The 57,671-nt window shown below is 45.9% G+C and carries 49 protein-coding genes and 2 tRNA genes (1 of these 51 running past the window's edge); 41 read left to right on the top strand and 10 right to left on the bottom strand.

Features of this window, described 5'->3' with window-relative positions:
- Nucleotides 1–671, bottom strand: partial view of a LysE family translocator gene (locus tag ST42_RS08990; protein WP_022315694.1) — the 5' portion only. 10 nt of this gene lie to the left of the window's left edge; only the first 671 of its 681 coding nucleotides appear in the window; the start codon lies at nucleotides 669–671; its stop codon lies beyond the left edge, outside the window.
- A gap of 168 nt (nucleotides 672–839) precedes the next feature.
- Nucleotides 840–1,196 (bottom strand): hypothetical protein, encoded by a 357-nt coding sequence (locus ST42_RS08985; protein WP_156139341.1) that lies wholly within the window; start codon nucleotides 1,194–1,196, stop codon nucleotides 840–842.
- Between the two features lie 72 nt (nucleotides 1,197–1,268).
- On the opposite strand from ST42_RS08985, the gene ST42_RS08980 reads away from it, so the two are divergent.
- Nucleotides 1,269–2,252 carry an ROK family protein gene (locus ST42_RS08980; RefSeq protein ID WP_044073238.1) on the top strand — a complete coding sequence of 328 codons (984 nt, stop codon included), beginning with the start codon at nucleotides 1,269–1,271 and terminating at the stop codon, nucleotides 2,250–2,252.
- Between the two features lie 88 nt (nucleotides 2,253–2,340).
- Entirely contained in the window at nucleotides 2,341–3,138 is a 798-nt protein-coding gene (locus tag ST42_RS08975) for a Cof-type HAD-IIB family hydrolase (RefSeq protein ID WP_044073237.1), read from the top strand.
- 112 nt (nucleotides 3,139–3,250) lie between these two features.
- Here the strand turns inward: ST42_RS08975 and ST42_RS08970 are convergent, their stop codons facing one another.
- Entirely contained in the window at nucleotides 3,251–5,596 is a 2,346-nt protein-coding gene (locus ST42_RS08970) for a mechanosensitive ion channel family protein (protein WP_044073312.1), read from the bottom strand.
- Nucleotides 5,597–5,841: 245 nt separating this feature from the next.
- Between ST42_RS08970 and ST42_RS08965 the strand changes: the two genes are divergently transcribed.
- From ST42_RS08965 to ST42_RS08890, 16 genes are all read left to right on the top strand, one after another.
- Nucleotides 5,842–6,708 (top strand): hypothetical protein, encoded by an 867-nt coding sequence (locus ST42_RS08965; RefSeq protein WP_042517224.1) that lies wholly within the window; start codon nucleotides 5,842–5,844, stop codon nucleotides 6,706–6,708.
- 30 nt (nucleotides 6,709–6,738) lie between these two features.
- Nucleotides 6,739–7,914 (top strand): dicarboxylate/amino acid:cation symporter, encoded by a 1,176-nt coding sequence (locus ST42_RS08960; protein ID WP_044073236.1) that lies wholly within the window; start codon nucleotides 6,739–6,741, stop codon nucleotides 7,912–7,914.
- Nucleotides 7,915–8,017: 103 nt separating this feature from the next.
- A complete protein-coding gene (locus ST42_RS08955; protein ID WP_022315983.1) occupies nucleotides 8,018–8,368 on the top strand; it encodes an NADH-quinone oxidoreductase subunit A in 351 nt (116 codons plus the stop codon).
- The gene (locus ST42_RS08950; RefSeq protein WP_044073234.1) at nucleotides 8,359–9,099 is read left to right on the top strand and encodes an NADH-quinone oxidoreductase subunit B; all 741 of its coding nucleotides are present in this window, start codon (nucleotides 8,359–8,361) and stop codon (nucleotides 9,097–9,099) included. The genes ST42_RS08955 and ST42_RS08950 overlap by 10 nt, the downstream gene beginning before the upstream one ends.
- An 18-nt stretch (nucleotides 9,100–9,117) precedes the next feature.
- Nucleotides 9,118–10,689 carry an NADH-quinone oxidoreductase subunit D-related protein gene (locus ST42_RS08945; protein WP_044073232.1) on the top strand — a complete coding sequence of 524 codons (1,572 nt, stop codon included), beginning with the start codon at nucleotides 9,118–9,120 and terminating at the stop codon, nucleotides 10,687–10,689.
- A 67-nt stretch (nucleotides 10,690–10,756) separates the two neighbouring features.
- Nucleotides 10,757–11,842, top strand: a complete 1,086-nt coding sequence (gene nuoH / locus ST42_RS08940) for an NADH-quinone oxidoreductase subunit NuoH (protein ID WP_042517177.1) — start codon at nucleotides 10,757–10,759, stop codon at nucleotides 11,840–11,842.
- Between the two features lie 19 nt (nucleotides 11,843–11,861).
- Entirely contained in the window at nucleotides 11,862–12,398 is a 537-nt protein-coding gene (locus tag ST42_RS08935) for a NuoI/complex I 23 kDa subunit family protein (protein ID WP_022315979.1), read from the top strand.
- A 14-nt stretch (nucleotides 12,399–12,412) separates the two neighbouring features.
- Complete coding sequence (locus ST42_RS08930) at nucleotides 12,413–12,937, top strand: NADH-quinone oxidoreductase subunit J family protein (protein ID WP_022315978.1); 525 nt, start codon at nucleotides 12,413–12,415, stop codon at nucleotides 12,935–12,937.
- A 2-nt stretch (nucleotides 12,938–12,939) separates the two neighbouring features.
- A complete protein-coding gene (gene nuoK / locus ST42_RS08925; protein ID WP_022315977.1) occupies nucleotides 12,940–13,248 on the top strand; it encodes an NADH-quinone oxidoreductase subunit NuoK in 309 nt (102 codons plus the stop codon).
- Nucleotides 13,249–13,254: 6 nt separating this feature from the next.
- Nucleotides 13,255–15,270 carry an NADH-quinone oxidoreductase subunit L gene (gene nuoL, locus ST42_RS08920; protein ID WP_044064432.1) on the top strand — a complete coding sequence of 672 codons (2,016 nt, stop codon included), beginning with the start codon at nucleotides 13,255–13,257 and terminating at the stop codon, nucleotides 15,268–15,270.
- Nucleotides 15,271–15,275: 5 nt separating this feature from the next.
- On the top strand, nucleotides 15,276–16,760 hold the full coding sequence (locus ST42_RS08915) for a complex I subunit 4 family protein (protein WP_042517173.1): 1,485 nt from the start codon (nucleotides 15,276–15,278) through the stop codon (nucleotides 16,758–16,760).
- A gap of 17 nt (nucleotides 16,761–16,777) precedes the next feature.
- The gene (locus tag ST42_RS08910) at nucleotides 16,778–18,208 is read left to right on the top strand and encodes an NADH-quinone oxidoreductase subunit N (protein WP_022315974.1); all 1,431 of its coding nucleotides are present in this window, start codon (nucleotides 16,778–16,780) and stop codon (nucleotides 18,206–18,208) included.
- A gap of 171 nt (nucleotides 18,209–18,379) precedes the next feature.
- The gene (locus ST42_RS08905) at nucleotides 18,380–19,186 is read left to right on the top strand and encodes an SGNH/GDSL hydrolase family protein (protein WP_022315973.1); all 807 of its coding nucleotides are present in this window, start codon (nucleotides 18,380–18,382) and stop codon (nucleotides 19,184–19,186) included.
- Between the two features lie 53 nt (nucleotides 19,187–19,239).
- The gene (locus ST42_RS08900; protein ID WP_044073230.1) at nucleotides 19,240–20,718 is read left to right on the top strand and encodes an MBOAT family O-acyltransferase; all 1,479 of its coding nucleotides are present in this window, start codon (nucleotides 19,240–19,242) and stop codon (nucleotides 20,716–20,718) included.
- A gap of 19 nt (nucleotides 20,719–20,737) precedes the next feature.
- Nucleotides 20,738–21,796: a DHHW family protein gene (locus ST42_RS08895; protein ID WP_197068933.1), complete on the top strand. Its 1,059-nt coding sequence runs from the start codon at nucleotides 20,738–20,740 to the stop codon at nucleotides 21,794–21,796.
- A gap of 94 nt (nucleotides 21,797–21,890) precedes the next feature.
- Complete coding sequence (locus tag ST42_RS08890) at nucleotides 21,891–23,420, top strand: DHHW family protein (protein WP_082028623.1); 1,530 nt, start codon at nucleotides 21,891–21,893, stop codon at nucleotides 23,418–23,420.
- 119 nt (nucleotides 23,421–23,539) lie between these two features.
- On the opposite strand, the gene mscL is transcribed toward ST42_RS08890, so the two are convergent.
- Complete coding sequence (gene mscL, locus ST42_RS08885; RefSeq protein ID WP_022315968.1) at nucleotides 23,540–23,974, bottom strand: large-conductance mechanosensitive channel protein MscL; 435 nt, start codon at nucleotides 23,972–23,974, stop codon at nucleotides 23,540–23,542.
- Between the two features lie 200 nt (nucleotides 23,975–24,174).
- Between mscL and gap the strand changes: the two genes are divergently transcribed.
- The 3 genes from gap (at nucleotide 24,175) to ST42_RS08870 (ending at nucleotide 27,180) form a co-directional block, all read left to right on the top strand.
- Entirely contained in the window at nucleotides 24,175–25,206 is a 1,032-nt protein-coding gene (gene gap / locus ST42_RS08880; RefSeq protein WP_022315967.1) for a type I glyceraldehyde-3-phosphate dehydrogenase, read from the top strand.
- A gap of 133 nt (nucleotides 25,207–25,339) precedes the next feature.
- Complete coding sequence (miaA, locus tag ST42_RS08875) at nucleotides 25,340–26,251, top strand: tRNA (adenosine(37)-N6)-dimethylallyltransferase MiaA (protein WP_082028629.1); 912 nt, start codon at nucleotides 25,340–25,342, stop codon at nucleotides 26,249–26,251.
- Nucleotides 26,248–27,180: a diacylglycerol/lipid kinase family protein gene (locus tag ST42_RS08870; RefSeq protein ID WP_042517165.1), complete on the top strand. Its 933-nt coding sequence runs from the start codon at nucleotides 26,248–26,250 to the stop codon at nucleotides 27,178–27,180. The genes miaA and ST42_RS08870 overlap by 4 nt, the downstream gene beginning before the upstream one ends.
- Before the next feature lie 106 nt (nucleotides 27,181–27,286).
- On the opposite strand, the gene ST42_RS08865 is transcribed toward ST42_RS08870, so the two are convergent.
- On the bottom strand, nucleotides 27,287–27,991 hold the full coding sequence (locus ST42_RS08865; protein WP_022315964.1) for a Crp/Fnr family transcriptional regulator: 705 nt from the start codon (nucleotides 27,989–27,991) through the stop codon (nucleotides 27,287–27,289).
- Nucleotides 27,992–28,259: 268 nt separating this feature from the next.
- On the opposite strand from ST42_RS08865, the gene ST42_RS08860 reads away from it, so the two are divergent.
- From ST42_RS08860 to ST42_RS08850, 3 genes are read left to right on the top strand one after another with little or no spacing between them, the layout of a single operon-like run.
- Nucleotides 28,260–30,209 carry a glycogen debranching enzyme N-terminal domain-containing protein gene (locus ST42_RS08860; RefSeq protein ID WP_044073227.1) on the top strand — a complete coding sequence of 650 codons (1,950 nt, stop codon included), beginning with the start codon at nucleotides 28,260–28,262 and terminating at the stop codon, nucleotides 30,207–30,209.
- 13 nt (nucleotides 30,210–30,222) lie between these two features.
- Nucleotides 30,223–31,488 (top strand): glycosyltransferase family 4 protein, encoded by a 1,266-nt coding sequence (locus ST42_RS08855; RefSeq protein WP_042517160.1) that lies wholly within the window; start codon nucleotides 30,223–30,225, stop codon nucleotides 31,486–31,488.
- A 33-nt stretch (nucleotides 31,489–31,521) separates the two neighbouring features.
- Nucleotides 31,522–32,964 (top strand): glycoside hydrolase family 57 protein, encoded by a 1,443-nt coding sequence (locus ST42_RS08850; protein ID WP_022315961.1) that lies wholly within the window; start codon nucleotides 31,522–31,524, stop codon nucleotides 32,962–32,964.
- A gap of 237 nt (nucleotides 32,965–33,201) precedes the next feature.
- Here ST42_RS08850 and ST42_RS08845 read toward each other — a convergent pair whose 3' ends face one another.
- The gene (locus ST42_RS08845) at nucleotides 33,202–33,579 is read right to left on the bottom strand and encodes a hypothetical protein (protein ID WP_022315960.1); all 378 of its coding nucleotides are present in this window, start codon (nucleotides 33,577–33,579) and stop codon (nucleotides 33,202–33,204) included.
- 241 nt (nucleotides 33,580–33,820) lie between these two features.
- Between ST42_RS08845 and recR the strand changes: the two genes are divergently transcribed.
- The 7 genes from recR (at nucleotide 33,821) to ST42_RS08810 (ending at nucleotide 40,086) form a co-directional block, all read left to right on the top strand.
- Nucleotides 33,821–34,438 (top strand): recombination mediator RecR, encoded by a 618-nt coding sequence (recR, locus tag ST42_RS08840; RefSeq protein ID WP_022315959.1) that lies wholly within the window; start codon nucleotides 33,821–33,823, stop codon nucleotides 34,436–34,438.
- Nucleotides 34,439–34,674: 236 nt separating this feature from the next.
- Nucleotides 34,675–35,115, top strand: coding sequence for a hypothetical protein (locus ST42_RS08835; protein ID WP_044073226.1), 441 nt, complete (start codon nucleotides 34,675–34,677; stop codon nucleotides 35,113–35,115).
- A complete protein-coding gene (locus ST42_RS08830) occupies nucleotides 35,112–36,308 on the top strand; it encodes a glycosyltransferase family 2 protein (protein WP_022315957.1) in 1,197 nt (398 codons plus the stop codon). The genes ST42_RS08835 and ST42_RS08830 overlap by 4 nt, the downstream gene beginning before the upstream one ends.
- 147 nt (nucleotides 36,309–36,455) lie before the next feature.
- Entirely contained in the window at nucleotides 36,456–36,974 is a 519-nt protein-coding gene (locus ST42_RS08825) for a GNAT family N-acetyltransferase (protein ID WP_156139340.1), read from the top strand.
- Nucleotides 36,975–37,049: 75 nt separating this feature from the next.
- Nucleotides 37,050–37,123: transfer RNA gene (locus ST42_RS08820), tRNA-Asp, on the top strand.
- Nucleotides 37,124–37,153: 30 nt separating this feature from the next.
- Nucleotides 37,154–37,227: transfer RNA gene (locus tag ST42_RS08815), tRNA-Asp, on the top strand.
- A 129-nt stretch (nucleotides 37,228–37,356) separates the two neighbouring features.
- Nucleotides 37,357–40,086, top strand: a complete 2,730-nt coding sequence (locus ST42_RS08810) for a hypothetical protein (protein ID WP_044073224.1) — start codon at nucleotides 37,357–37,359, stop codon at nucleotides 40,084–40,086.
- A gap of 203 nt (nucleotides 40,087–40,289) precedes the next feature.
- Here ST42_RS08810 and uvrA read toward each other — a convergent pair whose 3' ends face one another.
- Both uvrA and ST42_RS08800 read right to left on the bottom strand, forming a co-directional pair.
- Entirely contained in the window at nucleotides 40,290–43,130 is a 2,841-nt protein-coding gene (gene uvrA, locus ST42_RS08805; protein WP_044073222.1) for an excinuclease ABC subunit UvrA, read from the bottom strand.
- Nucleotides 43,127–43,858, bottom strand: coding sequence for a gliding motility-associated C-terminal domain-containing protein (locus ST42_RS08800; RefSeq protein ID WP_052488294.1), 732 nt, complete (start codon nucleotides 43,856–43,858; stop codon nucleotides 43,127–43,129). The genes uvrA and ST42_RS08800 overlap by 4 nt, the downstream gene beginning before the upstream one ends.
- Nucleotides 43,859–43,984: 126 nt before the next feature.
- Here ST42_RS08800 and ST42_RS08795 point away from each other — a divergent pair, with 126 nt between their 5' ends.
- From ST42_RS08795 to ST42_RS08755, 9 genes are all read left to right on the top strand, one after another.
- Nucleotides 43,985–45,331: an ABC transporter substrate-binding protein gene (locus ST42_RS08795; protein ID WP_022315952.1), complete on the top strand. Its 1,347-nt coding sequence runs from the start codon at nucleotides 43,985–43,987 to the stop codon at nucleotides 45,329–45,331.
- Nucleotides 45,332–45,376: 45 nt separating this feature from the next.
- The gene (locus tag ST42_RS08790) at nucleotides 45,377–46,123 is read left to right on the top strand and encodes a porin family protein (RefSeq protein ID WP_042517144.1); all 747 of its coding nucleotides are present in this window, start codon (nucleotides 45,377–45,379) and stop codon (nucleotides 46,121–46,123) included.
- A gap of 171 nt (nucleotides 46,124–46,294) precedes the next feature.
- Nucleotides 46,295–47,824 (top strand): peptide MFS transporter, encoded by a 1,530-nt coding sequence (locus tag ST42_RS08785; RefSeq protein ID WP_022315950.1) that lies wholly within the window; start codon nucleotides 46,295–46,297, stop codon nucleotides 47,822–47,824.
- Between the two features lie 396 nt (nucleotides 47,825–48,220).
- Entirely contained in the window at nucleotides 48,221–49,669 is a 1,449-nt protein-coding gene (locus ST42_RS08780; RefSeq protein ID WP_042517143.1) for a Do family serine endopeptidase, read from the top strand.
- Between the two features lie 204 nt (nucleotides 49,670–49,873).
- A complete protein-coding gene (locus tag ST42_RS08775) occupies nucleotides 49,874–50,737 on the top strand; it encodes a sigma-70 family RNA polymerase sigma factor (protein ID WP_022315947.1) in 864 nt (287 codons plus the stop codon).
- Between the two features lie 176 nt (nucleotides 50,738–50,913).
- On the top strand, nucleotides 50,914–51,327 hold the full coding sequence (locus ST42_RS08770; RefSeq protein ID WP_022315946.1) for a hypothetical protein: 414 nt from the start codon (nucleotides 50,914–50,916) through the stop codon (nucleotides 51,325–51,327).
- 48 nt (nucleotides 51,328–51,375) lie between these two features.
- Nucleotides 51,376–52,257 (top strand): hypothetical protein, encoded by an 882-nt coding sequence (locus tag ST42_RS08765; RefSeq protein ID WP_022315945.1) that lies wholly within the window; start codon nucleotides 51,376–51,378, stop codon nucleotides 52,255–52,257.
- 31 nt (nucleotides 52,258–52,288) lie between these two features.
- On the top strand, nucleotides 52,289–52,765 hold the full coding sequence (locus tag ST42_RS08760; protein WP_022315944.1) for a S24/S26 family peptidase: 477 nt from the start codon (nucleotides 52,289–52,291) through the stop codon (nucleotides 52,763–52,765).
- A 5-nt stretch (nucleotides 52,766–52,770) separates the two neighbouring features.
- A complete protein-coding gene (locus ST42_RS08755) occupies nucleotides 52,771–53,037 on the top strand; it encodes a PqqD family protein (protein WP_042517138.1) in 267 nt (88 codons plus the stop codon).
- 303 nt (nucleotides 53,038–53,340) lie between these two features.
- On the opposite strand, the gene ST42_RS08750 is transcribed toward ST42_RS08755, so the two are convergent.
- On the bottom strand, nucleotides 53,341–55,545 hold the full coding sequence (locus ST42_RS08750) for a S9 family peptidase (RefSeq protein WP_042517136.1): 2,205 nt from the start codon (nucleotides 55,543–55,545) through the stop codon (nucleotides 53,341–53,343).
- A 380-nt stretch (nucleotides 55,546–55,925) separates the two neighbouring features.
- On the opposite strand from ST42_RS08750, the gene ST42_RS08745 reads away from it, so the two are divergent.
- Nucleotides 55,926–56,831, top strand: coding sequence for a TIGR01212 family radical SAM protein (locus ST42_RS08745; RefSeq protein ID WP_042517133.1), 906 nt, complete (start codon nucleotides 55,926–55,928; stop codon nucleotides 56,829–56,831).
- A gap of 51 nt (nucleotides 56,832–56,882) precedes the next feature.
- On the opposite strand, the gene ST42_RS14065 is transcribed toward ST42_RS08745, so the two are convergent.
- Nucleotides 56,883–57,671, bottom strand: a 789-nt coding sequence (locus tag ST42_RS14065) for a gliding motility protein GldB-related protein (protein WP_394365286.1), incomplete at its 5' end; no start/stop codon positions are given.

The raw sequence follows: 57,671 nt of genomic DNA, 5'->3' as shown, positions 1-57,671 counted from the left end.
ATCGTTGGCAGGGTGTAAAGGTTGAACACCGTGCCGATGAGGACGATGATAGACATCACTATGACGATGCTGCCCACCACCTTGTTGATTATCTGAATGCCGTTGGTGTCGAAAACCGCACGGATCTTGTCTACGAGCCATGTCAATCCATACCACCACAGCATCGCACCGCCGATAATGCCGATATATCCGGCACACATCTCGACTGGATGGTTGGGGATTATGAATGCAAACTGGGCGAAGAGTCCCATCATGAGCATTATGATGAGAGGATTGGAGAATGTGACGAGGAATGCCGTGATGCAGTTGTGGATGAGAGAGCCCTTGGTGCCACGGTTGCTTACGTGAACTTTCTTCATCGGGTTGCTTCTGAACGAATAGATTCCGAATATCATGAGGATGATACTTGCAGAAATCTGCAATATGTACCGATAGTGGGAATTGCTGATGAAGTCCATGACGAAAGACATTCCAAGACCCGTTATAAGGGCGTATATGAAATCGCTGACACAGGCGCCAATGCCTGTCACGAAACCGAACCATCTGCCTTTGTTGAGTGTGCGCTGAACGCAAAGCACTCCTACCGGGCCCATCGGGGCTGATACAAGAATACCTATTGCAACTCCTTTCAGGAGTAGATCTAATATGTTTATATGAAATGGAAATGGCATAGTGGGTGCAAAGTTCCGCAATTTTCACGAAAAATACAAATTTTGTAACATAAACTTTCCAAACTACAGTTAATTTGAACGCTAAGATGATGTATATCATTGATTTAGATTATTGAAGAGCGTTGATTGGGAAAAAAACTTTTTTAGAGGTTGGCGTTTATGGCGAATTCAATTATCTTTGCAGAAAATAAGCTTCGGCTCGGGATAAGAAATGAATGTCTTCATTTCATTCTCCTCTCGCCTTGCATTATTTTTGCAGAAAATAAGCTTCGGCTCGGGATAAGAAATGAATGTCTTCATTTCATTCTCCTCTCGCCTTGCATTATTTTTGCAGAAAATAAGCTTCGGCTCGGGATAAGAAATGAATGTGTTCATTTCATTCTCCTCTCGCCTTGCATTATTTTTGCATAAAATAAGCTTCGGCTCGGGATAAGAAATGAATGTCTTCATTTCATTCTCCTCTCGCCTTGCATTATTTTTGCATAAAATAAGCTTCGGCTCGGGATAAGAAATGAATGTCTTCATTTCATTCTCCTCTCGCCTTGCATTATCTTTGCATGAGAAATAATTTATCAGACTAAATATCATCAACTAAAAATGGAAGCACAGATTACAAGAAGACCTTATACTATAGGTCTTGATCTCGGAGGAACAAATGCCGTTTTCGGCATCGTTGATGCTCAGGGAAATATCCTTGAGCATACGTCAATAAAAACACAGCAATACAGCACGGCGGAGGATTTCGTGAACGCCGGAGTTGAAGCTCTTATGCCAATCGTTGACAAAGTGGGAGGAATAAACAAAATCGAAGGAATGGGCATCGGAGCGCCAAACTCCAACTTCTACGACGGTACGATAGCATACGCCCCAAATATTTCGTGGGCGCATGAATGCGTTGTGCCTTTCGCTAAGATGTTCAGCGACAAGCTGTCTGTCCCAGTGGCTATAACAAACGATGCCAATGCCGCAGCTCTCGGCGAGATGACTTATGGCGTGGCAAGGGGAATGAAAAACTTCATCATGATTACCCTTGGCACGGGAGTGGGGGCTGGTATCGTCATCAACGGACAGATGGTGTATGGTTCTGACGGTATGGCCGGTGAGCTCGGTCACGTCATCATGCGCAGAGAGAATGGCAGAACTTGCGGTTGTGGCAGAAAGGGATGTCTTGAGGCGTATTGCTCTGCTACAGGAGTGGCACGCACGGCAAGAGAATTTCTGGGAACATCCAACGAACCATCGTTGTTGCGCGACATGAATCCAGAGGAGATCACATCTCTGGATGTTTCAAAAGCCGCTGCCAAAGGCGACGCTCTCTCTCTCAGAGTGTATGAGTTCACTGGAAAGATGCTCGGCGAGGCTTGTGCCGACTTCATGACATTCTGCAGTCCGGAGGCATTCGTGTTCTTCGGCGGACTGACAAAGGCTGGCGACTTGCTTATGAAGCCATTGATAAAGGGTTATGAAGAGAACGTGTTGGGAATTTTCCGTGGAAAGGCAAAATTCCTTGTCAGCTCACTCGACGGCGCCGGTGCTGCAGTTCTGGGCGCAAGTGCGATTGCCAAGAATATTGAACACTAATTTTTAATCAACTATCAATCGGTTGCGGAGTGTAGCATTAAAAAAACGCTCATTGTCGCAGCCGATTGCTTTTTTTATTTGTTTTAAAGTGAAGAACGACAACGTAAAAGCATTGTTTTTCGATATAGACGGTACGCTGGTAAGCTTCAAGACACACCAGATACCACAGTCTACTGTCGATGCCATAGCCCAGGCAAAGGCTAATGGGGTAGGAGTGTTCATCTCTACGGGCAGACCGTTGCCTATAATTACGAATCTGAAGGCTATAGAACAATACATAGATGGATATATAACGACCAATGGAGCACTCTGCATAGTGGATGGCAAGGCGATATGCTGCAATCCAATCCCCATGGCAGATGTTGATGTCATGATGGCGGATGCCGAAAAGAATGACTATACCTGCATAGTGGTTGGTGAGAAGAGAATTGGCGTGTATAATCCCAAACAGGTGTATTATGATGTGTTCGTGAGGGATCTCGCTGTCCAGAATATCGATATGGCTATTGATGTGAAGGACATTATGAGGAATGAGCAGATTCTTCAGCTTACGCCCTTCTTCTCTGCGGAATATGAAAAGGAAATCATGGAGAAGATGCCGGGCTGCGTGTCGGGACGTTGGAATCCTGCATTTACGGATATTACGGCAGAGCAGGCTGACAAGGGAAAAGGACTTGAAGCAATGGCGCAATATCTGGACCTCAACATTTCGGAAACCATGGCTTTTGGCGATGGCGGAAACGATGAGTCGATATTGCGGCGTGCGGGAATCGGTGTGGCAATGGGAAATGCCGGTGACGAGGCGAGGGCTGCTGCTGATTATATCACTACCTCAGTTGATGATGACGGTGTGAAGAATGCGCTGGAGCATTTCGGCGTTATCTAAATCAGAAACTTGAGTATATTGTTCTGATCTGGTTTGTGTATGTTCAGTTACCAGATAAAACAATGACCCCGGAGTATATGTTCCGAGGTCATAATTTTATTGGATAGTCTGTTTACTTTGCCATTTCCTTGATGTAAACATCGCGTTTCGGGAATGGCATTTCTATGTCGTTTTCGTTGAGCGTGTTGTAGATGCTCTCCATGATCATGCTCTCTGTAACTACCTGTTTCGTTACGTCAACCCAGCATACGAATTTGAAGTTTATGCTGTTGTCGCCGAATTCCTTGAACAGTACGCTTGGCTGTTTCTCTTTGTCGATATAGGGAATATGAAGTTTCTCGATGGCATCGGTAACGACTTTTTTCATTCTCTCCACATTAGTGCCATAGCCCACTCCGAAGTTTACTACAGAAAGCTCGTAACCATGGTTGCGGGTCAGATTCTTGTAGTTCTTGGTGAACAGCTGGGAGTTCTGGAATGCGATCACCGAACCGTCGGTGGCTTCTATCATAGTGCTTGTGTAGCTTATGCTGCTCACTTTTCCTCGAGTGCCGTCACACTCTATCCAGTCACCGATGTTGATACGGCCAGCCATTAGCGATATTCCATAGTATATGTTTTCGAGAATATCCTTGGATGCGAAGCCGACACCAGTGGACAGACCACCCGAAACGACAACCAGCCAAGTGTTGCTCACATGGAGAATGGTGAGGCTTATCAGCAGCCATGTGCCCCAGACTACAACCTGCACGATGTTCTTTCCCATCACGTTGCGGCTGGCAGCCGTGCGAGAGTCTATGTTCATCAGGTGCAGTCGCATGAATTCTATCGTTATATAACTGATATAAGCGAAAACAAACCATAGTGCCAATACCGTGGCAATGGATGATATGCTGACGCTGAAGTTGCTGACGTCGATGAAACGGGTGGTGAAGATGCGCATCATCTGGTCGCTGAGGTTGAAGACGTCGGCAGCCCAATATATGGAAATCAGTATGGAAGAGATTGCCATCAAGGGGATTATGACTTTCAGAAGCAGTCTGTATATCCATGTCTTGTTTATAGGTTTCTCCTCAAGATGATGCTTTGCGGCGTATTCGCTCATCCAACTTGCCAGGCAGCTGATTGTCAGGATGCAGGTGAGCTGCATTATCCACCAAATCAACATCTGCACGCTGAGAAGAGTGAATCCTATCCATGAGCACACAACGCTCGTCGCGAATACCAGCAATGAGATGTATGTCAGGAACATATCAGACCGGGGTATCTTCTCGTTGTGTCTTCTTATCACGTTCCATTGCCATAGTGTGCAGAGCAATAGGACCGGAGGAAAAATCAGGTTTACCAAGTCGTTAGGCACCAGCGTGATGCGGAATGTTATCACTATGAATCCCACCAGCGTTAGCGGTGAGTAGATGCGGAAGGCGCTCTTTATCTGTTTTCCGTCTACTCTCAGAAGTAGAGATATCAGGATTACGCCAAGCAGCCAGGCATATTCAACGAGCAGGTTGCTCGCCATGGTGATGAAATTCTGGTTCACCGTGCTGCGTATGATGCCGATAAGAATTGCAAATGTTATTGTGGATGTCGCCATCATGATGCACGGACGTTTCAGCATGAACTGTTCGGTGCGGAATTTCTTCGGCATCAGAAAGCGTATTGCGAGCATGTTCAGGAGAATGGCTATGATGCCATAGAAAAGTATGCTGACGAACAATCCGAAGATCATACGAGAGTCCCACTGCGAGTGGAGCTTCTTGGAAGAACGGTATTTGTCGTTTACCGTTTCGGTTGTCTTGCTCACTTGAGTGCCGAGATTGGCTAGGATACTGAAATAGTTTTCTCCGCCATTCCGGAATATGTTGTTCTGAATTTCACTGTATCTGCCGTTGGCATAATCGTTGAGGCTTTTCAAGTGATTCTCTGTCAGGTTGTAATACTTTATGTAGTCCTGCAGCATGGATTTGTTTTCCGTCATGTTGTTACGGATGCTTACCGCCAGGGTGAGACACACGTTGCGGTTTACCTTTGCCTTGTCGCTAAGAGCGAAGGTGGGCATGGAACTGAGCGAGTTTACAAGGCTATCGTAGCGGGCGATTTCACTGTCCAATTGCGTGATATACGACCGGAATGGCAGAGAACTCTTGCGGAAATTGCTGAACTGGTCGGTTGCCTCATGACATGCGTAAGCAAGGTCAAAAACATATTCCGGCTTCTGAGAATAAAGCATGAGGGCATTTTGATTACTCTTTGCAAGAATGGAGAAGAGGTTCTTCCTTATCAGCTCACTGCTGTTCTTGTATTTCATCTGTCTCTTTTTCTGCTCTTGGTGATAAGTGGTCAATTCATTTCTGAGTATCGACAATGTGTTGTCAAGGTCTTTCTCCTTGAGCACGGCATTGCAAGAAATGGTGATTGTTATTGCGAACAGAAATAGTAAAAACAGTCTCTTCTTCATATTGTTCTTTATAAAATTATTGTTTGTCTTTTTTTTTGTATTACAGTTCCCGATTTGATTTGTTTTTGCAGTGTCGCGTTTGTCGTCACTGGCATGCTGCAATCAGAAAAGCGATTTTCCGTTTTGCAAAGATAATGCATTTTCTTCAATGTTAAGTTTGCCAACTCACACTTTTTTTATTAATTTTGCCACGTTTTAATTACTACCATCAAATGTCAGACATTACCATCAATAAAGAATTGCCATTGACGCTTTTTGCCGACAGTGGCAGTACGAAGACAGACTGGTGTCTCGTTTCAGGCAGACAACCGGTATTCAGTTGTCATACACAAGGCATAAATCCTGCACATCAGACAGAAGAACAGATCAGAAATATCCTGGTAAGAGAGCTGCTGATGCAGTTCAGGGCCAACGTTGCGGAGTTGTGGCATGAAAGTCGTGGCAATGTTGATGTGCGTTTCTATGGGGCGGGATGTCGTGGCGAAGCAGCCAAATCGTTGAAGGCAATATTGGTGGGCTGTCTGTCTGTTGCAGATGGTAAAGTCTTTGTAGACAGTGACTTGATGGCTGCGGCTCATGCTCTTTGTGGAGGTGAGGAAGGTATTGCATGCATTCTTGGAACTGGAGCCAACTCCTGTTTGTTTGATGGCGAGAAGATAGTAGCCAATATATCACCGCTGGGATATATACTCGGTGACGAGGGTAGCGGGGCCGTTCTCGGGAAACTTTTCTTGAATGCCGTTTTCAAAGGCGGACTGCCGAAAACCTTGTGTGAGGAATTCTTTGAATCTACAAATCTTGATTTGGACGATATCATAAGGCGTGTCTACAAGGAACCGCTGGCAAACCGTTTTCTTGCTTCTTTGTCGCCGTTTATTTATAAACACCTCGATGTGCCGGAATTAGAGGCGATCGTCGTGGAAAACTTCAAGGCTTTCTTTGTCAAGAATGTTGACCGCTATGAAAGAAAAGACCTTAAAGTAAATGTTGTGGGTAGTGTGGCACATTATTACGAAAAGCAACTTGTCGAAGCAGCAAGACAATGCGGATATACCGTTGGGAAAATAATCAAAAGCCCGATGGAAGGATTGGTTGCTAACGTGTTGAAATGAAATATTTAAAAACCTAAAAATCTATATCAAATGAAAACTTTCAAAATAGGCCTGCTGCCTAAGATTATCATTGCCATTGTCTGTGGTGTAGTGTTCGGAATGTTTTTGCCGGGAGAGGTCGTCAGGGTGTTCCTCACGTTCAACGGCATTTTCAGCCAGTTCCTTGGCTTCCTTATTCCATTGCTGATTCTCGGACTTGTTGCTCCAGCTATTTCCGACATCGGTCAGGGAGCCGGGAAGATGTTGATTGCCACTACAGCTTTGGCTTATTTCGCTACGGTGACATCTGGACTCCTGTCTTATGCGGTTAGTGAGCTTACGTTCCCGTCGCTTATTGACACACAGACTACGGCGGCGTCGTTGGCGACGACAGAGGCGATGGCTCCGTTTTTTACCGTTGAGATACCAGCTCCAATGAATGTTATGACAGCCCTTGTGTTAGCTTTCACCCTCGGTCTGACAACGGCAACAATGCAGTATGTGGCGTTGAAAAACGTTATGAAGGACTTCATGCAGGTAATCATCAAGACAATCAATGTGGCAATAATTCCACTTTTGCCGATATACATTTTCGGTATATTCCTCAATATGGCATACACCGGTGATGCAGCACGCGTATTGACAGTATTCGTGAAAATTATCGGAGTGATTTTCGTGATGCATATCTTCTTGCTCATATTCCAGTATTGTGTAGCAGGCGCATTTGTGGGAAAGAATCCGTTCAGACTCTTAGGACGGATGCTGCCGGCTTATTTCACAGCGCTCGGAACACAGTCTTCAGCTGCCACTATTCCCGTGACTCTCCGACAGACTATAGCCAATGGAGTGAATAAAAGCATAGCGGGTTTCGTCATACCTCTTTGTGCAACAATCCACATGTCGGGAAGCGTGATGAAAATCGTTGCCTGTGCCATGGCGCTCATGATGATGCAGCATATATCATACGATTTCGTCACCGTTATAGGATTCATTCTGATGCTTGCAATATCTATTGTCGCTGCTCCGGGTGTTCCTGGTGGAGCGATAATGGCATCTCTCGGTGTACTGGCTTCAATATTGGGCTTCACAGAGGCAGACCAAGCCCTTATGATTGCCCTATATATCGCAATGGACAGCTTCGGAACTGCATGTAATGTGACAGGTGACGGTTCTCTGGCTTTGCTGATAGACAAGTGGTTTGGAGGTAAGGATAAGTCGGAGAAATAATCTTATTTTACGATTTGTTTACCTTTCATTGCAGATTATAATATAAAATATGTATCTTTGCAAACGATTTTGACAGTCAAATTTTTTATTTAATAAAATATTTATGTATTTTATCCTATTTATTACCGTTATCTTGACGGCAGTTGTATTGGTTGTAGGAGCGTATGTAGTTGCGAAACTCATTGGCCCTAGGTCGTACAACCCAGTGAAGGGACAGCCTTTTGAGTGCGGTATCCCAACGCGCGGCACATCATGGGTGCCAATGCATGTGGGTTACTACCTCTTTGCCATTCTCTTCCTGATGTTCGACATCGAGACAGTGTTCCTATATCCATGGGCTGTGGCAGTCAGCAAGTTTGGTCCAATGGCTTTGTGTAGCATTGGATTCTTCCTCTTAGTGTTGGTGTTTGGCCTTGCTTATGCTTGGCGGAAAGGAGCGTTGGAATGGAAGTAAGAAAACCCGTTATCAAAAGCATTCCTTACAACGAGTTTAAGGACAATGATACTCTTGAGAAGATAGTAGACCAACTTCATGAAGGCGGTTGCAATGTGGTGCTCGGTTCCCTTGATCAGGTTATCAACTGGGGAAGAAGCAACTCGTTGTGGTCGCTCACTTTCGGTACCAGTTGCTGTGGTATCGAATTCATGTCTGTGGGTTGTGCGCGCTATGACTTCTCACGTTTCGGATTTGAGGTGACACGTAACTCTCCACGTCAGGCAGACCTTATCATGTGTGCCGGTACTATCACCAACAAGATGGCACCGGTATTCAAGCGTCTTTATGATGAGATGGCTGAGCCAAAGTATGTCGTTGCCGTCGGAGGATGCACCATCAGTGGCGGACCTTTCAAGAAGAGCTACAATGTAGTTCGTGGTATCAATGAACTCGTGCCTGTTGATGTGTATATCCCAGGCTGTCCTCCACGTCCTGAGGCAATCCTCTATGGTATGATGCAGCTCCAGAGAAAGGTTAAGATCGAGAAGTTCTTTGGTGGCGCTAACCACAAGATGACAAAGGAGGAGAAGGAACTTTCAATGAGCAAGGGAGATCTCCGTGGATTGAGCAACGAGAACCTTCAGGATTCTCAGAAGCTCGGACATCCGGAGCCAATCATCGTGACTGATGTTCCCGCTGATTTCAAAGTCGGCGACCTCGCTGATTCTGAGAAAAACCAAACTGTATAATATAATAAGGTATAAGACATGAAACTGAATAATATAGAACTCACTTTCGAAAACTTCGCCAATGAAATGGCAAAGCTGAAGAACGAGAAGCATTTCGATTACCTTGTTACTATAATCGGTGAGGACTTCGGTGAAGAAGGTCTGGGTTGTATCTACATTCTTGAAAACACTCAGAACAATGAGCGTTGTTCTGTAAGGACAATTGCCAAGAAAGTGGATGGTAGCGATGTTATCCCTACCGTAACAAACCTCTGGAAAGCCGCAGACTTACTTGAGCGTGAGGTATTCGACTTCGTAGGAATCAAGTTCCTTGGACATCCAGACATGCGCAGACTCTTCTTGCGTACTGATTTCGTGGGACATCCATTGCGCAAGGACTTTGATATGAGTCCGGAAGCAAACAAGTTCCCTCTGACTGATGAGCCAGAGGACGATTTCACAGTAGAGTATTCACTCGACAAGGATGGTCATTTGGTGGAAACAAAGCATCGCTTGTTTGAAGAGGACGAATATGTTGTAAATATCGGTCCTAACCATCCGTCAACTCACGGTGTGCTGCGTTTGCAGACCGTTATTGACGGTGAGACGGTAAAACGCATTTATCCTCATCTCGGATATATCCATCGCGGTATAGAGAAAATGTGGGAGGGAATGACTTATCCTCAGACATTGGCTCTTACAGACCGTCTTAACTATCTCTCTGCAATGATGCATCGTCATGCTCTCGTGGGTGTGATTGAAGAGGCGATGGGAATAGAATTGTCAGACCGCATCCGCTACATCCGTACTATCATGGATGAGCTGCAGCGAATCGACAGCCACTTGTTGTTCTTGGGCTGTACAGCTCAGGACCTTGGAGCACTCACAGCATTCTTGTATTGCATGCGCGACCGTGAGCATGTGCTCAATGTGATGGAGGAGACAACTGGTGGTAGACTCATTATGAACTACTATCGAATCGGTGGACTTCAGGCTGACATCGATCCTAATTTCGTTGATAATACAAAGAAACTCTGCAAGTATTTGAGACCTAAGATTCAGGAGTATCTCGATGTGTTCGGAGATAACGTCATCACACATAAGCGACTTGAAGGCGTTGGTCCTATGGATAAGGAAAACTGTATCAACTATGCGGTGACTGGTCCTGCAGGACGTGCTGCCGGATGGAAGAACGATACACGTAAGCGTCATCCATACGATTGCTATGACAAAGTGAACTGGGAGGAGATTACCATGACAGGTTGTGACTCTATGGATCGCTATTATGTTCATATCAAGGAGCTTTATCAGAGTCTTGATATTATCGAACAACTTATCGACAACATCCCAGAGGGAGAATATTACATCAAGCAGAAACCAATCATAAAGGTTCCTGAGGGACAGTGGTATTTCTCTGTAGAGGGTGCAAGCGGTGAGTTCGGAGTATATCTTGACTCAAGAGGTGACAAGAGTCCTTATCGTATGAAGATGCGTCCGATGGGTCTTACTCTGGCAGGTGCTCTCGATCCGATGTTGCGTGGACAGAAAATCGCTGACCTCATCACAACCGGTGCCGCTATCGACTTCGTAATCCCTGACCTTGACAGATAATCGAAAAATGAATTAAGGGGTTGGAAACATTCGATGTATTCTAAACTCTAAAATCAAAATTTATATTATGTTTGACTTTAGTAACGTAACAATATGGTTCGACGCTCTTCTCCGCCAAACTCTTGGACTTGGAGATTTCTGGTCGATCCTTATCGAGTGCATACTGGTTGGCGTACTTATTCTTGCAGGTTATGCCATACTTGCTATTTGCTTGATTTTCATGGAACGTAAGGTTTGTGCTTACTTCCAGTGCCGACTTGGTCCGATGCGTGTCGGTCCATGGGGTATATTCCAGGTTTTTGCCGACGTTCTGAAAATGCTCATCAAGGAGATTTTCACTGTAGACAAGGCTGACAAGCTGCTGTATTTCGTGGCTCCGTTCCTTGTTATCATTGCTTCGGTGGGCACCTTCTCTTTCTTGCCATGGAACAATGGCGCAGAGGTGCTGAACTTCAATGTTGGTGTGTTCTTGCTGACTGCGGTGTCAAGTATCGGTGTGGTTGGTATCTTCCTCGCCGGTTGGGCAAGTAACAACAAGTATAGTGTCGTTTCGGCTATGCGTGGAGCTGTTCAGCTCATATCTTACGAAATGTCTCTCGGCTTGTGTCTCATTACTGCAGTAATACTTACAGGTACAATGCAGGTGAGCGGTATCGTTGAAGCACAGGTCGGACCATGGAACTGGCTAATCTTCAAAGGTCATGTTCCTGCTATTATAGCCTTCCTGGTTTTCCTCGTAGCTGGTAATGCAGAAGCAAACCGTGGTCCGTTCGACTTGGCTGAGGCTGAGAGCGAGTTGACAGCCGGTTATCATACAGAGTATTCTGGTATGGGATTCGGTTTCTATTACCTTGCAGAGTATCTTAACCTCTTCGTGGTATCTGGAATCGCAACTACTGTATTCCTTGGAGGATGGGCACCTGTAAATATCGGTATAGAAGGTTTCGATGGAATCATGAACCTTATCCCTGGTATCGTATGGTTCCTTGGCAAGACTTTCGCCGTTGTTTGGTTGCTTATGTGGGTACGTTGGACTTTCCCACGTCTGCGTATTGACCAGATATTGAAACTTGAGTGGAAATATCTCATGCCGCTTTGTCTCATCAACTTGGTGCTTATGACTATCATTGTGGCATTTGGCTGGCACTTTTAAATAAGGAGTTTAAATAGATATGGAAGATAATAATAAATCATATTTTGGAGAAATTGGTTCTGCTGTAAAGACTCTCGCCATTGGTATGAAGACTACTCTTACTGAGTATTTCACCAAGAAGAGCACTGAGCAGTATCCTGAGAACCGCAAGACAACGCTCCATGTGTCGGCTCGCCATCGTGGCAGACTTGTTTTCTCACGCGACGAGAACCAAAACTACAAATGCGTTGGCTGCACATTGTGTGAGAAGGCTTGTCCTAATGACTCGATAAAGATTCTTACAGAGATGGTGGAGGACCCTGAGACGGGCAAGAAGAAACGCAAGTTGGTTGACTATCAATATGATCTCGGAGATTGCATGTTCTGTGAACTATGTGTCAATGCATGCAATTTCGATGCCATTCATTTCACGAATGACTTCGAGAACTCTGTCTTTGATAGAGACAAACTCGTTCTTCACCTTGACAAGGAGGTATATACCGGAGGAAGCCTTCCTAACCTTATAGATGGTGGAGCTCCTCTTGAAATCGGTAAGTTTAACACCAAAACAAAATAAGGAGGACATAAGAAATGGCTAATATTATAATGTTTGGCATTCTTGCCGTAGTAATTCTGGGTTCTGCTGTTATGTGTGTCGCCACAAAGCGTATCATGCGTGCAGCCACATTCCTGCTCTTCGTTTTGTTCGGTGTTGCTGGATTGTATTTTATTCTTGACTACACTTTCTTGGGTGCTGCCCAGTTGAGTATCTATGCTGGTGGCATCACGATGATGTATATCTTTGCTATTCAGCTCGTTAATCGCCGTACACTTCAGGGCTTGGTAGAGCATGTGAAAGGAAGCCGTGCCATTGGCGCTGCTCTTGTAACTCTCGCTGGCTTCCTTACAGTGACTATTGTTCTGCTCAAGAATGAATTCTTGTTCAGAGCATGTGAGGTTGCTGACGAGGAGGTTTCAATGAATGTCATTGGTGAGGCTCTTGTTGGAAGCGAGAAATATCAGTATGTTTTACCGTTTGAGTTCATTTCTGTATTCTTGCTCGCTTGCATTATCGGCGGCATCGTTGTGGCTCGTAAAGAAAAGGAGGATAAATAATTATGGTACCTGTAGAATGTTATTTTGTGCTTAGCGCACTTCTGTTCTTCATCGGCGTTTACGGATTCGTCACTCGTCGTAACTTGATAGCAATGCTTATCTCCATTGAGCTTGTGCTCAATGCTGTAGACATCAATTTCGCTGCCTTTAACAGACTGCTCTTCCCCGGTGAATTCGAGGGCTTCTTCATGACCCTTTTCTCAATGGGCGTAAGTGCGGCAGAAAGTGCAGTGGCTATCGCTATAATTATTAATGTTTACCGTAATTTCCACAGCGATCAGGTGAACAGTATTGAAAACATGAAATATTAATAAGTTATGGATTATACATATTCATTGTTGATACTTCTCTTGCCATTGTTGAGTTTCCTCGTCATTGGCTTGCCCGATTTTGCGGGAAACAAGTATGCATGGTCGCATAAAACAGCCGGTCTTATCGGAACCTGTTCTATTGGATTGGTTACTGTGTTGAGCTATATCACAGCTTTCCAGTATTTCACAGCTCCGCGTTTGGCTGACGGAACTTTTGCGACATTAGTACCATACAATTACACTTGGTTGCCACTCGGTAATCTTCACTTTGATTTAGGTATCCTTCTTGATCCTATTTCAGTGATGATGCTGATTGTCATTTCCACAGTTAGCTTTATGGTGCACATTTATTCATTTGGCTATATGCATGGTGAGAAGGGCTTCCAGCGCTATTACGCTTTCTTGTCTCTCTTCACAATGTCAATGCTAGGACTTGTTCTGGCTACCAACATTTTCCAGATGTATATGTTCTGGGAGCTCGTGGGTGTCAGCTCATATCTTTTGATCGGATTCTATTATGGATTGCATGCAGCAGTTCATGCTAGCAAGAAGGCATTTATAGTGACTCGTTTCGCTGATATGTTCTTCTTGATCGGTATTCTCATCTTCGGATATTATACAGGTTCATTTAACTTCTCTTTCACTGGAACTGAAGTTCATATAGCAGAGGGAATGACTGCATTCACAACATGTGATGCTTCACGTGCTGCAGCCGCAGGAGGTTTTATTCTTCCTACAGCTCTCGTGCTGATGTTTATCGGAGGTGCTGGTAAGTCTGCCATGTTCCCACTTCACATCTGGTTGCCAGATGCTATGGAGGGACCTACACCTGTTTCTGCGCTTATTCATGCTGCGACCATGGTGGTTGCAGGAGTAGTGCAGATTGCTCGTCTGTTCCCTATTTGGATTGAATATGCTCCACAGGCAATGGAAATAGTCGTGTATGTTGGTGCGTTTACTGCTTTCTATGCTGCTGCTGTGGCATGTGCACAGAGTGATATCAAGCGAGTACTTGCATTCTCTACGATTTCTCAGATTGCCTTTATGATGGTGGCACTTGGCGTTTGCTTGCCAGGTCATCATGGTGCTGTTCTCGACAATCATGCCCAGCTTGGATATATGGCATCTCTATTCCATCTCTTCACACATGCTATGTTCAAGGCTTGTCTTTTCTTGGGTGCTGGTTGTATCATTCATGCTGTTCACTCAAACGAGATGTCTGCGATGGGTGGTCTGAAGAAGTATATGCCTATTACCCATGCCACATTCTTGATTTCCTGTCTTGCTATCGCTGGTATTCCATTCTTCTCAGGCTTCAGCTCTAAGGATGAGATTATCACTGCATGTTTTGAGCATTCTCAGTTCATCGGTTGGTGGATGACCGGTGTTGCCGCTATGACAGCGTTCTATATGTTCCGTCTTTACTATGGTATTTTCTGGGGTACAGAGAATAAGGAACTTCATGCTCATCACACTCCACACGAGGCTCCGCTGACAATGACCTTCCCATTGATATTCTTGAGTATTATTACCGTCGGCGTTGGTGTCTTCACTACGCTTGGTGGTTTCATGGATTGGAGCTGGGCAAGCTTCGGTGAGATAGTAAGTGCTGCAGGTACTGCATATACAGTACATTTCGCTCCTCAGGTAGCTATAACTTCCACAGTAATTGCCGTTATTTCAATTGCTCTTGCTACATATATATATAAGGGTGAGAAACAGCCGATTGCTGACAAGTTGTACAAGACATTCCCTCGTCTTCATCGTTGGGCTTACAAACGTTTCTATATGGATGAAGTCTATATGTTTGTCACACATAAGATTTTGTTCCGTTTTGTATCTCGTCCGGTTCAGTGGATTGATGAGCATATCATCAATGGTCTCATTGATTTCAGTGCATGGGGTGCAAACGAAGCTGGCGAGAGTCTCCGTCCTTGGCAGAGTGGTGATGTACGTCAATATGCCGTTTGGTTCCTGACTGGAGCTGTTGCATTAACATTAGTATTACTTAGCATATTATAAGAACGATGAGTATATTAAGTATATTTGTAGTAATCCCAGTTTTGATGTTGCTCGGCCTTTGGGCTGCCCGTGACATCAAGCAGGTCCGTACGGTGATGGTCATAGGATCATCATGTCTGTTGGCAATGTCAATTTGGTTGACATTACATTTCATTGGAGAGCGCGCTGCAGGAAACACTGAAGAGATGATTCTTCAGTCATCTACAGTTTGGTTTGCTCCTCTTCACATCAACTATGCAGTTGGTGTTGACGGTATCTCTGTAGTGATGCTGCTTCTTTCAAGCATCATCGTCTTTACAGGAACTTTCGCTTCGTGGAAATTACAACCTTTGACGAAGGAATTCTTCATGTGGTTTACATTGCTTTCTACTGGAGTTTATGGTTTCTTCATCAGCATCGACCTTTTCACGATGTTCATGTTCTATGAGGTTGCCCTTATTCCTATGTATCTATTGATTGGTTATTGGGGATCAGGAAGAAAAGAATATGCAGCAATGAAGTTGACTCTTATGTTGATGGGTGGATCTGCCCTTATCATCTTGGGTCTTGTTGGTATCTATTTCTTTAATGGTGCTTCAACAATGAACATTCTGGAGATTGCTCATAACAATCATATTCCTGATGCAGTACAGAATGTTCTGTTCCCATTCGTGTTCATTGGTTTCGGAGTGCTTGGTGCTTTGTTCCCATTCCACACTTGGTCTCCTATCGGTCACGGTTGTGCACCTACTTCTGTGTCAATGCTTCATGCTGGTGTGCTTATGAAACTTGGTGGTTACGGTTGTTTCCGCATTGCCATGTTCCTGCTTCCTCATGCGGCTCAGGATTTGGCTTGGATATTCCTTATCCTTACCACAATTTCTGTAGTATATGGTGCTTTCTCTGCATGTGTACAGACAGACTTGAAGTTTATCAATGCTTATTCTTCAGTCTCTCACTGTGGTCTTGTGCTTTTCGCACTACTCATGATGACAAAGGTATCTTGCACAGGTGCAATACTTCAGATGCTCTCTCATGGTTTGATGACAGCTTTGTTCTTTGCCCTTATCGGTATGATATACGGCAGAACACATACACGTGATATCCGCAAGCTCGGTGGTCTGATGAAGATCATGCCATTCCTTTCAGTAGGATATGTCATTGCAGGTCTTGCCAACCTTGGTTTGCCTGGTTTCTCTGGTTTCATTGCCGAAATGACAATTTTCACAGGTTCATTTGAAAATCCAGACACATTCCATCGTTGCTGTACGATAATTGCAATCACATCAATTGTTGTTACCGCGGTTTATATCCTGCGTACAGTAGGTTTCATCTTGTTTGAGAAAGTCAAGGATGAGCACTATCTCACATTGACAGATGCAACATGGGATGAGCGCTTTGCTGTTTGCTGTTTGATATTCTGTGTTGCAGGTCTTGGATCATTCCCATTGTGGGCTAGCAATGCAATTACAGATGCAGTGACACCAATTCTCCAAGTCGTTAACTTATAATTAATCAGTAGGACAAAATGGATTATAGTCAGTTTTTTAATATGATACCAGAGGCTGGCCTTATTGCAGTGCTGGTAATAGTATTCCTCGCCGATCTTATTCTGAAAGGTGAGAAGAAACATTCTGTGTTGAGCCTGCTGACAGGCGCTCTCTTCATTTGTCAGACAGCTCTCTGCTTCTATGCAGAACCAGCTTCTGTCTTTGGTGGATGCTATGAGTCAACTCAAGCAGCCAATGTTATGAAGATAATTCTTACAGCTGGTGCGTTCATCGTTCTGGTGATGTCACAGTCTTGGCTTGAGCGTGCTGACGTGAAGAACAAGGAAGGTGAATATTATGAACTCATCATTTCAACCCTCTTGGGTATGTATGTGATGATTTCTTCAGGACATTTCCTTATGTTCTTCTTAGGATTGGAAATGGCATCAGTTCCTATGGCATGTCTGGTGGCTTTTGACAAGTTCAAGAAGAATTCAGCTGAGGGCGCTGCCAAGTTTATCCTTACGGCAACATTTTCAAGTGGTGTAATGCTTTATGGTATTTCATTTATCTATGGTGCCGTCGGTACATTGTATTTTGGTGATGTAGCTGCACAAATCAGTGCTTCGCCACTGACAATTCTTGGCTTGGTGTTCTTTTTCAGCGGACTTGGTTTCAAGATTTCTCTTGTTCCATTCCACTTCTGGACTGCTGATACCTATCAGGGTGCACCAACAGCAGTAACTGGTTATCTTAGTGTAGTTTCAAAGGGAGCTGCAGCGTTTGCTCTGATGACGATTCTTATGAAGGTTTTCGCACCGATGGTTGAGTATTGGGAATATCTTATGTATATAGTAATTCTGCTTACCATCACCATTGCTAACCTCTTTGCTCTCCGTCAGAAGGAGTTGAAACGATTCATGGCATTCAGTTCTATTTCTCAGGCTGGATACATAATGCTTGCTGTAATTGGAAACAGCGCTATGGGTCTTACAGCTCTCATGTACTATGTGTTGATTTATGTTGCAGCCAATATGGCAGTTTTCACTATTATCAATGTTGTAGAGACACGTGGAAATGGCAATACCAAGATGAACTGCTACGATGGGTTCTATGGAACGAATCCAAAACTTTCGTTCTTGATGACCTTGGCGTTGTTCTCTCTTGCAGGTATCCCACCTTTCGCAGGAATGTTCTGTAAGTTCTTCGTGTTCATGGCAGCTGCTGAACAAGGTTCAACATTGGCATACCTTGTTGTATTCATTGCTTTGTTGAACACAGTACCAAGCTTGTACTACTATCTGAAGATTGTGAAGTGCATGTATATCAATCAGACCGAAACACCGTTGCCAACGTTCAAGAGTGACAACAATACTCGTTTTGCTCTTGCACTTTGTACTATAGGCATATTACTGTTTGGTGTTTGTAGCTGTGTTTATGATTGGCTGGCACAAGCAGCAGGAATGTGATTTATTTGATATAATAAAAAATGATGTCAAATTCAATATTGGATTTGGCATCATTTTTTTATTGTTTTTTTTTTGACATATTTTCAATTGTTTATTCTTATGTCAAAAAAATACATTATCTTTGCCAACCATTCAGAAATAATTATTTCGAGTTAAACTAGTAAACAAATAATGAACATCCCTATAAGGTTTCTTTTACTCTTTTGTGTGTTGATTTGCAAGAGCTGTCTGCTTTCGGCTGTTAATGGACATGACTTGAATATTGTGATTCTTGGAGATTCAAACACCTCTATTGGTGGAGATGATTGTACGAACCCTAAAGGTTGGTCAAAATGGTTTGCAGATAAAATTTCTCCCAAGACATGTAAAAGCTATGCAAGAAGTGGTGCTACTTGGACGAATACTGTCAGAACCCGCTATGACATAGTAGAAAACACACAAGTCCTTTCAGACAACAATGTGATATTCAATCAGATGAACAGATTGATAACTGCTTGTGATAACCAACAGCAGCCTTCGCCAGACCTGATACTGATTGCTGCAGGTACAAACGACGCATGGTTTAACAGTAAGCGTCCTGGGATATTTTCGAAAACAGTAGAACAGGCATTCGGTACACCTAATACATTTAATGCACCTCAGAAAGTTTCTTCTGTAGTGTCTTTAGCAGGTTCTGTCAAATTGATTTGTGAGAAACTGATGTCCCGATTTCCTGATGCCCAAATAGTGCTCCTTTCACCTATGCAGACTACGAAAGCATCCTATGATATTATCAATAAAGTTGGAAATATTCTTGAAGAATGTGCCCATCGTATGTCAATTCCTATAATTAGGCAGGATTATATTACAGGTGTGTATTCTTCCAGAGAGACGAATGGCTATTTTTTGACAGTTGATGGCACTCATACATCAGAGAGAGGTGCTCGGCGAAACGGATATCTCATTGCCAATCAGATTACTTCCTTGTTGTGCTATTAATTTACTTGTTTTAGTTTTCACGAAATCTTTTTCAAACATAATAATCTCAGCAAATGATATTTTCTGATCTCTTTTTTCTCTTCGCTTTCCTTCCGGCTTTCTTTCTATGTTATCTATTGGCAGCGGTCGGTGATAAGGAACTGTTTTCAAGTAGAGTTCCTGCTTTAGACCCGTCACAAATGGCATGTAGAAATGTTCTCAAGAATGCTGTTCTTGTTGTTTTCTCGTTGATTTTCTATGCATGGGGTGAACCAGTCTATGTGTTCCTTATGCTTTTCAGTTCTTTGATAAATTATATATCAGGTCTAAATATAGCTGGCAGGATGCAGTCAAGACGAAAGACTGCACTCGTTGTGGGTATAAGCTTAAACCTTTTGGTGCTCGGCATATTCAAGTATCTTGGTTTCTTTGCGGGAATACTTTCTGATTTGGGGATGAATATCAAGGTCCCCAATATAGCTTTGCCTATAGGTATCAGTTTTTACACCTTCCAGTCTATTTCGTATCTTGTAGATGTTTACAGGAACGAATCTCCTGTTCAGCGTCGTTATCCAGACCTGTTGCTTTATATATCAATGTTTCCACAACTTGTTGCCGGGCCAATTGTGCGTTATGGTACAGTGGCAAATGAGATAGCCAATCGTCGTGTCAATAGCAGGGACATTGCAGATGGCTCATACCGCTTCCTTATCGGTCTTGGGAAAAAGGTAATCTTGGCAAATCAGCTTTCTGAGATTTCTGACCAATTCCTTGTCAACGGTCTGAATGATTTAACCACGACAGGAGCTTGGTTGGGTATCGTAGCGTTTACATTCCAGATATATTTTGACTTCTCTGGTTATTCTGATATGGCTATCGGACTCGGCAGAATGTTGGGTTTCCATTTCAATGAGAACTTCAACCATCCTTATTGTTGTGATACTATAACTGATTTTTGGCGTCGATGGCATATTTCGCTAGGTAGCTTTTTCAGAGATTATGTATACATTCCAATGGGAGGAAACCGTAAACATCAGGCCGTCAACATCCTTGTCGTATGGTTCCTTACAGGAATGTGGCATGGTGCGAGTTGGAACTTCATCATTTGGGGTGTATATTTCGGCATAATAGTGATGACGGAGAAATACACTCTGCTGAAAGTTAAGGACAACATACCATCTCCCTTGCTCCATTTATATAGCCTGTTGCTTGTAGTGATAGGATGGGGAATATTCTATTTTGATGATTTCGGCAGAATGCTCGTCTTCTTCAAGAGTTTCTTTGGAGGAGGCAAAACGTTTGATAGCTTTGTCACTCACAGCGCTTTTCTCGACCATTTCTGGATATGGGTAGCAGCTATAGTGTTCTCAATGCCGTTGCGCAAGATCGTCTCCTCTTTTGTGCTTCATAGACAAGAAGAATCATCGGTTCCCTCTGTTTACAATGCCATGTCGCTCATTGTAAAGACGGTATTCTCCGTTGTTATGCTTGTTGTATGTGCTGCACTACTCGTTGGTGCAACTAACAATGCCTTTATTTACACTCGTTTTTAATGATGAAATGATATATCAAATGAAAAGAATAAGACTAATCTTGCTTCTGTCTTTTGCTGCATGTTCAATAATGCCAGTGTTTTCACAAATTCAAAAGCAAGAATCCCAATATTCCAATGCGGATACAATTAATGATGACTCCAAATATGAAGTACGCAGAGCGCGTGCCGGCATAATTGTAATCGACAACGGAGCCGAAACTCGTGCTTTCGAACCCTTTGGCGGAACACAAGTTGGAGCAATGTCATACGCAGAGATGGTAAACAGTTATAAGCAGGCATTTGGTGATAGCGTTGCGGTTTATTGTATGACAATTCCCAATGCAGTAGCTTACTATTGTCCTGAAGAACAGCGCTCATGGACAAATAATGAGAAGTCCGTTCTTGATAAGCTCTATGCAAGCCTCGATAATACAATAATACCGGTGAAAATCTACGATGAGTTGGAATCTCACAAAAGTGAGCCTATTTATTCCCGTACAGACCATCATTGGGCTCCATTAGGTGCATATTATGCATCGCGTTGTTTTGCAAATGCTGCAGGTGTGAATTTCAGACCCCTTTCATCCTATGATGCCAAGACGGTGCACAACTACGTAGGAAGTATGTACACCTTCTCTAAAGATATTGCCGTTAAGAATGCACCAGAAGATTTCGTCTATTATATGCCTCAGGGAATAGACTACAAGAGTTGGTTTATCAATTATACGTTGAGTAAAGGCAAGACGGTAGGTGAAAGTGCTCCTATTGAACGAAACTTCTTCATACATTATAAAGACGGTAGTGCCAGCGCATATTGTACCTTTATGGGAGGAGATACCCGTACTGTCAAGGTAGTGACAGGAAACAAGAATGGAAGACGGCTTATGATATTGAAGGACAGTTATGGAAATGCACTTCCTGCATATCTATTCTATGGCTTTGAAGAAGTGCATGTGGTAGATTTTCGTTATTTCCCTCACAGTATACGTAAATATGTTGCTGACAATTCAATAACAGATGTCTTATTTGCCAATAACTTGATACACGCTTGTTCGCCATCTACGACAAGGAAATATCTCAATATGCTGGCCCGATGAATGGAGGCTGGCTGTCGCTATTTAAGTAGGGTGACTTGCTTGAAAATGATTTGTAAGACAATTTGCTTATACTATAACAATATCAATTACATATATGACTAACGAGAGTTCAAAGAAATATTCAGCAGTATACATCGTTTTAATGAGCATTGCTTTCTTCTCAATAGCATTGGTCTTTAATTTCTTTCCTCGCAGTAAAGTGTCGGAATTGGAAAAAAGAGAACTTGCCGCTTTTCCAAAGTATACGGAAGACGCCTTGTTGAGTGGTGAGTTTACCAAGAAAGTCTCATCATGGTATAGCGACAGTGAACCATACCGTGATGTGTTGATGCAACTCAGTATGACGATAAAAGACATTATAGGTATGGCCCCGACAGAAAACAATGTCAGGTTTCATGCTGCAAAAACAACTGTGCCGGCAGATGACGAATACGATGATGCGTCGGATAGAAATGTTGGAGCATATAAGAATGAAATAACTGCTGACGATAATGCCAAGATTGCCAATGCCGGTATAATTGTAGTAGGAAAAGGTGATAAAGTCAGGGCGTTGATGGCCTTTGGCGGTAGCTCAAGAGGAGGTGGCCAATATTCTGAGGCTGCAAACAAATACAAAGAGGTTTTCGGTGATAAGGTACATGTTTATTGTATGGTGATACCTACAGCCGCGGAGTTCTATTGTCCAGACAATGCCCTTTCATGTACTCGTCCTCAGCGTCCGACCATTAACCATATATATTCTCAGCTTAGTCCGAAAGTGAAGGCCGTTGATATATATACTCCACTTGGCCAACATGCAAAAGAAGACATATATTTGCGTACTGACCATCATTGGGCACCTCTTGGAGCCTATTACGCCGCTCAGAAATTCGCTCAGGTCGCTGGCGTACCTTTCAAGCCCCTCTCAAGTTATGAGCGTAAGGTCGTGCATGGATATGTAGGTAGCATGTATGGCTATTCAAACGACATATCTGTCAAGAATGCCCCAGAGAATTTCGTCTACTATGTGCCGAAGAATGTAAAGTATACCACTACATATATAGATTATACAGTGGATAAGAATTATCATGTTACTTCAGTAAGTAAACCTTACAAGAGCATATTCTTTTACCATTATAAAGATGGAAGCGGTGGAGCATACTGTACCTTTATGGGTAGTGACATGAGGATCACTCAGGTCAGGACGGGAATGAAGAACCATCGGCGCCTGATGATTCTGAAGGACAGTTTCGGCAATGCCATTCCTGGTTATCTCTTTTACAGTTTCGAAGAGATACATGTTGTAGACTATCGCTATTTCGGTCGTAATATGAAGAAATATGTGGAGGAGAACAAAATAACGGATATTTTGTTTGCCAATAATATCTTCAATGCTTATTCTCCTAAGATATACAAGCGTTATCTCAATTTTTTGACGCAAGGTGACAATGTTCTGGTTGCTCCTGCGACTAAAAGTAAGGCCGCAGTCAATGCAAAAGAAAAAACAACAGAAAATGATGCTCATGACAAAATGCCTAATGAAAAGCGACACAAGGAAACTGTTCCTGTTTCAGAAGGTGAGCCTAAAGTAGAGACCAAGTCTTCACATCAGGCAACGCCCAATGAAAAGGGGGATAAAGAATGAAAAACAAACAGGACATGAAAAGGGTGAATATGACCTTTTGCATGTCCTGTTTGTTTTTGATGTACTTTTGTGCAGACTTTCTGGTAATCATTACATACTCCCGTCTGCAGAATTAACAATTATGCCTTGTTGGCTTTCAGCAAGTCTCTGATTTCAGTCAGAAGCAGCTCTTCCTTCGTCGGAGTTGTAGCTGCGACCGTTTCCTCCTTCTTCTCTTCCTCTTTTTTCTTTCTTGCCATCTTGTTTATTCCCTTGATGAGCATAAATACGCAGAGGGCGATGATGATGAAGTCGAAAGTCGTCTGAAGAAAATTGCCATAGTTGATAGTGGCAGGCTGTAATTTCTCAATTCCAACGTCAACCGATGGCAGTGTTACTTTCAGATCTCTGAAATTGACACCTCCGATAAGCCATCCGATGGGCGGCATGATGATGTCGTTCACTATAGAAGATATGATTTTTCCGAAAGCGCCACCGATAATCACACCGACTGCCATGTCAACGGCATTTCCTTTTACCGCAAACTCCTTAAATTCATTTATAAATTTGCCCATAGATTATTTTTATATAATTTAATAATTAAAGTTGATGCAAATATAGATATTTTTTGTAACTTTGCCGCCGTTAAAGAGGGAAAAGTTTAAAGTGGATGCTAATCTTCTCTTTTATATAATAGTAGAATTCAGGTATAACTGATTAGGCATGTAATTTAAAAGAAATATTTTATTATTTTCAACTTAAAATAAACATTACAATGATTAAGATTGGTATTAACGGTTTTGGTCGTATCGGCCGTTTCGTTTTCCGCTCAACATGTGAGGCTGAGAACGCAAAAGAAGTTCAGGTTGTAGCTATCAACGATCTTTGCCCTGTAGATTACATGGCATATATGTTGAAGTATGATACAATGCACGGACGTTTCAACGGTACAGTTGAGGCAGATGTTGAGAAGAACGAGTTGATCGTTAACGGAAACCACATCCGCGTTACTGCTGAGCGTGATCCTGAGAACTTGAAGTGGGACGAGGTAGGTGCAGAGTATGTAGTAGAGTCTACAGGTCTCTTCCTCGCTTATGATAAGGCTGAGAAGCACTTGAAGGCAGGTGCTAAGTACGTAGTGCTTTCTGCTCCTTCAAAGGCTGACGCTAACGGAAATCAGGCAGACATGTTCGTTTGCGGTGTAAACACAGACAAATACAACGGACAGAAGATCGTTTCTAACGCTTCTTGTACAACTAACTGCTTGGCTCCTATCGCTAAGGTGCTGAATGACAACTTCGGTATCGAGAACGGTTTGATGACTACTGTTCACTCTACAACAGCTACACAGAAGACTGTTGACGGACCTTCTATGAAGGACTGGAGAGGTGGTCGTGCCGCTGCTGGCAACATCATCCCTTCTACAACAGGTGCAGCTAAGGCTGTAGGTAAGGTTATCCCTGAGCTGAACGGCAAGCTGACAGGTATCTCTATGCGTGTACCTACATTGGACGTATCTGTAGTTGACCTGACTGTAAACCTCGCAAAGCCTGCTACTAAGGAGGCTATCTGCGCTGCTATGAAGGCTGCTTCAGAGGGCGAGTTGAAGGGTGTACTCGGATACACAGAGGATGCTGTTGTTTCTTCTGACTTCCTTGGCTGCCCATTGACTTCTATCTTCGACGCTAACGCAGGTGTATACCTCACAGACAACTTCGTAAAGGTTGTTTCTTGGTATGACAACGAGATCGGTTACTCTCACAAGGTTGTTGACCTGATCAAGATCATGAAGAAGCACAATGGTTAATTCATTGGCGTTTTTTCCGCAATTATAAAAAAAAGACCGTTCGGCATTGCCGTGCGGTCTTTTTTTATTAATTTTGTAAACCAATATTGTATTTCAAACTTAAACGTAACTTGATATAGCCGAAATGATACCGATGATAACAATTCTTGGCCCTACGGCAAGTGGCAAGACAGATATTGCCACACATCTTGCAGCCGAACTGTCTGCAGAGATAATTTCTGCTGACAGTCGTCAGGTGTACAGGCGAATGGATATTGGTACAGGAAAAGACCTTGCGGACTATGTCGTTGATGGTAAGCGTGTGCCTTACCATCTGATAGATATTGTTGAGCCAGGCACCAAGTATAACCTATTTGAGTATCAGAGGGACTTTCTTGAGGCGTATAATGATATAAGGAGTCGTGGCAAGAATGTAATTTTGTGTGGTGGAACCGGTTTGTATATAGAGTCGGTGCTCAAGGGGTACAGACTTATTCCAGTGCCGGAAAATAAAGAGCTGAGGCATAAACTTGAGGGAAAATCCCTTCTCGAATTGACGTCAATTCTCGAACGTCTAAAGGCTGAAAACAACTCCAATATGCACAATTCTACGGATGTCGATACTTCTAAACGTGCAATACGTGCCATAGAAATTGAGATGGCGTACAAAGAGGCGCATATTGAAGAAAGGACATTTCCGAAGATAGACAATGTTATTATCGGTGTAGGCATAGACAGGGATTTGCGTCGCATGAAAATCACGCGGAGACTTGACCAACGCCTTCAGGACGGAATGGTTGACGAAGTGAAATCCCTGCTTGATTCTGGCATACCGGCCGACGACCTCATATATTATGGACTTGAGTATAAGTTCGTGACAGAATATATATTAGGGAAATCGACGTTTGAAGAGATGCACCGTTCATTAGAGATTGCAATACATCAATTCGCCAAACGGCAGATGACATGGTTTCGTGGTATGGAGCGTCGTGGTTTTACTATCCATTGGATAGATGCAGCTGATAGTATGGAAGAGAAAATTAACGAAATAAAGAAGGTATTATGAAAGAGCAAACTCGTTGGGGAATACTTTATTGCCCTAAGCACAGTGTCACAAGTCCGATGCGACGCTGGAAGAAAATAGAGAAGATACTCAATGCGTATCAAATCGACTATGATTTCGTTCAGAGTGAGAGTAGCGACAGTGTGGTTCGGCTAATCTCGATGTTTATCAGCAATGGCTATAAGACTATAGTTGTTGTCGGTGGAGATTCTGCGCTTAATGATGCCGTGAATTGTCTGATGAGTACCGACAAGGCTACTCGTGAATCAATAGCTCTTGGAGTTATTCCAAATGGAATGATGAATGAGTTTGCCCGTTATTGGGGGTTCAAGGAGAGTGAGCCTGAGCAGACCATAAAATGGTTGCAAGAAAGGAGGATAAGGAAGGTAGACCTCGGTTGTATCCGATATACAAACAAGAAGAACGAAAAGTGTCATCGTTATTTCCTTAATTGTGTTAATATAGGACTGTTGTCTGCAATAATGAATCTCAGAAACCAGACTCGTCGTCTTCTTGGTTCGCGTACTTTGTCATACCTGTTCTCTATGGCTTTGATGGTGTTCCAGCGTCTGGAATACAAGATGCATCTGAAAATAAACAATGATGTTGTCAAGCGTAAGGTGATGACTGTATGTGTTGGCAACGCTGAGGGTTATGGCCAGACGCCCAATGCTGTGCCGTATAATGGGTTGCTTGATGTCTCGGTGGTTTACCATCCAGAGATGATGCAGTTGATAGAAGGCTTTTATCTTTTGTTTACAGGTAAGTTTCTCAACCACAAGAGCGTACACCCTTATCGTACTCGTCGTGTTGATGTTCTTGATGCTTCTCATGCTATGGTATCCGTAGACGGCAGACTGCTCAAGACACCAGTCGGTGAGTATAGTATAGAGGTGGAGCAGGAAGTCATCAATTTCCTTATTCCTGAGTAATTACTATTATATGTTGTCTCTCATTATGGCAGATATCCGTCAAATACGACATTGTGGACTAATGACCGTTAATGGGTAAATAGTGTAGGGCGTAGTAGTGTTGTATTTATCCGTTTTCGGATATCTTTTTCAGCTCGTTCTCGTTGATGATTTTTATTTTCCTTCCGTCTATCGCTATGATTTTTTCAGCAGCGAAGGCGGAAAGGGTTCTTATGGCATTGCTCGTTGTCATGTTAGACATGCTGGCGAGCTCCTCTCTGCTGAGGTATATGCTCATTGTATATCCGTCGGCTTCAATCCCATATCTGTCTTTAAGTATAATTAGCGTTTCTGCCAGTCTGCCGCGGATATGCTTCTGTGTGAGGTTTATTGTCCTGCAATCAGCTTTTCCCAGTTCTATTGCCAGTTGTTTGATTAGTTGCATACATACATTGTTGTTTTGGTGCATCAGCTTGACAACCAGCTTCATAGGCATCGAAGCAACAATCGAATGTTCAAATGCAATTGCCGACGTGAGATAGTCGTCTTCTGCAAAATATGCTCTGAAGCTGAATATCTCTGACTGGCGTATTGTACGCAAAATCTGGTCGCGTCCCATTGCGCCGCTTTTGCATATCTTTACCTTTCCTGTGATGAGCCATTTGATGCTTTCAGGTATTTCCAGTTCTTTGTATATATAGTCGTTCTTGTTGTACTCCTCAACCGTTATATTCTCTGAAATTATCTTTTTCTCGTTGTCTGTCAGTGGTTCCCACAGGCTAAAAATGATGTCTTCAATCTTTTCTGTGCTAATTTCTTTGACTTTTACCATTTACCAAAACCTATTGTGCTGTTTGAGTTGTTTTGTCCTTAGACTCTTTTCAATTTGCAAAAATACTGCTTTTTTCTTAAATGTTTAAACTTTACACTCAATTTTTATGTTATATAACATCTATTCCGGATTTATTCCGAAAAAATGAACACATTATTTTGTGGAATTAATAATTATGATTATTTTTGAAGTGCCAAACGATTGTATGGTTTCTATGCTTCAAGTTTGGTATAACATAATAAATGTATTAACACCTTAATAGAATATTATGAGCTATCTTCGATTTGAAAGAAGTCTGATGACCAATTTGGAAGAGTCTCTTTCCAGAGAGCTGCTCCGCACCAACCGGTCTGGCGCGTATTCTTGTTCGACGATTGTTGACTGTAATACTCGCAAGTATCATGGGTTGTTGGTAGTGCCCGTTCCTGAATTGGATGAAGAAAATCATGTATTGCTCTCCTCGTTGGACGTTACAGTAGTTCAACATGGTGCCGAGTTCAATCTTGGCCTTCATAAGTATCGCGGAAACAACTTCAGCCCCAATGGCCACAAGTACATCCGTGAATTTAATTGTGACAGTGTGCCGACTACCATTTATCGTGTCGGGGGAGTCGTTCTGAAGAAAGAAGTCGTGTTCCAGCATTATGAGGACAGGATTCTTCTGAGATATACTTTGCTTGACGCCCATAGTTCCACAACGCTTCGCTTCCGTCCGTTTATGGCATTCAGAAGCGTCAGGGAGTTTACTCATGAGAATTCAGCGGCAAATAGGGATTACCAGCTTGTAGACAACGGAATCAAGACCCAGATGTATAAAGGTTATCCTTATCTGTATATGCAGTTCAGTAAGGGCAACGAGTTTGTCTTCCATCCTGACTGGTATAGAGGAATAGAATATCCAAAGGAACAGGAGAGGGGTTACGATTCTTATGAGGATCTTTATGTGCCTGGATATTTTGAGACAGAAATCAAGAAGGGCGAGAGTATTGTCTTTTCAGCCTCAACGTCAGAGATCAAGACTGGAGGATTGCTGAAACTCTTCCAGAATGAAGTTGACGAAAGAAATCCGAGAGACAATTTCTACCATTGTCTTGTAAATGCCGCTCACCAGTTCCATAACACCAAGAATGGTTCTGAGTGCTATCTGCTCTCCGGTTATCCTTGGTTCAAGAGCAGGGCTAGAGACACGTTCATCTCCCTCCCTGGTCTTACATTGGCAATAGACGAAGTGGGCTACTTTGAAAAGGTGATGGCTACGGCAGGGAAGGGCTATAAGGAATTCATGCGTGAGAAGCCCGTTACCGTTAGTCTCAGTGAGATAGACCAGCCCGATGTGCCATTATGGGCAATATGGTCTATTCAGCAGTATGCCAAAGTGGTAGGTGATGAGAAATGCCTTAAGAAATATGGCAAATTCATTTTTGACATTCTCCATTTCCTCTTGGAAGGCAAACATCCATATATGCGTGTAGAAGATAACGGTCTTGTATATGTTGACGGAAAGGGTAAGGTCATGACATGGATGAACTCCACTGTGAACGGCAGACTTGTCGTACCTCGCAACGGATATATAGTGGAAATCAACTCTTTGTGGTATAATGCTTTGGGCTTTGCCGCAAGACTCAACAAGATAGAAGGAGACGCTCAGTTTACGGAGACGCTTGAGGAATTGTCGGCACGATGCAAAGAGTCGTTCGTAAAAACATTCCTCAATGACTATGGCTATCTTTTCGACTATGTCGACGGCAATATGATGGATTGGAGCGTCAGACCTAATATGCTGTTTGCCATAGCTCTCGACTATTCGCCTCTCACGGCAGACCAGCGTAAAAGCATCCTTGATGTCTGTACCAGGGAATTGCTCACGCCAAAGGGCATGCGAACCCTTTCGCCAAAGAGCGGCGGCTATAATCCTATATGTGCCGGTCCGCAGATGCAGCGTGACCTGTCTTACCATCAGGGCACGGCATGGCCATGGCTTGGCGGTTTCTATATGGAAGCATGTCTCAAGATATATCGTCGCACGAGGCTCAGCTTCATCGAGCGTCAGCTGGTGGGATATGAGGACGAGATGCAGACAAACTGCCTCGGCACCCTGCCCGAGATGTTCGACGGCAACCCTCCGTTCAAGGCTCGCGGAGCCATATCCCTTGCGATGAATGTAGGAGAGACATTGCGCACTTTGAGTATATTGGAAAAATACACAGATATAATATAAGGAGGAAGACAGTATGAAAGTTTTAATGTTTGGCTGGGAGTATCCTCCTCATGTATACGGTGGTCTTGCAACTGCAAATTTCGGAATCACTCAGGGTCTTCATGCCCAGGGCGACATTGACATAACATTGTGCTTGCCAAAGCCATTTGGTGATGAGGACCATACAGCAGCGCGTATCGTGGCGATGAATTGTGTGCCTATAGCCTGGCGCAACGTAGACTACGACTATGTGAAGAGTAGAATCGGCAATGTGATGGACCCCGATTATTATTATCGTCTGCGCGATCATCTCTATGCGGATTTCAATTATATGTATGTCAACGAGCTTGGATGCATGGATTTCGCCGGCGGTTACCCGTCAAATCTCCACGATGAGATAAACAACTATTCCATAATAGCTGGAGTGGTGGCTCGCACCGAGGATTTCGACATTATCCACGCCCACGACTGGCTTACTTACCCAGCCGGCATCCATGCCAAGCGGGTTAGTGGCAAACCGCTCTGCATCCACGTGCATGCCACGGATTTTGACAGGAGCCGAGGAAATGTGAACCCTACGGTGTATTCTATTGAGAAAGACGGAATGGATAATGCCGACTGCATCATGTGTGTGTCTGAGCTGACACGCCAGACAGTGATAAACCAATACCATCAGGACCCACGCAAGTGCTTTGCCATGCACAATGCCGTTTATCCATTGCGTCAGGAGCTACAGGACATTCCTCGCCCCGACCACACCGGCAAGGAGAAGATTGTGACCTTCCTCGGTAGGCTCACAATGCAGAAGGGGCCGGAGTATTTTGTCGAGGCCGCCAATATGGTGCTGCATCGCACCCGTAATGTGCGTTTCTGCATGGCAGGCAGCGGTGACATGATGGACCAGATGATTTATCTTGCTGCCAAGAGAGGCATTGCCGACCGTTTCCACTTCCCAGGCTTCATGAGAGGCAAGGAAGTCTACGAATGTTTGAAGGATTCCGACGTTTATGTCATGCCGTCTGTCAGCGAGCCGTTCGGAATCTCGCCTTTGGAGGCTATGCAATGTGGCACGCCTACGATAATCTCCAAGCAGAGTGGTTGCGGCGAGATTCTCACAAACTGCATTAAGGTGGACTATTGGGACGTTCACGCCCTTGCTGACGCCATCTACTCCATCTGCCACAATGACGGCCTTTTCCATTATCTCCAGGAGGAGGGCAAGAAGGAAGTCGACCAGATTACATGGGAGAAGGTGGGCTTGAGGATAAGAAAACTCTACGACCAGCTGCTTTCGCGTTAGTCAATATGATAATTAACAAAAAATCTATATAAGATGAAAACAATTTGCTTATATTTTGAAATACACCAGATAGTCCATTTGAAGAGATACCGTTTCTTTGACATTGGAACAGACCATTACTATTATGACGACTATGAGAACGACAGAAGCATAGGCGAGATAGCCGAGCGTTCTTATATGCCTGCGCTCAATGCGTTCCTTGACATGATAAAAGAAAACGGCGACTATTTCAAGGTTGCCTTTTCGCTTTCCGGAGTTGGTCTCGAGCAGCTTGAGTTGCATGCCCCACAGGTGATAGCCAAGCTTCAGGAACTCAACGACACTGGCTGCGTGGAATTCCTGGCCGAGCCATATTCTCACGGACTTTCCTCTCTTGCCAACGACGAGTGTTTCATCGCCGATGTCAGGAGGCAGATGTCGAAGATGGAAGAATATTTCGGCAAGCGTCCTACCGTATTGCGCAACTCCTCGCTCATCTATAGCGACGAGATAGGCAATGTGGCAGCTTCTATGGGCTTCAAGGGAATGCTGACAGAAGGCGCCAAGCACGTTCTCGGTTGGAAGTCTCCGCATTATGTCTACAACTGTTGTCAGGCTCCTGGTCTGAAGTTGCTTCTCCGCGATATAGATCTCAGCGACGATATCAGTCTGCGCTTCAACGACAGTGACTGGGAAGGCTATCCGTTGTTTGCCGACAATTATGTCAACAGGATTGCCACACTGCCAGAAGACGAGCAGGTTATAAATATCTTCATGGAGCTTTTGGCTCTTGGCATTTCGCAGCCTTTGTCTTCAAACATCCTTGAGTTCATCAAGGCTTTGCCGAGATGTGCCCGTCAGAAGGGAATCACTTTCTCCACACCTTCTGAGGTGTGTGGCAGGATGAACAGTGTAGGCGACCTATTCGTGCCCGACACCCTGTCATGGGTCGATGAGGAGAGGGATGTGAGCTGCTGGCTCGGCAATCCTATGCAACGCGAGGCGTTCGATAAGCTCTACAGTATTGCCGACCGTGTGAGAATAGCCAACGACCCTCGCATCAATCAGGACTGGGACTATCTGCAGGCAAGCAACAACTTCAGATTTATGACCACCAAGCCGTCGAATGTAGGTCTAGACCGCGGCATCTACAATTCGCCGTTTGATGCCTTCACAAATTACATGAACATTCTTGGCGACTTCATAAACAGGGTGAACTCCCTCTACCCGGAAGAAATCGACAACGACCAGCTCGACTCTCTCCTCACCACCATCAAGAACCAGGGCGATGAGATTCAGGTTAAAGACAATGAGATAGTGCGTTTGAAAACCCGTCTGACAAAGGCTCAGGAGGATGTTGACAAGTTGAATGCCAAGCTTGACAAGTTGACTGAGAAAAAGAAGGCTGCTGCAGCTAAGACCACAACGCGCAAGACTGCAACTTCCACCCGCAAGACAGCCAAACCTGCAGCAGAGAAGGCTGACGACAAGAAGTAACGTTTGATCTATAATCGAAACAATCTGAAAGTCTGTTTAAGTCGGGCAATCTGAAAAGTCAGTTTAAGCGGGACAATTTGATGAAAAAGACAATCCGCCAATAACTATAATAATAAAAGACATGCGTTTCAGAATGCATGTCTTTTTTATTGGTACGCTCGATTCCTAATGTCACAAATGACCAATTTGGAGCTTTACTTATGTAGGTCTTTCAGGAATTCTTTCCAGCGCTTTTCATTATTTCTCGCCGTCTTTTCCTTTCTTCCATTCCGCCCATTCCTTCATCGCCTGCTGCCAGTCTGTTTGTTCTCCGGCTTCGATAGCCTGCTGCTGCTTTTCCTTTTCGTCCTTCGCCTTGTCGCGCGCCCTTTTCTCTTTCATCGCCTCAATCGTGGCTTCGTCCAGTATTCGGATCGCACCTCTTTTTATAGCCTCATTTAGTTCGTTGTCGCCGAACGCCTTGCCAGGCTCGTTGAAGTCAGAGATGTTGAATTCGAATTCCGTGCGCAGAGTGTGTCTTATCTCTTTCTGCTTCGCCCTGTTGGCAGAATTCTTCAGGTGCAGTAGCTTGCCTATTTCCTTGATTTCTTTTTCCGAGTATTTGTTTCTTCCCATGTTTGTAGTTTTGTGAAAACTTTTGATTTCGCCATTGCCGTCGATGCAGCCTTTTAGGTGCGTATCTGCGATGGAGATTCTGCAAAGTTAATAAAAAAGCCGCTTGCGACAATGAAAATATTCAAAATCCGCCCTTTATAAAATGGCAGGAGCAGAAACAAAATGTGAAATAACCGATTTTTCTTTGTGTTTCATTCCTTTTACACTACCTTTGTAGGCTGGAAGAATTATAAATGCAATTATGATAAACCAGCAATATCCCTCGAGATTGCTTGAAAAGGCAGTATCGGAATTTTCCAAGTTGCCAGGGGTGGGTCGCAAGACGGCGCTCCGTCTGGTGTTGCATCTGCTGCGTGAGGAGCCTGGTCAGACTGACTCTTTCGCCGCTGCGCTTTCGGATTTGCGCCACAACGTGAAACATTGTTCCGTGTGCCACAACATCAGCGATACCGACGTCTGCCCGATATGTGCCAATCCCCACCGCGATGAGGCTTTGGTCTGTGTGGTGGAAAACATACAGGATGTGCTCGCTATAGAAAACACGCAGCAGTACAACGGCCTGTATCATGTCCTCGGTGGCGTGATTTCTCCGATGGACGGCATCGGCCCCAACGACATAGAGATAGACTCTCTGGTTGAACGTGTGCAGGCCCACGACGAGATAGAGGAGGTGATTCTTGCGCTCAGTTCCACGATGGAAGGTGATACCACCAATTTCTACATCTCCCGCAAACTTGCCCCTCTCGGTGTGAAGGTCAGTGTCATAGCCCGTGGCATTTCCGTCGGCAACGAGTTGGAATATACTGATGAAGTTACTCTGGGCAGGTCGATTGTCAACCGCACGCCGTTCAATACCTGATCTCTGCTTGACCGGTTCTGCCCCCCCCGTCCCCGTAGGAGAAAGGTTGTATTCTGCTGCTTGTGGTGGATGTGCCGCTGATATTCAGATGTTAATGCCCAGAGTATCCGGTTCCTCCTAAACTGGGGGGATAGATGGGGCTGATGTCAGAGGCCAGGTAATGACTCCGTATAAGGTTTCTCATCAGCTGAAAAAAACTAAACAATAGTTCTTCGTTAACTAAAAAAAACATGACAATGGAAGAAAATACATTACATCCCGCAAGGAAACTCTTGCTTGGACAACTCATTGCCTACCTTTTGCTGGCGGTAGCCGTGGTGGTGGGTTTCGAGTCAGACCTTCTTGAAGTGGGAGCCTGTGCCCAAGACGTGTTCGTGAAATACCAGGTGCTCATGCTAATGGAGGTCCTCACGATATGCTTCATCCCCATGGCTCTCAAGATGTTCAGTCTTTCTGCGGTCCGCCGTCGTCTGAAGGCTGACAGAGTCCGTGGACTTGTCCTTTTCGGTTCCTGTCGTCTGGCGATGATAGGCGTTCCTCTCGTTGCCAATACCATTCTTTATTATATGTCGATGTCCGTGGCCTATGGCTACATGGCTATAATCGGCGGTCTGTGCTTCACGTTTGTTTATCCCAGCATAGGCCGTTGTATCAATGAAACCAATATTGGAGAATGAAAATCTCAGTAATAATAGTAAACTATAACGTTAGATACTACCTCGAGCAATGTCTCTTGAGCCTTCGCAAGGCCCTTGCCGACATCCCCTCTGAGGTGTTTGTCGTAGACAATCATTCGCGCGATGGATCCGTGGAATATCTCCGCCGCCGTTTTCGTGAAGTTACCTTCGTGGCGAGCACTCACAACCTCGGTTTTGCCCGTGCTAACAATTTCGCCATCAGGAAAGCCCAGGGCGAGTACGTGCTGCTGCTTAATCCCGACACCTTCGTCGGCGAAGAGACCATCCGTGAATGTCTGGATTTCATGGACGGCCACCCGGCAGCCGGTGGACTTGGTGTAAAGATGTTGAAGTGTGACGGCGATAAAGCGATGGAGAGTAGGAGAGGGCTTCCTTCGCCGCTCACCGCCTTCTATAAGATGTGCGGACTCTGCGGGCGCTATCCCCAGAGTCGCCGCTTCGGCAAATATTACATGAGCTATCTCAGCTGGGACGAGCCTGTCCAGATAGAGGTGATAAGCGGGGCCTACTGCCTGCTGCGCCACACGGCGATAGATAAGATAGGAATGTTAGACGAAGACTTCTTCATGTATGGCGAAGACATTGACCTCTCTTACCGTCTGCTCAAGGGCGGTTTCGAAAACTGGTATCTGCCCGTCTCCATACTCCACTACAAGGGCGAGAGCACCCATAAGTCCTCCTTCCGTTACGTCCACGTCTTCTATGAGGCCATGCTCATTTTCTTCCGCAAACACTACCGCCATCTCAGCTTCTGGATAAGTCTGCCTATCCGTCTCGCCATCTATGTCAAGGCCACCATAGCCCTCGTTCAGATGCTTCTAGGCAAGTCAGCCCATTCTATGGGCTTCTTCTCGGTGAAAAGGAAGAAAGAGCCAGAATACCTGTTCCTGTGCTCCGGGAAGAACCTCTCGTCCTGCCGTCGGCTTGCCGACAACCGTGGACTTACCGCCCGATTTGTGGAATGCTCCGTTGTCGATAGGGAGAAGGGGCATGAGGCTTATCTCGACAGGCTTTCTTCCGATACCGTTACCTATGTGGTCTACGACATCTCCCTCTTCAGCTATGGCGACATACTGCGAGCCTTTGAGGGTAATCCTCGCAAGAACGTGCTGATAGGAACCTTCAACCCCCGGAACCACATCCTCATCACCGACCAGGAAGTGCTGAGATGACGGCAGGGATGGCGATAGTGCCTGTTAGTCTGCCTTGTCGGCAAGTATGATGCATGCGATACATAAGTGCCTATATAAATAAGGTGGACGATTCCTGCCCTACAAATAGTTGAGAATACAATTTCAGACCCCAACATGACAGCAGAGATGACAAGAGAAGAACTGCCAGCCGTGAGATTCCGCGCCATAGAGCCCGAAGATCTCGACGTGCTCTACAAGATAGAAAATGACACGAGCCTATGGAACGTGGGTGTCACCAACGTGCCCTATTCCAAATACATGCTTCATGAGTATATAGCCGGTTCAAGCGGTGATATCTATGCCGACAAGCAGGTGAGGATGATAATCAGCAATGACGCAGGCGATATAGTGGGCGTTGTAGACCTCACCGATTTCGATCCCCGCCATCGCCGTGCCGAACTCGGCATCGTGATCCAGTGTCCCTTCCGAGGGCGTCATTATGCCCAGGCGGCGATAGAGAGAATCAAGGCCTATGCCCGTGACATTCTCCTTATCCATCAGCTTTATGCTTATGTGGATTGTCAGAATTCCACCGCCCTGAGGACTTTTGAAAATTGCGGCTTTATAAGCTCCATAACCCTCAAAGACTGGCTTTTCGACGGCAAAAAATACCGTGAAGCGGTGCTTATGCAATATTTTTTATAAAAAAAGTTGCGAAAAGTTTTGGAGATTTCAAAATTATTCGTACCTTTGCAACCGCAAATGAAACGATAGAGTTCTGGTGCGTTAGTTCAGCTGGTTAGAATGCCTGCCTGTCACGCAGGAGGTCACGGGTTCGAGTCCCGTACGCACCGCTGAAACTCTTGAAATTTAAAACGCTATTTGGTGCGTTAGTTCAGCTGGTTAGAATGCCTGCCTGTCACGCAGGAGGTCACGGGTTCGAGTCCCGTACGCACCGCAAAGAAGACTGCTATATGGCAGTCTTTTTTTATTTCATGGCATTTTCGCCAGAAAGAGATATTTATTTCCATAACGACATAAGAGATCAGACTGGTGATTTTTAATATTTAAGTTTTAGCTATAAAAGATGAAAAGACTGTATTTTTTGTGTGCAACGCTCTCGATCTTCAGTTTGGGAGCTACGGCACAGGTGGCGTTGCCGCTCAGCGTGGACAAGGACGTCTTCAACGCTGACTCTATTTTCGTGGAGAAGACACGCGTGGGATGGGATGACACGGAAAGCGCCGTGAAGACCGATAACTTTCAGGACGGAGGTGTTGCCGTGTTCACCTTCAAGGACACTCCGGGAATGCTCCATCTCGACTATTCCAGAACGAGATACGGCAAGAGTAACGTGATGCTCATCCAGGAAAGCACGGACGGCAAGGAGTTCACCGACATCTATAATGGTGCCGCCTCCACTTCGTGGACCAACCTATCGGCAAACCTTAGCAAAGACACCCGCTACATCAAGCTCTATTACGACGCCAAATATACCTTCGGCGACGTTGGCTCACGCATGGGATATTGGCGAAATATCAACGTCACGGAGCCTATAGCCTCGCAGACAGATGCAGCCGTGCTCTCCATGGAGTATGGCTCAAAGGCAAAAGGAACGTTCAGCGTGGCTTATTCAAACCCCGCAGGCGATATCGTGGTCACCACCGCCGACCACCACATCACCTTCGGTCCTGAGGGTTCCACATCGTTCACCATATCCGGCGTTGCCGGCAAGGAAGGCTCTGCCATAGTGGACTTCTGTTATGACTCGGCGCTGGAGCCGATGCAGGTGGGTGAGCTTACTTCGCTCTTTACCGTTGCCGACTCCGGCAATGAGGGTTACACTAAAGAATACAAGCTTGTGGCAAACATTGACGCTCCGATCATGATCTCCAGACGAGAGGGCAGCATGACCACCGTTGTGGGTCAGCAGACCACAGACACGTTCAATGTTACCTATCTGCCTACTCTCTCTGCCGACGACATCACAGTGACTTCCTCTGCCGATGACGTGGCTGCCAGTGTGGCTCCCGATGCCGACGCCGAAAACACGCTCGTGGTAACGCTCACCTATGCTCCACAGGCAGCAGCAAAAGACGCACAGGCTACCGTGAGCGTTGCGGAAGCCACATCGGGAATGAGCCTTACCTATGTGCTCACTCTCAACGCATATCAGGCAAACAGCGTCATCACCACCGTTGACGAGTATAACGACTTTGCCTCGATTGCAAATCAGGGCTTCAAGGTGGATGCTGAACTTGCCGCTGACCTTGAGTTCAGCGCTGAGAATCCAAACGTGCAGATAACGAACTTCTCGGGCTCTTTCGACGGCAAGCGCCACACCATCAAGGGTTACGGCGCAGCTGAGGAGCCGGCTCTTTTCGCTGGTAGCTCGCTCACGGGCTCCGTCAGAAACCTCGCCCTCGACAACGTGAGTCTGCTCGACGCTGATGTGCAGTCGACTGACGAGGATGGCAACGGACTCTCCGTGGAGTGCTGCTACGGCACACCATCTGACACCCCTGCCTCACAGCTCATGAACTATGCATACATGAAAACCGAGAAGGTGATAAACTGTTTCACCCGTGTGCGTGGCGAGGAGATAGACCCCACCACAGGCGAAAGAGCCACCATGTATCTATACAAACTCTCTGGCGGTACTCTCGGTATGCTCGAGGCCGACTCCAGAACCATCGAGGGCAAGTCAGCCTGCTTTGCTCTGTGGAAACTCCTCGATAGCGAAGACGGAGCTCCGTCTGTGTTCGGAATGAAGATAGGTGCCGACGAGATGCCTTCGTTCCTCACGGCAGACAACGCCATTTCAACGGCTAGATATTTCGCCAATGTGGCCGATGCCCAGGGTGGTGTCCTTTATGCTCAGGATGGCAGATACTATGCCGACAATCTCTCTGAGTTTGATTTCGAAGCCGACGCCAACGATTTCATCGTGCTCGATGCTGACAGCGAAACTCTCGGCAGCGACTCCGTTGCCTCGCTGTCTGCCAATGTGATTACTGCCGACGGAAAGGCAAACCTAGTGCGTCTTACCGATGGAGAGGATTATTTCTTCCCTTCAGTATCGGGACTTCAGCAAATTGCGGCTGCCCGAGTGGAATATGAGCGCCAGCAGTCGCGCAATGGTCTCTATGAGCCATACGCACTGCCATTCGATATTACTGCCAGTTCGCTGCAAGACCAGTTTGAGGGTGACCAGTTTGACATTGCTTTCTTAGACCCGTCGAAGAACGTAATCGATGAGGCGCGTTCGCAGATTATCCTACAGTCTGCTTCAAACGAAAAATACAAAGGCTCCGTAGCGAAGACAATCCCTGCTGGAATGCCGTTCTTCGTTTCGTTGTCAGGCGTCGATGGCGATGCTGCAGTTCAGACCGTCATCTCGTTCGTTGGCGAGAACGTGGTTCTGACAGACCTCTCTGCCACTCCTGTCGACTATCTGCCCTTGAAAGGTACATTCAGCAGCACCAGTGCCTCTTCTATGGCTGGTGAGGAGTTCTATGCCTATATGCTCTCTCAGCTGACCGACGCCGATAAGGCGCAGCTCCTGTTCAGCGCTGCATCAGATGCCAGCGTTGAGGCTTTCAGAAACTGTATACTGCTTCACGGTAGTATCACCGACGGTGGCGTGAAGCCATTCTCTCTTGTCATCGACAAGGGCGCTGCTGACGGCATCAGCGAGGTGGCCTCCAACTCTTCTGCCGTCGCTTCTGCAATATACAACCTTGCCGGCCAGCGTGTCCTGAGGATGCTGCCGGGACAAGTGTATGTGTCTGGAGGAAAGAAGTTCGTGATGAAATAAAAACTCAAAAAACATGCATTCCTTCCGGAAAGGAAGGAAACGACAACTCCCCCGAATGGCGAGTGATTGGCAATTCAAAACTTTTTGATTCGGCCTTTCTCTCTTCCATTCGGGGGAGTTTCTTTGTTGGTAATTATGATAATATCTTTTCGCGAGGATGCATTTCCTGTAGTGTCTAATAAACGGAAAGAACCCAACCGAGATTATGGATTGTGGCTTGCTTCAAGCTCCTGCTTTATAAATCGCCATGTGTAGCCCTTGCCTGAGCGAGCCACCTCTTCGGGAGTGCCGGTCGTCATCACGTTGCCGCCGCCGCTGCCGCCCTCGGGTCCCATGTCTATGATGTGGTCGGCGAGCTTTATAACGTCGAGGTTGTGCTCTATGATAATCACGGTGTTACCTTTGTCTACGAGCCGCTCCAGCACGTTCATCAGTATGCGGATGTCTTCGAAGTGGAGTCCCGTGGTGGGCTCGTCGAGGATATACATCGTTTTGCCCGTGTCGCGTTTGCTCAGTTCGGTGGCGAGCTTCATGCGCTGGCATTCTCCGCCGCTGAGTGTGGTGGAGGGCTGTCCGAGCTTGATGTATCCTAGTCCCACGTCTTGTATGGTCTTTATCTTGCGCAGTATGTCGGGCACGTTTTCGAAGAATTCCACTGCCTGGTTTACGGTCATGTCGAGCACGTCGGCGATGCTCTTCCCCTTGTATCTCACTTCGAGCGTCTCGCGGTTGTAGCGTTTGCCATGGCACACCTCACAGGGCACCATCACATCGGGCAGGAAATTCATCTCTATTGTCTTGTATCCGTTGCCACCGCAGGCTTCGCAGCGTCCGCCCTTTACGTTGAAGGAGAAGCGTCCGGGCTTGTAGCCTCTGATTTTGGCTTCGGGTAGGTTTACGAACATCGCCCTGATGTCGCTGAACACTCCCGTGTATGTGGCGGGGTTTGAGCGTGGCGTGCGTCCTATAGGCGACTGGTCCACGTTGACCACTTTGTCGAGGTGTTCCATTCCCTCTATGCTGTCGTAGGGCATAGGTTCTTTGAGCGAGCGGTAGAAGTGTTGGCTGAGAATGGGCTGGAGAGTCTCGTTTATGAGTGTGGATTTTCCGCTGCCGCTCACTCCCGTTACTACGATCAGTTTGCCCAAGGGGAAGTCAACGTCCACGTTCTTCAGGTTGTTGCCCTTGGCGCCGTGTATGATGATATGGGATCCGTTGCCCGGTCGGCACTCTTGGGGCACGGGGATGCTCTTGGTGCCGTTGAGGTAGTCGCTCGTCACGGTGTGCTGGCGGAGCATCTCCTGTGGTGTGCCTTGGAATACGAGCTTGCCACCCTTGCGTCCGGCTCCCGGTCCAATGTCCACGATATAGTCGGCGTTGAGCATCATGTCCTTGTCGTGTTCTACCACTATCACCGTGTTGCCGATGTCTCGCAAGTTTTTCAGCGAGGTGATGAGCTTTTCGTTGTCGCGCTGATGGAGTCCGATGCTCGGCTCGTCGAGGATGTAGAGCACGTTGACGAGCTGTGAGCCAATCTGTGTGGCTAGCCTTATGCGTTGGCTTTCGCCTCCGGAGAGCGACATCGACTGGCGGTTGAGGGCGAGGTATTCCAGTCCCACATCGAGTATGAATCGTATTCTGGTCCTTATCTCCTTTAGTATTTCTGCAGCTATCTGCCTGTTTTTGTGGTCGAGGTGGGCTTCGGCTTCATCGAGCCACTGGTAGAGCTGCCTGATGTCGAGTTCTGCCACCTGCGAGATGTTCTTGTCGTAAATACGGTAGGAGAGCGATTCCTTATTGAGCCGTCCGCCGTGGCATTCGGGACAGGTCTTTACGCTCATGAACTGTTCTGCCCATTTCTGCGCTTCCTTGCTGTCGTCGCCCTGGATGGCTGCCTGAAGGTATTTCACCACTCCGTCGAAGCTGACAAAATAGTCGCTCGTTGTGTGTACCACCTCTTTCTTTATCCTTATCTTCTCGAGCTTGCCGTAGAGTATGTCGTTGAGAGCGTCGTCGGGCAGTTCCGCCACTGGTGTCTTGAGCGAGAACCCGTAGTCGTCGAGTATGGCGTCTATCTGCCAGAATATCATCTGGTTCTTGTATTTTCCGAGTGGTAGTATGGCTCCCTCGTGTATCGAGAGCGAGGTGTCTGGGATTATCTTCGCGAGGTCAATCTCGTTCACCGTGCCCAGTCCCTTGCATCGGGGGCATGCTCCTTCGGGGGAGTTGAACGAGAATTTGTTAGGTGCCGGGTCGTTGTAGGCTATTCCTGATGTGGGGCACATGAGCCTCTTGCTGTAGTATTTCGCCTCGCCCGTGTCCTTGTCCATTATCATGAGCAGTCCGTCGCCCTGCCTCATTGCTGTCTGTACGCTCTTGCGCAGCCGTTCCTGGTCTTTTTCCCTTGCCTGTAGCTTGTCCACAACCACTTCAATGTTGTGGTTTTTGTATCTGTCGAGCTTCATTCCGCTCTTTATCTCCATGACCTGTCCGTCCACGTGCACGTAGAGGTACCCCTTCTTGAGCATACTCTCGAAGAGTTCGCGGTAGTGTCCCTTCCTGTTTCTCACCAGCGGGGCGAGGATAAAGATTCGCTTGCCCTCATAGGCGGTGAGTATCATTCTGATAACCTCTTCCTCTGTGTATCTGACCATTTTTTCGCCTGTCACGTAGCTGTAGGCTGTGCCGGCTCGGGCGTAGAGCAGTCGCAGAAAATCATAGATTTCGGTGGTGGTGCCCACAGTTGACCGTGGGTTCTTGTTGGTGGTCTTCTGCTCTATGCTTATTACGGGGCTCAGACCCGTTATCTTGTCCACGTCTGGGCGCTCCAGTCCGCCCAGAAAGTTACGGGCATAGGCAGAGAATGTTTCCACGTAGCGCCTCTGCCCTTCGGCGAAGATTGTGTCGAAGGCGAGTGATGATTTTCCTGAGCCGCTCATTCCTGTTATCACGGTGAGGCTATGGCTTGGGATTTCCACGTCGATGTTTTTCAGATTGTGCACCCTGGCTCCCCAGACGCATATCTTGTCGTCTTCTCTTTTCATCTGGCGGTTCCTCCTCCCGTGTTGGTGCCTTCGGTGTAGCCTCTGAGCAGGTTCACGTCTCTCTTTATATTATAGGTCTTGCCGTCGGCGCCCTTAGCTTTCACGAGCACATAGTACACGCCCTGTGCCACGTCCTTGCCTTTGTATTTGCCGTCCCATCCGTCGGCGGGGTTGGTCCATTCATAGAGCTTCTGCCCCCAGCGGTTGAAGATGTAGGCGTGGAATTCGGTGAGCGACTGGTAGCCGTCTTTCGCCTTGTAGATGTCGTTTATGCCGTCGCCGTTGGGTGAGAAGGCGTTGGGCATTTCCAGCTTGCTTTCGCTGATGGTGACGCGCAGCGGCTGCTGCTCGCTCCAGTATTCTTGTCCGTATTGTATCACGTCGTTGCCCTTGGTGAAGGTGGCGTAGAGCACTATGCTGTGGCTGCCAGCCTTGGTGAAAGTGTATTCCGTGTTCTCCTCATACCTTGTGAGATAAGGTTCTGCAGAGCCCTCGCGGGTGAAGCGCCACTCGTAGGTGGCGGTGTAGTCGCCCACGTTGCTGGCGTTGGCTTGGAAATAGCCCTTGAGCGGGGCCTGGCCTGACATCTCGGCGCTTTCGGTCACTTCGCCGTCCACGCTCGTGTAGGTGGCTGTGGGGTTGATGACCGGGGTCTCGTCGTCGGCGAAGGCGTTGCCGGCGAACAGGAACAGTGATAAGAATGCTAATATTTGTCTTGTCGTTGTCATGCTAATAACTATTTTTGCAAAAATACGGCTTTTTTCTTTGTCCTGCAAAATAATAGAAAAGATATTATTTGTGAGTTTGGATTTTTCAACTTATCTTTGTGCCCAAATAAATGATTTGAAAATAAAATGAAAAGTTTGTTCAGATTTTCCATGTTGCTGGTTATGTTGCTCTTTGCCGTCGTGGCAGAGGCGCAGCAGCAGAACTACCGCGAGATGCATAAAGTGAAGAAAGGGGAAACCCTCTTCGGGATCGCGCGTAGGTATGAAATCACCGTGGACCAGCTCATAAAAGCCAACCCCGACATGAATGCGGTGGGCTACGAACTGAAGAAAGGCGACTATATCTTCATACCATATCCCGACGGGCAGAAGCCTGAAGCCACGCAGAAACCTGCCGCTTCGCAGAAGGCAAAGGACGACAAGACAGTGAGGGTGGGCATTATGCTGCCGCTTCACAACGTGGACGGCGATGGAAGGCGCATGATAGAATACTACAGAGGATTCCTCATGGGATGCGACGAGCTGAAGAAGGCCGGGCAGAACGTGGAAGTCATGGCATGGAACGTGCCCATCGACGCCAACATCAGCCAGACACTCGCCAAGGAGGGTGCCGACAGGTGTGACGTGATTTTCGGTCCGCTATACTCCGCACAGGTTGCGCCGCTGGCGGCTTTCGCCAAGCAGCACGGCATAAAGATGGTGATACCATTCTCCATAACAGGAAACGAGGTGGAGAAAAACCCGAACGTGTTCCAGGTATACCAGTCGCCGCAGTTCTTCGCACAGCAGACGGTGAAGTATTTCATCGAGCGCTTCCAAGGGTCACACGTGGTGGTGGTGGACTGCAACGACGCCAAGAGCGACAAGGGAGTATTCACCATGGCGCTCAGAATGGCGCTCGCAGAAAAGGGAATGACATGCAGCATCACAAACCTCTCAAACAGCGGGGAATATTTCAGCAAGGCATTCAGCAGGCAGAAACCAAACGTGGTTGTGCTCAACACAGGACGCTCGCCCGAGCTGAACACAGTGATAGCAAAGCTCGACCAGCTGAAGATGGACCAGCCTGGAGTGAAAATCTCACTCTTCGGATATACAGACTGGCTTATGTATGCAAAATACAATCTCGACAAGTTCTGCAAGTATGACACATACATACCCACACATTTCTATTATAACCCACTCTCATCATCCACACAGGCATTCGAGAGGGAATACAGACTGAAATTCGACCAGAGCCTGATGGATTACCAGCCACGGTTCGCTATAACAGGACACGACCACGCTCTCTTCTTCATCAGAGGAATAAGCAAGAAGGGCAGACAGTTCCTCGGGACAGAGGCCGACAGCAATGTGCTGCAGACTCAGCTGCATTTCAAGAAGGCGGGAAGCCAGGCAGCAGGAATGCAGAACGTGGCGCTGAGCTTCGTTCACTACAACACGAACCACTCAATATCCATAATCAATTATTGACACGCCGCCACAAGCCGTGGCGACGGCAAAAGGACAAAAAGACAGATGAACAGAATGACAAGAATTCTCGCCGTGGCACTTTTTATGACGCTGCTGATCCCCGTAGGCACAATGGCACAGGTGGGAGAGCATCGAAGCGTGTTCAGCATAGGAGCCGGAGGAGGATACGTGATGAGCAACGTTGGATTCACGCCAAAGGTAAACCAGAAAATGTATGGCGGAATGATGGGAGGATTAGCATTCCGCTATGTGTGTGAGAAATATTTCAACACCATCTGCTCGGTGCAGGCAGAAGTAAACTACGCCAAGATAGGGTGGAAGGAAGACATACTCGATCTCAACGATGCTCCCGTGATAAACCCGCAGACAGGAGCGGCAGAGGAATACTCGCGCACCATAAACTATATACAAATTCCCGTGTTCGCACATCTGGCATGGGGAAAGGAAAAGAAAGGAATGCAGTTCTTCTTCCAGGCAGGACCACAGGTGGGGATCTGGCTCAGCGAGTCTACAGAAGCAAGCTACGACCTCTCGGCACCTAATCTGCAAGACCGTGCAAACAGGACGGTGGCGCAGGAGACCATGCCCGTGGAAAATAAATTCGACTATGGAATAGCTGCCGGACTCGGAATGGAATACTCGCACCCCAAGGCGGGACACCTTCAGCTGGAAGGAAGATACTATTACGGACTCGGCAACATCTACGGAGACTCGAAAAAAGACTACTTCGGAAAGTCGAACTTCGGAAACATCGTAGTGAAGCTCACTTACCTCTTCGACCTCACGAAGTGAAGCAGATAGCCGTTCGGTCGCGACGCAAGACTGCAGAAGCGGCAGAATGCTGTCGAGGTGGCGGTAAGGCTGCCTAAACAACGGTAAAACAGCTCAGACGACGGGAAGCAGCCGGGCGGAAAGGTTAACCAAGAAACATTATTAACTATTAACTATAAAAAAAACACAATTATGTTTGAAAATCAACCAAAAGGTTTGTGGGCATTAGCCTTGGCAAACACAGGTGAGCGTTTCGGATACTACACTATGCTCGCCGTGTTCTTACTCTATTTGCAGGCCAACTTCGGATTCCAGACCGGAGTGGCAAGTACCATCTACTCAACATTCCTGATGATGGTCTACTTCCTCCCGATTATCGGAGGTATAGCTGCCGACAAGTTCGGATTCGGAAAAATGGTAACCACAGGTATCTTCATCATGTTCATCGGATATCTCGTGCTCTCACTACCTCTCGGCAAAGACAGCGTGGCAATTGCTGCCATGGGAATCTCCCTCATCCTCATCGCATTGGGAACAGGTCTGTTCAAAGGAAACCTACAGGTAATGGTAGGTCGTCTTTACGACGAGCCACAGTTTGCCAGCAACCGCGACTCCGGTTTCTCACTTTTCTATATGGCAATCAACATCGGCGCTATGTTTGCACCTACTGCTGCCATCAAGATCATGAAGTGGGCGCAGATGAGTCTGGGCGTTTCTGAGGCTGATTCTTACCACTTCGCTTTCGCCGTGGCTTGTGCTTCGCTCATCCTCAGTATAGCAATCTATTATGCTTTCAGCTCTACATACAAGCACGTTCTTGCAAACGAGACAAAGGCCAAGTCGGATGATCCGGCAGCAAAGGCAGAAGTCAAGGAACTCTCTCAGGCTGAGACAAAGGAGCGCATCGTTTGTCTGTGTCTCGTCTTCGCAGTCGTTATCTTCTTCTGGATGGCGTTCCATCAGAACGGAAACACGCTGACACTCTTCGCACGTGACTTCACACAGAAGACTTCTGAAGGTCTGCAGTCTATGGCGTTCGACGTGACAAACCTCGTGGCTTGTATCTTTGTGGTTTACGGAAGCTTCGCTCTTGCACAGAGCAAGACCGGCAAGGGCAAGGGCATCGCATTCGGAGTTATCCTCGCTGCCATAGCTTTCCTCTTCTACAAGTATACCACACTCGACAGCCACGTAGACATTGAGGCTCCTATCTTCCAGCAGTTCAACCCTTGCTATGTGGTGGCTCTTACACCAGTAAGCGTGGCTCTCTTCTCATGGCTCAACAAGAAGGGCAAAGAACCAACATCACCAGAGAAAATCGGTCTCGGTATGCTCGTTGCAGCTCTCGGATTCGTGTGGATGGCAGTATGCTCAATGGGTCTTGAACTTCCGCTCACACAGGGCAACGCAGCTACGGAAGGCGCACGAGTAAGCGCAAACGTGCTCATCTCTACTTATCTCATTCTGACATTTGCAGAGCTCCTTCTTTCGCCAATCGGTATCTCGTTCGTGTCGAAGGTTGCTCCTCCAAAATATGCAGGTTTGATGATGGGTCTCTGGTTCGGTGCTACTGCTATCGGAAACCAGCTCGTTATGGTGCCTGGCATCATGTGGGGCATGAACTTCAACCTCGTGACTATCTGGGGAGTTCTTGCAGGCATCTGTCTCGTTTCGGCACTCTTCATCTTCTCTATCATCAAGAAACTCAACAAAGTTTCATAAGCAAGAATAAAATTCCTCACAGAAATTTATTGGAATAAAAGCACAATATAAACAAATAACATTCCGGTCCATCCGCTCATGTAGGCTATGTATCCGTAGGCTGCATCGGGCGGATGGATTTCTTTTATTCCGTAACCTCATTCCTGTCATTTAGCTTTAGACGTTCTTCCGTTGAGCCTGATGAGAGATTCACGCTTACCTCAATATGCCATTATAACGTATGGGTTAAACAAAAGTAAAAAAACGAACATGTCACGCTAAGAGCCGTTAACGCTTACAGATTGATTGTTAAAAGAGAAGAAAAGTATGAGACATTATGGCAGTTTTACATTTGTTGCGTCTATATTTGCACTCCGAAAACCAAACTGAAATGTGTAACAATAAAGATATTTTGAAATGAAAAAACTATCTAATCGAATTGCGATGGTTGCAATGTCACTTACATTGACCATTGCGACGCCAACAGCAGCTTTTGCGGGCGTCAATGCAGTTCCAAGTCAACCAGTTGACCTGACTTACGCAGCAGAGAAGGCTCTGCCATCTGTGGTGCATATCCGTTTCTTGCAGAATAGCAAAGTGCAGACCGTTGACGTGCAGTCTGATCCCTTCGGAGACTTCTTCGACCCATTCGGCTTCTTTGGAAACCCTGGGAATGGTGGCACGCAGAAGAGAAAAGTGCAGACTCCAAAGAGAGAAGGTTCCGGTTCAGGAGTCATCATATCTACCGACGGATATATCGTGACCAACAACCACGTGGTGGATGGAGCTGACGAACTAACCGTGACGCTCAACGACAACAAAGAATATTCTGCCCGCATCATCGGTACGGACAAGACTACAGACCTCGCACTTATAAAAATCAGTGCCACAAACCTCCCAGCCATGCCTATAGGCGACAGCGACAAGCTGAAAGTGGGAGAGTGGGTGCTTGCAGTGGGAAATCCTTTCAACCTTAACTCCACAGTTACAGCAGGAATCGTAAGCGCCAAGGCGCGGTCGCTCGGAGCCAACGGCATAGAGTCGTTCATTCAGACCGACGCTGCCATCAACTCTGGAAACTCCGGCGGAGCATTGGTAAACACACGTGGGGAGCTCGTGGGTATCAATGCCATGCTTTACTCACAGACCGGAAGCTATAGCGGCTATGGATTTGCCATCCCTACCACTATCATGAACAAAGTAGTGGCTGACCTGAAGAAATACGGAGTTGTGCAGCGTGGTGTGCTCGGAGTTTCAGCTATCGACGTGAACAAGTATTTCGACTCGCAGAAAGAACAGGGCAAGGAGGTAGACCTCGGAACCATGGAGGGAGTATATGTAGCCAAGGTGGATGAGGACGGCTCTGCAGCCGAGGCCGGAATCAAGGAAGGCGACGTGATCATAGCCGTAGATGGCAAGAAGGTGGTCAAGATGAGCGAATTCCAGGAATATATCACAAACAAGCGCCCTGGCGATAAGGTGACCGTGACATATCTGCGCAAGAAGCAGAAAAAGACCGCTACCATCACTCTCAAGAACGAGCAGGGCAACACGAACATTGTGAAAGACGCTGATCTGGATGTTCTCGGTGGAACATTCCGTCCTGTGACAGAACAGGAGAAGAAAGATCTGAACATCAGCTACGGATTGGTAGTGACAAAGGTTACCGGCGGAGCGCTCAAGGATGCGGCAGTTTATAAAGGCTTCGTAATCCAGCAGGCTAACGACACACCGATGAAGACTCTCAACGACCTGCAGAAGGCAGTCAAGGACGCTTCTACAAGCAAAGATCCTGTGCTTATCCTCAAGGGATTTTCGCCAACAGGAAAGAAGGCTTACTTCGCTGTGATGCTTGACAAACAGTAAAATCTTTCGACTGAATAACGATAAAAATATCAATGGCACAGGCAAACTACCTACATAAAGGCAGTTTGTTTGTGCTTTTTTTATTCAAAACAGGCTGTTTTGACTTCATATTCATAGGTATTTGAAAAAAAAGAATATAATCTTTTGTCGTTAGAATAAATAATATTATATTTGCATTTGGTAAATTAGTTAAAACTTTTTTCTATGAGACAACTGAAAATCACATCATCCATTACAAACCGCGAGGACCTTTCGCTTGACAAGTACCTGCAGGAAATCGGACACGAAGAACTGCTGACCGTAGACGAAGAGGTGGAATTGGCGCAGCGGATAAAAAAAGGTGACCGGAAGGCACTTGAACGCCTCACAAAGGCAAACCTCAGATTCGTTGTCTCAGTCGCTAAACAGTATCAGAACCAGGGTCTCAGTCTTCCTGACCTTATCAATGAAGGGAATCTCGGACTCATAAAGGCTGCTGAGAAATTTGATGAGACAAGAGGCTTCAAGTTCATATCATACGCCGTGTGGTGGATAAGGCAAAGCATTCTGCAGGCTATTGCAGAGCAGAGCAGGATAGTGAGACTGCCACTGAATGTGGTGGGAACCGTGAACAAGGCTAACAAGGCGCAGAACAAATTTGAACAGCAATACGAAAGAAGGGCTAGCGTTGACGAACTCGCAGAGCAGACTGACCTGCCGGAGGACAAGATACGCGAAGCTATGAAAATTAACGGAAGACACGTGTCCGTTGACTCGCCAATAAAAGAAGGTGAGGAAGGAAGCCTTATTGACATAATGGCTAACTCCGACTCGCCGGATCCTGACAATGAGCTCGTGATGGAATCCCTGCGCGAGGAGATAAAAAGAGCGTTGCAGGCCCTGAACGAAAGAGAGCGCAAAGTCATAGAGGCTTTCTTCGGAATAGACCAACCGGAAAAGACGCTTGAGGAAATCGGAGTGCTGTATGGACTGACAAGAGAACGCGTAAGGCAGATTAAGGAAAAGGCAATACGCCGACTACGCCATTCCACTCAGAACAAACAGCTGAAATCCTTCCTCGGTAGCTGATAGCCTACAGACAAGGGAAAGGCGTCTGTAGGCTTGGCGTATCGAAATTCCATAGGTGGAAACGATATGAAAGTCCGGTGCTACTGAATGATGGAGACCAGGGTCCGGGTGATTTCTGAAATGGATAAATGAGTATATAAAAAAAACGAAATAGAAACAATACGAATAACAGAATAATGAGATCTTTAAAATATGTGGCACTTATGGCTGTACTGCTTTTGACGACAGTACAACTGGCTTATGCTGCCAAGGGAAAGGGAGTCAAGACTACTTATGTGTTTGGTGTGGCAACATCGTTCAACGATTCTACGGCTTATGTAACTGTCATTCAGCAGCTTGACTCTGTAACGACTGTAGGAAAAACAGGCATTCTGGCAAACAAACAGGAGTATTCTTATCAGCTACGTGAATTCATGGGCGGCAAAGGTATTCAGCATGCTACTTGTGTAACAGTAAATGCCAAGTCTCGCAAAGAGGCAGAGAAATCATTGAGCTCTATGAAGCAGCGGCTGGCTGGTAAGAACAAACTCATCGTAAAGCAGATACCCGCTGAAGAGTTCGCCTATCAGCGTGTGGTGATGGCGCATTGAGAATGGATGCAGGGACCTGTCTTTATTTTATAATTGAAATAATTCGAAATGCTCTATCGAATAGCGGAATTCCCTATTGAAATAAGTTTCTCGGAGGATTATACCGATGGAACAAGTCTGATTCCTTCTTTCACACCCTTTGTCATTGGTAGGATGTGTAAGGAGGAGTCTTTGTTGCTGCGTCTTTATGTAGACGATAAACTGCAGCCTAAAAAAGAAAACAGGGAACGTATTGGAGATTTCGATACGGGGAATGGCAATGTAATAGTAGACCGCTTCCCGGATTCCAGTTATCAGTATATAATAAAGGATCTTGAAGGCAGGGCTTGCTGCCTGCTACAGACAAACGCAGACTTCAACGATTGTCGCTGTGCGCTGAACGGTGATTTCTTCATGAGGCAGTATGCGCTCAACAATGCCGTGATGATGGCTTTCTCGTTTGCTGCAAGTTTTCAGAAGGCTTTGATGATTCATGCCTCGCTGGTGAGACACAACGGACGTGGCTATGCTTTCATAGCCCAAAGCGGAACTGGAAAGAGCACTCAGGTGAGCAACTGGCTGAGGTATATACCAGACTGTGACCTTATGAACGATGATAATCCTGTGGTGAGAGTCATCGGCGAAGAAGTGTTTGTTTATGGAACTCCGTGGAGTGGTAAGACGCCATGCTATCGTGATGTGAAAGCGCCTCTGGCAGCAGTAACTCGTATTGAGCGCTGCGAGAGAAACTGGGTGGAAAAACTGCCTACGGTGGCGGCTTTTGCTTCATTCCTACCTTCGTGTTCCACTATGAGATGGGACAAGAGGGTTTTTGACAATGTCTGCAACTGTATTTCTGACGTGATAAGATTTTCCGAATTATATACGTTGCATTGTCTGCCAGACAGAGAGTCGGCAGAGGTCTGTCACTCGATGATTGACCATGAATGAACTTGAGCCTGTTCAGATAATACATAATCTTATGAAGAAGAGAGAAGAGAAATTGTTTTCAAATTCAGAACTTATTCCAGAGGTTATAAGTCTTCTGGAGGAAGGACATACCGTGACCTTGCCACTGAGAGGATATAGTATGCGGCCCTTTCTTGAAGACAACCGTGACAAGGCATTGCTCATTCGGGCGAGAGACCCTAAAGTGGGAATGCCCGTGCTGGCAGAAATAGGCGAGAATTATTTCGTATTGCATAGGATTGTGAGCATAAAAGGAGAGAATGTGGTACTTCGTGGCGACGGAAATATCGGTACCGAACGCTGCAAGCTCTCTGACGTAAGGGCGGAGGCAATAGGATTCTACCGCAAAGGCAGGGAACATATCGACAAGACCAATGGCCTGAAATGGTGTCTATATTCGTTTCTGTGGACAAGACTGACGCCTCTCATAGTGCGTCGCTACATACTTGCTGCTTATCGCAGGATTGTTAAAACCGAAAATATCAATTGAAAAATATGCGTAAGAAACCTGGATTTAATCTTCGTGACGTCTGTGGAGAGCAGATTGTCGTGGCTGAGGGTAAAGAGAACATAGACTTCAGCAATATCATAAGTATGAACGAGACTTCGGCCTTCATTTGGGAGGCTTTGGGAGACAAGGAGTTTGATGCCGATATGATGGCTTCTTTACTTTTGGAAAAGTATGATGTTGATGCTGAAGTGGCAAAGGCAGACTGTGAAAATTTGCTTCGTGGGTGGAGTGAAATAGGTATCGTGGAATAATAACAACGACATGATCTTATGCTCAAATATATGTTCTGACAGTAGGTTGAGGATAACCAGTTGGTGCATGTTGGTATGGGCGTTGTTCTTTGTTATAGCTAAAAGTCTTGCTTTTTGTAGCTATAAGAATTGTTCATTGTAGTATAAAATGCATTTTGTAGCTATAAATTGCTCTTTGTAGTGTCCTTTTTGATAAATTAATAATGGCGGTTTCCCTTTAGACTTTATGTCTTGTTGGGGAAACCGCCATTATCCTTTTATATTCGTTTGGTTCTTTTGTTCCAAATCATGTGTGTCAGAAGCTTACTTCATCTTTTCAACAAAAAAGTCTGCAATCTGTCTGAGCAGGTGGTTGCGAGTGTTGCCACCATAGATGCTGTGGTTGCGGTTGGTGTAGATGTTCATGCGGAAATCCTTGTCTGCCTGAATAAGAGCCTCCGTGTATTCATATGCGTTCTGTGGATGCACGTTGTCGTCTGCAAGGCCATGACAGATAAGGAGGCTGCCGCTGAGACCAGCCGCTCTCTTGATCGGGTTGGTGTCGTAACCTGCAGGGTTCTCCTGAGGAGTACGCATATAGCGCTCTGTGTATACGGTGTCGTAGAAACGCCAGTCTGTTGGAGGTGCTACTGAAACACCTGCCTTGAATACGTTTCTTCCCTCGCTCATGCTCATGAGAGTGTTGAAGCCACCGAAGCTCCATCCCCAGATGCCGATGTTGTTTTTGTCTACGTATGGCAGAGTGCCAAGATAGAGAGCTGTTTCCACCTGGTCTTTCGACTCAAGGTCGCCAAGCTTGAGATATGTGCACTTCATGAATTCTTCTCCTCTTCCGCCAGTGCCGCGTCCGTCAACGCAAACCAGGATGAAACCTCTGTCAGCGAGATATCCGTCATAGAGACATCCGTTGCCCATTGAACCTACTGCCCATGAGTTTGTAACCTGCTGACTGCCAGGACCACTATACTGCCACATGATGACAGGATATTTCTTTGATGCGTCAAAATTGTGTGGCTTTACCATTATGCCGTTTAGCTTTACTCCCTCGGATGTCGTGAAGGTGAAGAACTCCTTCTGTGGAAGGTTGTATTCCTTGAGCTTGGTTTTCAGCTCGCTGTTGTCATTCACCATTGCGATGCGCTTTCCGTTCTTGTCACACATTGAGTATTCGAAAGGAGTGTTTCTGTCGCTCCAGATGTTCACGAAATACTTGAAGCCCTTGCTGAAAGATGCAGAGCTCCATCCGTCGCGTTTTGTCAGACATTCGGTCTTGCCGTTCTTTGCCGTTACATATACTTCGCGGTTCATCGGATCCTTCCCTGCAGCCTGATAATAGGTGTTGCCGGTCTTTTCGTCGTAGCCGTAAACATCGGTCACGTCATGTTTGCCAGTAGTGATTTTTTTCACCAGACTGCCGTTGATGCTGTAGAGATACAGCTGCATGAAGCCGTCGCGGTCGCTTGGCAGCAAGATATGGCTGTCGGTAATCTTGATGTTTGCCATGGCCTCCTCCTGAACATATTTGGCGTTCTTCTCCTGGATGAGCATCTTTGCTACTGTGCTTCTTGGATTTACGGCATATAGGCGGAGGTCGCTCTGATGGCGGTTGAATGTATAGACGATGATTTTCTCGGCATCTTTAGTAGCTACGATGCGTGGAATGTATCCGTCAGCGTCGAGTGGTACCTGCAATTTCCTTGTCTGATGCGACTTGATGTCGTAACTGTATACTGCCACCGTAGAGTTCTTCTCTCCAGCCTTAGGATATTTGTATGAGTAGAGACCAGGGTATGCGGCATATTCCTTGTGTTCAGGATATTCCCCCTTGAACATCTGCAGAGAGTATTCACGTACGTCCTTCTCGTCATACTTTATCCAGCATATCATGCTGCCGTCGCCATTGAAAGTCATGGCCGTGTTGAATCCGAACTCCTCCTCGTTCACCCAATCTGGAATACCGTTGATGAGTTCGTTCTTCTTGCCGTCTTTCGTCACCTGGCTCTCGGCGTTGTCGTAGAGCAGTTTTACAAGGAAGATGTTGTTGTCACGCACGAAAGCAATCTGCTTTCCGTCTGGTGACCAGACTGGTGTCTGCTGTGCTCCGTTGTCAGACAGCTTCTCAAGCTTGCGGCTTGCGATGGTGTAGATGTAGAAGTCGGCTGTGAAAGAACGTCTGTAAATCTTGTGTGAATTCGTCTGGATAAGCATCTTTGTACCGTCAGGACTCATAATATAGTCTTCGAAAGACTCTATTTTCTGACCGATGGTGTTGTTCACGTCAAACAGCACGTCGGTTTGTTTGCCGGTGCGGAAGGAGTATCTCACCACCTTCTTGCCGTCTTTGCTAACCTGGGCATAGGTCTCTCCGTCGTCGAGAGCCGTGATGCTTCCAATTCCTTTGGGGGCGAACTTGCCGGACGTGATGTCCTTGAGTGACAAGTCGTTGCCAGCCAAAGCAGTTGTAGCGCTAATCAATAAAGCTGCGCACATTAGGAACAATTTTCTCATAATTAAATTTATCTGTTTTTATAGTATTTCTATATCTATTGCAAAATTAGCAATTATATTGCAATTAGTACTCATGATTAAACACAATTTAACCCAAATGGGTTGTTACCCGGTGTTGAGGATTTGCATATTGTGTGAATAGTACGGTTTGTAGGGCTTTAACCATTCTTTAGTCCATAGATTATCAATTTTTAATTGTATCTTTGCATTTACATTTTATCAGAAACTGTTGATGCTATGTGTTTAATCCCGACGACAGTTGGATGGCTTCTGTCTTGGTGATATTTGATGGGGCTACGAATAAAACGTATTGCCGGCATCAGGTATTTCCCCGACTTACCAGTAAAAATAGAATATGCCAACTTATATAAAAATATTATATGCCGAATTATAATTCTTATAGCGAGTGGATAAGAGGGAAATTCCCGTTCAGGGTTCAGAAAATTTCCGTGGATGCCGGTTTTTCCTGTCCTAACAGAGATGGAAAGGTTGGTAGGGGAGGTTGTTGCTTCTGCGACAACCGTTCATTCAATCCTGCCTATTGTGACAGGGAACAGAGTATTACAGACCAGATAGAGAAGGGTAAACAGTTTTTTTCGCACAAATATCCAGACATGAAGTATCTTGCTTATTTCCAGGCTTACAGCAATACATATGCTGATATTGACATCTTGCGTAGGAAATACGAGGAGGCTTTGGCGTGTGATGATGTTGTGGGACTTATTATAGGAACCCGTCCCGACTGTATCAACGACGAGATTCTGGATTATCTGGAGTCATTGAATCGTCAGACTTTCCTCACGGTAGAGTATGGGATAGAAAGCACAGAGGATTCCACATTGTTGAGAATAAACCGCGGTCATGATTTCGGTTGCTCTGTCCATGCTATAGAAGAAACTTCAAAAAGGGGAATTGTCACCGGTGGGCACGTTATTGTGGGGCTGCCTGGAGAGTCTGCCGACGACATTATAGCTCAGGCTAAAAAAATATCTGCAACATCTCTCGACATTCTGAAAATCCATCAGCTACAGGTCGTTAGAGGAACACGGTTGGCTGAGGATTATGAGAGAAAACCTTTTCATGTCTTCTCGGTTGACGAATATATTCGCACAATCTCAGAGTATATCCGCAATCTACGTCCTTCGATTGTCATTGAGCGTTTCGTTTCCCAATCGCCAAAGGGAATGCTTCTTGCTCCAGACTGGGGGCTGAAGAACTATGAGTTTACAGATAAATTGAATAAATATCTTCGAGAGAATGACATTCGCCAGGGAGACGCTCTTTAATCCGGATCAACCATTTGGGCTTGTTGTGTTAAGGCTTGTTTCCACCTTCTGCTACATGTGTTTAATGATTACGGAAAAATCGTTGTCTTGGATGAATTTGGTAATGTCTGTCTTTGGATGGCACCGCATATACTTTTCGGTAGCCTTGACAAATTTAGTGTCGAAAGCCTTTTCTTCCAAGACCTTATTGCAGAGCCACATTATTTTTCCCAGATGTATATCTCGCTCTATCTGAGGTCTTTTGTCGAAGTTGGGCATCTGGTGGATGCTCATCAGATAGAAGCAGATGGCATCAGGCACAATGTTCTTTCTGTTCATAGTTTTGCGCTGCGTTTCCGGATAGTATTTCCTGTAAAGAGGATAATCTTCTCCGAGATATTTGTCTATGGAGATTCCTATCGTGCTGTTGCCGATAATGATGCTTTGGTCAAGGGCGCCAATTTGCATGTATATCCTTGGAATCACAATTTTAGGATAAATCTTCTGCAGGTTCGTGAATGCCTTATTGAACTGGTCGTTCAAGTCGTCAACGTTAGCATACTGTGATTCTGCATCGCTTATAAGTGTCTGTAGTGTAGAGTCTTGATAAAAAGTCAGGAATATCTTGTTTATCTCGGGGTCGTTTACTTCGCCCAGCTTGAGCATATCCTCAATGAGTGTTCTTGTCTCCATCGGGTAGTCGGTGTTCATCTGCTGAAGGGCAGAAAAGTCGCTCGTGGTGAGGTATTGACTTTCCAACCTGTCGTAGCGGCAGATTTCAATTTTCTGCGGTTCGCTATACAAGAAGTCGAAAGCCTTGAACTTATATTCGCATGAGCAAAATGCTATCTGAATACAAAT

This window comes from Prevotella pectinovora, assembly GCF_000834015.1.
Taxonomy (GTDB): domain Bacteria; phylum Bacteroidota; class Bacteroidia; order Bacteroidales; family Bacteroidaceae; genus Prevotella; species Prevotella pectinovora.
The sequence above is the reverse complement of the archived record's forward strand: the minus strand, read 5'-3'. Positions and strand labels throughout refer to the sequence as shown.

What these genes read in the sequence shown, in the direction of transcription:
- ST42_RS08985 (WP_156139341.1), bottom strand. Translation starts at nt 1,196, where the DNA reads ATGAAGACATTCATTTCTTATCCCGAGCCGAAGCTTATTTTATGCAAA.
- ST42_RS08980 (WP_044073238.1), top strand. Translation starts at nt 1,269, where the DNA reads ATGGAAGCACAGATTACAAGAAGACCTTATACTATAGGTCTTGATCTC.
- ST42_RS08970 (WP_044073312.1), bottom strand. Translation starts at nt 5,596, where the DNA reads ATGAAGAAGAGACTGTTTTTACTATTTCTGTTCGCAATAACAATCACC.
- ST42_RS08960 (WP_044073236.1), top strand. Translation starts at nt 6,739, where the DNA reads ATGAAAACTTTCAAAATAGGCCTGCTGCCTAAGATTATCATTGCCATT.
- ST42_RS08955 (WP_022315983.1), top strand. Translation starts at nt 8,018, where the DNA reads ATGTATTTTATCCTATTTATTACCGTTATCTTGACGGCAGTTGTATTG.
- ST42_RS08950 (WP_044073234.1), top strand. Translation starts at nt 8,359, where the DNA reads ATGGAAGTAAGAAAACCCGTTATCAAAAGCATTCCTTACAACGAGTTT.
- ST42_RS08945 (WP_044073232.1), top strand. Translation starts at nt 9,118, where the DNA reads ATGAAACTGAATAATATAGAACTCACTTTCGAAAACTTCGCCAATGAA.
- nuoH (WP_042517177.1), top strand. Translation starts at nt 10,757, where the DNA reads ATGTTTGACTTTAGTAACGTAACAATATGGTTCGACGCTCTTCTCCGC.
- ST42_RS08935 (WP_022315979.1), top strand. Translation starts at nt 11,862, where the DNA reads ATGGAAGATAATAATAAATCATATTTTGGAGAAATTGGTTCTGCTGTA.
- ST42_RS08930 (WP_022315978.1), top strand. Translation starts at nt 12,413, where the DNA reads ATGGCTAATATTATAATGTTTGGCATTCTTGCCGTAGTAATTCTGGGT.
- nuoK (WP_022315977.1), top strand. Translation starts at nt 12,940, where the DNA reads ATGGTACCTGTAGAATGTTATTTTGTGCTTAGCGCACTTCTGTTCTTC.
- nuoL (WP_044064432.1), top strand. Translation starts at nt 13,255, where the DNA reads ATGGATTATACATATTCATTGTTGATACTTCTCTTGCCATTGTTGAGT.
- ST42_RS08915 (WP_042517173.1), top strand. Translation starts at nt 15,276, where the DNA reads ATGAGTATATTAAGTATATTTGTAGTAATCCCAGTTTTGATGTTGCTC.
- ST42_RS08910 (WP_022315974.1), top strand. Translation starts at nt 16,778, where the DNA reads ATGGATTATAGTCAGTTTTTTAATATGATACCAGAGGCTGGCCTTATT.
- ST42_RS08905 (WP_022315973.1), top strand. Translation starts at nt 18,380, where the DNA reads ATGAACATCCCTATAAGGTTTCTTTTACTCTTTTGTGTGTTGATTTGC.
- ST42_RS08900 (WP_044073230.1), top strand. Translation starts at nt 19,240, where the DNA reads ATGATATTTTCTGATCTCTTTTTTCTCTTCGCTTTCCTTCCGGCTTTC.
- ST42_RS08895 (WP_197068933.1), top strand. Translation starts at nt 20,738, where the DNA reads ATGAAAAGAATAAGACTAATCTTGCTTCTGTCTTTTGCTGCATGTTCA.
- ST42_RS08890 (WP_082028623.1), top strand. Translation starts at nt 21,891, where the DNA reads ATGACTAACGAGAGTTCAAAGAAATATTCAGCAGTATACATCGTTTTA.
- mscL (WP_022315968.1), bottom strand. Translation starts at nt 23,974, where the DNA reads ATGGGCAAATTTATAAATGAATTTAAGGAGTTTGCGGTAAAAGGAAAT.
- gap (WP_022315967.1), top strand. Translation starts at nt 24,175, where the DNA reads ATGATTAAGATTGGTATTAACGGTTTTGGTCGTATCGGCCGTTTCGTT.
- miaA (WP_082028629.1), top strand. Translation starts at nt 25,340, where the DNA reads ATGATAACAATTCTTGGCCCTACGGCAAGTGGCAAGACAGATATTGCC.
- ST42_RS08870 (WP_042517165.1), top strand. Translation starts at nt 26,248, where the DNA reads ATGAAAGAGCAAACTCGTTGGGGAATACTTTATTGCCCTAAGCACAGT.
- ST42_RS08865 (WP_022315964.1), bottom strand. Translation starts at nt 27,991, where the DNA reads ATGGTAAAAGTCAAAGAAATTAGCACAGAAAAGATTGAAGACATCATT.
- ST42_RS08860 (WP_044073227.1), top strand. Translation starts at nt 28,260, where the DNA reads ATGAGCTATCTTCGATTTGAAAGAAGTCTGATGACCAATTTGGAAGAG.
- ST42_RS08855 (WP_042517160.1), top strand. Translation starts at nt 30,223, where the DNA reads ATGAAAGTTTTAATGTTTGGCTGGGAGTATCCTCCTCATGTATACGGT.
- ST42_RS08850 (WP_022315961.1), top strand. Translation starts at nt 31,522, where the DNA reads ATGAAAACAATTTGCTTATATTTTGAAATACACCAGATAGTCCATTTG.
- ST42_RS08845 (WP_022315960.1), bottom strand. Translation starts at nt 33,579, where the DNA reads ATGGGAAGAAACAAATACTCGGAAAAAGAAATCAAGGAAATAGGCAAG.
- recR (WP_022315959.1), top strand. Translation starts at nt 33,821, where the DNA reads ATGATAAACCAGCAATATCCCTCGAGATTGCTTGAAAAGGCAGTATCG.
- ST42_RS08835 (WP_044073226.1), top strand. Translation starts at nt 34,675, where the DNA reads ATGGAAGAAAATACATTACATCCCGCAAGGAAACTCTTGCTTGGACAA.
- ST42_RS08830 (WP_022315957.1), top strand. Translation starts at nt 35,112, where the DNA reads ATGAAAATCTCAGTAATAATAGTAAACTATAACGTTAGATACTACCTC.
- ST42_RS08825 (WP_156139340.1), top strand. Translation starts at nt 36,456, where the DNA reads ATGACAAGAGAAGAACTGCCAGCCGTGAGATTCCGCGCCATAGAGCCC.
- ST42_RS08810 (WP_044073224.1), top strand. Translation starts at nt 37,357, where the DNA reads ATGAAAAGACTGTATTTTTTGTGTGCAACGCTCTCGATCTTCAGTTTG.
- uvrA (WP_044073222.1), bottom strand. Translation starts at nt 43,130, where the DNA reads ATGAAAAGAGAAGACGACAAGATATGCGTCTGGGGAGCCAGGGTGCAC.
- ST42_RS08800 (WP_052488294.1), bottom strand. Translation starts at nt 43,858, where the DNA reads ATGACAACGACAAGACAAATATTAGCATTCTTATCACTGTTCCTGTTC.
- ST42_RS08795 (WP_022315952.1), top strand. Translation starts at nt 43,985, where the DNA reads ATGAAAAGTTTGTTCAGATTTTCCATGTTGCTGGTTATGTTGCTCTTT.
- ST42_RS08790 (WP_042517144.1), top strand. Translation starts at nt 45,377, where the DNA reads ATGAACAGAATGACAAGAATTCTCGCCGTGGCACTTTTTATGACGCTG.
- ST42_RS08785 (WP_022315950.1), top strand. Translation starts at nt 46,295, where the DNA reads ATGTTTGAAAATCAACCAAAAGGTTTGTGGGCATTAGCCTTGGCAAAC.
- ST42_RS08780 (WP_042517143.1), top strand. Translation starts at nt 48,221, where the DNA reads ATGAAAAAACTATCTAATCGAATTGCGATGGTTGCAATGTCACTTACA.
- ST42_RS08775 (WP_022315947.1), top strand. Translation starts at nt 49,874, where the DNA reads ATGAGACAACTGAAAATCACATCATCCATTACAAACCGCGAGGACCTT.
- ST42_RS08770 (WP_022315946.1), top strand. Translation starts at nt 50,914, where the DNA reads ATGAGATCTTTAAAATATGTGGCACTTATGGCTGTACTGCTTTTGACG.
- ST42_RS08765 (WP_022315945.1), top strand. Translation starts at nt 51,376, where the DNA reads ATGCTCTATCGAATAGCGGAATTCCCTATTGAAATAAGTTTCTCGGAG.
- ST42_RS08760 (WP_022315944.1), top strand. Translation starts at nt 52,289, where the DNA reads ATGAAGAAGAGAGAAGAGAAATTGTTTTCAAATTCAGAACTTATTCCA.
- ST42_RS08755 (WP_042517138.1), top strand. Translation starts at nt 52,771, where the DNA reads ATGCGTAAGAAACCTGGATTTAATCTTCGTGACGTCTGTGGAGAGCAG.
- ST42_RS08750 (WP_042517136.1), bottom strand. Translation starts at nt 55,545, where the DNA reads ATGAGAAAATTGTTCCTAATGTGCGCAGCTTTATTGATTAGCGCTACA.
- ST42_RS08745 (WP_042517133.1), top strand. Translation starts at nt 55,926, where the DNA reads ATGCCGAATTATAATTCTTATAGCGAGTGGATAAGAGGGAAATTCCCG.